The 52,566-nt window shown below is 71.6% G+C and carries 44 protein-coding genes and 1 tRNA gene; 26 read left to right on the forward strand and 19 right to left on the reverse strand.

Going from position 1 to position 52,566, the window contains the following annotated elements; all coding sequences use genetic code 11:
- The first annotated feature begins 185 nt into the window (after nucleotides 1–185).
- The 6 genes from R2S09_RS18030 (at nucleotide 186) to R2S09_RS18055 (ending at nucleotide 6,569) form a co-directional block, all read left to right on the forward strand.
- Nucleotides 186–1,472 carry a M6 family metalloprotease domain-containing protein gene (locus R2S09_RS18030; RefSeq protein WP_316742024.1) on the forward strand — a complete coding sequence of 429 codons (1,287 nt, stop codon included), beginning with the start codon at nucleotides 186–188 and terminating at the stop codon, nucleotides 1,470–1,472.
- Nucleotides 1,473–1,637: 165 nt separating this feature from the next.
- On the forward strand, nucleotides 1,638–3,290 hold the full coding sequence (locus R2S09_RS18035) for an IclR family transcriptional regulator C-terminal domain-containing protein (RefSeq protein WP_399144081.1): 1,653 nt from the start codon (nucleotides 1,638–1,640) through the stop codon (nucleotides 3,288–3,290).
- A gap of 75 nt (nucleotides 3,291–3,365) precedes the next feature.
- Nucleotides 3,366–3,438 (forward strand) — tRNA-Arg (locus R2S09_RS18040).
- Nucleotides 3,439–3,783: 345 nt separating this feature from the next.
- Entirely contained in the window at nucleotides 3,784–4,041 is a 258-nt protein-coding gene (locus R2S09_RS18045; protein ID WP_316742027.1) for a hypothetical protein, read from the forward strand.
- 472 nt (nucleotides 4,042–4,513) lie between these two features.
- Nucleotides 4,514–5,944 (forward strand): selenium-binding protein SBP56-related protein, encoded by a 1,431-nt coding sequence (locus R2S09_RS18050; RefSeq protein WP_316742029.1) that lies wholly within the window; start codon nucleotides 4,514–4,516, stop codon nucleotides 5,942–5,944.
- Nucleotides 5,945–6,317: 373 nt separating this feature from the next.
- Nucleotides 6,318–6,569, forward strand: a complete 252-nt coding sequence (locus tag R2S09_RS18055; protein ID WP_316742030.1) for a hypothetical protein — start codon at nucleotides 6,318–6,320, stop codon at nucleotides 6,567–6,569.
- Between the two features lie 813 nt (nucleotides 6,570–7,382).
- Here R2S09_RS18055 and R2S09_RS18060 read toward each other — a convergent pair.
- From R2S09_RS18060 to R2S09_RS18085, 6 genes are all read right to left on the reverse strand, one after another.
- Complete coding sequence (locus tag R2S09_RS18060; RefSeq protein WP_316742031.1) at nucleotides 7,383–7,991, reverse strand: sulfocyanin-like copper-binding protein; 609 nt, start codon at nucleotides 7,989–7,991, stop codon at nucleotides 7,383–7,385.
- Nucleotides 7,988–8,266 carry an SHOCT domain-containing protein gene (locus R2S09_RS18065; protein ID WP_316742032.1) on the reverse strand — a complete coding sequence of 93 codons (279 nt, stop codon included), beginning with the start codon at nucleotides 8,264–8,266 and terminating at the stop codon, nucleotides 7,988–7,990. Before R2S09_RS18065 ends, R2S09_RS18060 begins: the two co-directional genes overlap by 4 nt.
- A 328-nt stretch (nucleotides 8,267–8,594) precedes the next feature.
- Nucleotides 8,595–9,473 carry a universal stress protein gene (locus R2S09_RS18070; protein ID WP_306186539.1) on the reverse strand — a complete coding sequence of 293 codons (879 nt, stop codon included), beginning with the start codon at nucleotides 9,471–9,473 and terminating at the stop codon, nucleotides 8,595–8,597.
- Between the two features lie 222 nt (nucleotides 9,474–9,695).
- Nucleotides 9,696–10,433 carry a Clp protease N-terminal domain-containing protein gene (locus tag R2S09_RS18075; protein ID WP_316742033.1) on the reverse strand — a complete coding sequence of 246 codons (738 nt, stop codon included), beginning with the start codon at nucleotides 10,431–10,433 and terminating at the stop codon, nucleotides 9,696–9,698.
- A 75-nt stretch (nucleotides 10,434–10,508) separates the two neighbouring features.
- A complete protein-coding gene (locus tag R2S09_RS18080) occupies nucleotides 10,509–11,033 on the reverse strand; it encodes a MarR family transcriptional regulator (protein WP_316742034.1) in 525 nt (174 codons plus the stop codon).
- Nucleotides 11,034–11,201: 168 nt separating this feature from the next.
- On the reverse strand, nucleotides 11,202–12,287 hold the full coding sequence (locus tag R2S09_RS18085) for an alkene reductase (RefSeq protein WP_316742035.1): 1,086 nt from the start codon (nucleotides 12,285–12,287) through the stop codon (nucleotides 11,202–11,204).
- 541 nt (nucleotides 12,288–12,828) lie between these two features.
- Here R2S09_RS18085 and R2S09_RS18090 point away from each other — a divergent pair.
- The 5 genes from R2S09_RS18090 to R2S09_RS18110 all read left to right on the forward strand — a co-directional run bounded on the left by R2S09_RS18090 (nucleotide 12,829) and on the right by R2S09_RS18110 (nucleotide 17,490).
- Nucleotides 12,829–13,773: an ATP-binding cassette domain-containing protein gene (locus R2S09_RS18090; RefSeq protein WP_306186547.1), complete on the forward strand. Its 945-nt coding sequence runs from the start codon at nucleotides 12,829–12,831 to the stop codon at nucleotides 13,771–13,773.
- The gene (locus R2S09_RS18095; RefSeq protein WP_306186549.1) at nucleotides 13,770–14,621 is read left to right on the forward strand and encodes an ABC transporter permease; all 852 of its coding nucleotides are present in this window, start codon (nucleotides 13,770–13,772) and stop codon (nucleotides 14,619–14,621) included. The genes R2S09_RS18090 and R2S09_RS18095 overlap by 4 nt, the downstream gene beginning before the upstream one ends.
- 35 nt (nucleotides 14,622–14,656) lie before the next feature.
- Nucleotides 14,657–15,949 (forward strand): sensor histidine kinase, encoded by a 1,293-nt coding sequence (locus R2S09_RS18100; RefSeq protein WP_306186830.1) that lies wholly within the window; start codon nucleotides 14,657–14,659, stop codon nucleotides 15,947–15,949.
- Nucleotides 15,946–16,614, forward strand: a complete 669-nt coding sequence (locus R2S09_RS18105) for a response regulator transcription factor (protein ID WP_306186550.1) — start codon at nucleotides 15,946–15,948, stop codon at nucleotides 16,612–16,614. Before R2S09_RS18100 ends, R2S09_RS18105 begins: the two co-directional genes overlap by 4 nt.
- A 450-nt stretch (nucleotides 16,615–17,064) precedes the next feature.
- The gene (locus R2S09_RS18110) at nucleotides 17,065–17,490 is read left to right on the forward strand and encodes a CBS domain-containing protein (RefSeq protein ID WP_306186551.1); all 426 of its coding nucleotides are present in this window, start codon (nucleotides 17,065–17,067) and stop codon (nucleotides 17,488–17,490) included.
- 278 nt (nucleotides 17,491–17,768) lie between these two features.
- Here R2S09_RS18110 and R2S09_RS18115 read toward each other — a convergent pair whose 3' ends face one another.
- Nucleotides 17,769–17,987, reverse strand: coding sequence for a hypothetical protein (locus tag R2S09_RS18115; RefSeq protein WP_306186553.1), 219 nt, complete (start codon nucleotides 17,985–17,987; stop codon nucleotides 17,769–17,771).
- On the opposite strand from R2S09_RS18115, the gene R2S09_RS18120 reads away from it, so the two are divergent.
- A complete protein-coding gene (locus tag R2S09_RS18120) occupies nucleotides 17,980–18,279 on the forward strand; it encodes a hypothetical protein (protein WP_306186555.1) in 300 nt (99 codons plus the stop codon). The genes R2S09_RS18115 and R2S09_RS18120 overlap by 8 nt on opposite strands.
- A gap of 281 nt (nucleotides 18,280–18,560) precedes the next feature.
- Here the strand turns inward: R2S09_RS18120 and R2S09_RS18125 are convergent, their stop codons facing one another.
- Together R2S09_RS18125 and R2S09_RS18130 are read right to left on the reverse strand one after the other, a co-directional pair.
- Nucleotides 18,561–19,013 carry a hypothetical protein gene (locus R2S09_RS18125; protein WP_306186556.1) on the reverse strand — a complete coding sequence of 151 codons (453 nt, stop codon included), beginning with the start codon at nucleotides 19,011–19,013 and terminating at the stop codon, nucleotides 18,561–18,563.
- Between the two features lie 234 nt (nucleotides 19,014–19,247).
- Complete coding sequence (locus R2S09_RS18130) at nucleotides 19,248–20,492, reverse strand: MFS transporter (RefSeq protein WP_316742037.1); 1,245 nt, start codon at nucleotides 20,490–20,492, stop codon at nucleotides 19,248–19,250.
- A gap of 87 nt (nucleotides 20,493–20,579) precedes the next feature.
- Between R2S09_RS18130 and R2S09_RS18135 the strand changes: the two genes are divergently transcribed.
- The 3 genes from R2S09_RS18135 to R2S09_RS18145 all read left to right on the forward strand — a co-directional run bounded on the left by R2S09_RS18135 (nucleotide 20,580) and on the right by R2S09_RS18145 (nucleotide 23,904).
- Nucleotides 20,580–21,620 (forward strand): helix-turn-helix domain-containing protein, encoded by a 1,041-nt coding sequence (locus tag R2S09_RS18135; protein WP_316742039.1) that lies wholly within the window; start codon nucleotides 20,580–20,582, stop codon nucleotides 21,618–21,620.
- Between the two features lie 126 nt (nucleotides 21,621–21,746).
- The gene (locus R2S09_RS18140) at nucleotides 21,747–23,372 is read left to right on the forward strand and encodes a transposase (protein ID WP_316742041.1); all 1,626 of its coding nucleotides are present in this window, start codon (nucleotides 21,747–21,749) and stop codon (nucleotides 23,370–23,372) included.
- A 19-nt stretch (nucleotides 23,373–23,391) separates the two neighbouring features.
- Nucleotides 23,392–23,904, forward strand: a complete 513-nt coding sequence (locus tag R2S09_RS18145; RefSeq protein WP_316742043.1) for a glutathione peroxidase — start codon at nucleotides 23,392–23,394, stop codon at nucleotides 23,902–23,904.
- A 90-nt stretch (nucleotides 23,905–23,994) separates the two neighbouring features.
- Here the strand turns inward: R2S09_RS18145 and R2S09_RS18150 are convergent, their stop codons facing one another.
- Both R2S09_RS18150 and R2S09_RS18155 read right to left on the reverse strand, forming a co-directional pair.
- The gene (locus tag R2S09_RS18150) at nucleotides 23,995–25,821 is read right to left on the reverse strand and encodes an MFS transporter (RefSeq protein WP_316742045.1); all 1,827 of its coding nucleotides are present in this window, start codon (nucleotides 25,819–25,821) and stop codon (nucleotides 23,995–23,997) included.
- Nucleotides 25,822–25,973: 152 nt separating this feature from the next.
- Nucleotides 25,974–28,427, reverse strand: a complete 2,454-nt coding sequence (locus tag R2S09_RS18155) for a D-alanyl-D-alanine carboxypeptidase (RefSeq protein WP_316742046.1) — start codon at nucleotides 28,425–28,427, stop codon at nucleotides 25,974–25,976.
- A gap of 184 nt (nucleotides 28,428–28,611) precedes the next feature.
- On the opposite strand from R2S09_RS18155, the gene R2S09_RS18160 reads away from it, so the two are divergent.
- The 4 genes from R2S09_RS18160 (at nucleotide 28,612) to R2S09_RS18175 (ending at nucleotide 33,090) form a co-directional block, all read left to right on the forward strand.
- Nucleotides 28,612–29,367, forward strand: a complete 756-nt coding sequence (locus tag R2S09_RS18160) for a GPP34 family phosphoprotein (RefSeq protein ID WP_306186568.1) — start codon at nucleotides 28,612–28,614, stop codon at nucleotides 29,365–29,367.
- 421 nt (nucleotides 29,368–29,788) lie between these two features.
- Nucleotides 29,789–30,655, forward strand: coding sequence for a helix-turn-helix transcriptional regulator (locus R2S09_RS18165; protein WP_306186570.1), 867 nt, complete (start codon nucleotides 29,789–29,791; stop codon nucleotides 30,653–30,655).
- 217 nt (nucleotides 30,656–30,872) lie between these two features.
- Entirely contained in the window at nucleotides 30,873–31,064 is a 192-nt protein-coding gene (locus R2S09_RS18170) for a DUF397 domain-containing protein (RefSeq protein ID WP_030165206.1), read from the forward strand.
- Between the two features lie 436 nt (nucleotides 31,065–31,500).
- On the forward strand, nucleotides 31,501–33,090 hold the full coding sequence (locus R2S09_RS18175) for a sodium:solute symporter family protein (protein WP_306186571.1): 1,590 nt from the start codon (nucleotides 31,501–31,503) through the stop codon (nucleotides 33,088–33,090).
- A 32-nt stretch (nucleotides 33,091–33,122) separates the two neighbouring features.
- Here R2S09_RS18175 and R2S09_RS18180 read toward each other — a convergent pair whose 3' ends face one another.
- From R2S09_RS18180 to R2S09_RS18190, 3 genes are all read right to left on the reverse strand, one after another.
- On the reverse strand, nucleotides 33,123–34,241 hold the full coding sequence (locus R2S09_RS18180; protein ID WP_306186572.1) for an ADP-ribosylglycohydrolase family protein: 1,119 nt from the start codon (nucleotides 34,239–34,241) through the stop codon (nucleotides 33,123–33,125).
- Nucleotides 34,242–34,460: 219 nt separating this feature from the next.
- A complete protein-coding gene (locus R2S09_RS18185; protein ID WP_316742049.1) occupies nucleotides 34,461–35,030 on the reverse strand; it encodes a L,D-transpeptidase in 570 nt (189 codons plus the stop codon).
- Nucleotides 35,031–35,122: 92 nt separating this feature from the next.
- A complete protein-coding gene (locus tag R2S09_RS18190; RefSeq protein WP_316742051.1) occupies nucleotides 35,123–37,708 on the reverse strand; it encodes a bifunctional FO biosynthesis protein CofGH in 2,586 nt (861 codons plus the stop codon).
- A 65-nt stretch (nucleotides 37,709–37,773) separates the two neighbouring features.
- Here R2S09_RS18190 and R2S09_RS18195 point away from each other — a divergent pair, with 65 nt between their 5' ends.
- The 4 genes from R2S09_RS18195 to R2S09_RS18210 all read left to right on the forward strand — a co-directional run bounded on the left by R2S09_RS18195 (nucleotide 37,774) and on the right by R2S09_RS18210 (nucleotide 43,789).
- Entirely contained in the window at nucleotides 37,774–39,294 is a 1,521-nt protein-coding gene (locus R2S09_RS18195; protein WP_316742053.1) for a CehA/McbA family metallohydrolase, read from the forward strand.
- A 148-nt stretch (nucleotides 39,295–39,442) separates the two neighbouring features.
- Nucleotides 39,443–42,385: a BTAD domain-containing putative transcriptional regulator gene (locus R2S09_RS18200; RefSeq protein WP_316742054.1), complete on the forward strand. Its 2,943-nt coding sequence runs from the start codon at nucleotides 39,443–39,445 to the stop codon at nucleotides 42,383–42,385.
- 204 nt (nucleotides 42,386–42,589) lie between these two features.
- Nucleotides 42,590–42,757, forward strand: a complete 168-nt coding sequence (locus tag R2S09_RS18205) for a hypothetical protein (protein ID WP_306186580.1) — start codon at nucleotides 42,590–42,592, stop codon at nucleotides 42,755–42,757.
- Nucleotides 42,758–43,099: 342 nt separating this feature from the next.
- Nucleotides 43,100–43,789 carry a hypothetical protein gene (locus R2S09_RS18210; protein WP_316742057.1) on the forward strand — a complete coding sequence of 230 codons (690 nt, stop codon included), beginning with the start codon at nucleotides 43,100–43,102 and terminating at the stop codon, nucleotides 43,787–43,789.
- Here the strand turns inward: R2S09_RS18210 and R2S09_RS18215 are convergent.
- The 3 genes from R2S09_RS18215 to R2S09_RS18225 form a co-directional block, all read right to left on the reverse strand.
- Nucleotides 43,779–44,390, reverse strand: a complete 612-nt coding sequence (locus R2S09_RS18215; protein WP_316742058.1) for a hypothetical protein — start codon at nucleotides 44,388–44,390, stop codon at nucleotides 43,779–43,781. The genes R2S09_RS18210 and R2S09_RS18215 overlap by 11 nt on opposite strands.
- A 204-nt stretch (nucleotides 44,391–44,594) precedes the next feature.
- A complete protein-coding gene (locus R2S09_RS18220; protein ID WP_316742060.1) occupies nucleotides 44,595–46,991 on the reverse strand; it encodes a serine/threonine-protein kinase in 2,397 nt (798 codons plus the stop codon).
- Nucleotides 46,992–47,224: 233 nt separating this feature from the next.
- The gene (locus R2S09_RS18225; RefSeq protein ID WP_306186588.1) at nucleotides 47,225–47,953 is read right to left on the reverse strand and encodes a VOC family protein; all 729 of its coding nucleotides are present in this window, start codon (nucleotides 47,951–47,953) and stop codon (nucleotides 47,225–47,227) included.
- A 134-nt stretch (nucleotides 47,954–48,087) separates the two neighbouring features.
- On the opposite strand from R2S09_RS18225, the gene R2S09_RS18230 reads away from it, so the two are divergent.
- Together R2S09_RS18230 and R2S09_RS18235 are read left to right on the forward strand one after the other, a co-directional pair.
- Nucleotides 48,088–48,723 (forward strand): TetR family transcriptional regulator, encoded by a 636-nt coding sequence (locus R2S09_RS18230; RefSeq protein ID WP_316742064.1) that lies wholly within the window; start codon nucleotides 48,088–48,090, stop codon nucleotides 48,721–48,723.
- Nucleotides 48,724–48,859: 136 nt separating this feature from the next.
- Nucleotides 48,860–49,528 carry a pyridoxal 5'-phosphate synthase gene (locus tag R2S09_RS18235; protein ID WP_306186590.1) on the forward strand — a complete coding sequence of 223 codons (669 nt, stop codon included), beginning with the start codon at nucleotides 48,860–48,862 and terminating at the stop codon, nucleotides 49,526–49,528.
- Nucleotides 49,529–49,544: 16 nt separating this feature from the next.
- On the opposite strand, the gene R2S09_RS18240 is transcribed toward R2S09_RS18235, so the two are convergent.
- Both R2S09_RS18240 and R2S09_RS18245 read right to left on the reverse strand, forming a co-directional pair.
- Nucleotides 49,545–50,408 carry a GNAT family N-acetyltransferase gene (locus R2S09_RS18240; protein WP_306186592.1) on the reverse strand — a complete coding sequence of 288 codons (864 nt, stop codon included), beginning with the start codon at nucleotides 50,406–50,408 and terminating at the stop codon, nucleotides 49,545–49,547.
- A gap of 166 nt (nucleotides 50,409–50,574) precedes the next feature.
- Entirely contained in the window at nucleotides 50,575–51,174 is a 600-nt protein-coding gene (locus R2S09_RS18245) for a GNAT family N-acetyltransferase (RefSeq protein ID WP_306186594.1), read from the reverse strand.
- A gap of 154 nt (nucleotides 51,175–51,328) precedes the next feature.
- Here R2S09_RS18245 and R2S09_RS18250 point away from each other — a divergent pair, with 154 nt between their 5' ends.
- Nucleotides 51,329–52,540 (forward strand): NAD(P)/FAD-dependent oxidoreductase, encoded by a 1,212-nt coding sequence (locus R2S09_RS18250; RefSeq protein WP_306186596.1) that lies wholly within the window; start codon nucleotides 51,329–51,331, stop codon nucleotides 52,538–52,540.
- The last annotated feature ends 26 nt before the right edge of the window (nucleotides 52,541–52,566 follow it).

Below are 52,566 nucleotides of genomic sequence, written 5' to 3' on the forward strand. Positions count from 1 at the left end.
GTCCCACGGCCGGCCCACTCCCCGCGGTCCCGGAGGCGCCCCACGACCGGACCGCCCGTCCCACGACCGGACCGCTCCAGCGCGCGCTCGCCGCCCCCGCGACACAGGGTGAGCGAAAGGGTGCAGCCGGAGACCGGTGGCTGCCTTGAGCGAACCGGTGGCTGCCTGGAGCGAAAGGTCCATGCATGCAGCCGCCACCGCCCCGCCGCCGGATACGCAAGCGCCGTTCCGTCGCCCTCGCGTCCGTCACCGTGCTGACTCTCGCGGTCAGCACCTCGGCGGGCATCGCCCACCTCACGGCGGATGTCCGGGCGACCGGCCCCGGGGCGGGCTCCCTGGCCCTCACCCCCGCCCTCGCCCCCTGCATGATCAGCGGCCCCACGACCGTACAGATGACGGAGGGCGTGCCGACGGCCCGCGGCTACGCCCGCTCCACCGGCGTCGTACACGCCCTGACCCTGATGATCGACTTCTCGGACGCCCATGGCGAGGGCAGCGCGCTCGACCGCTTCCACGAGTTCTTCCCGCAGACCCAGGAGTGGTTCCGCACCGCCTCCTACGGACGCCTCGACTACCGTCCCGAGACCCCGATACCCGGGTGGCTGCGCATGCCCAAGCCCTTCAAGGCGTACGGCATAGAACGCGGCGCCCCCTTCGACCCCGGCTACCGCGACCTCATCAAGGACCTCGTGGCGGCGGCCGACCCGAAGGTGAACTTCCGGGACTACGACCTGCTCAACGTGCTGATGACCCCCAACGCCGGCCCCTCCGCCCTGGACACGGTCCTGTCCGTGACCTTCGCCGGCAACACCGAGGCACCGTCCGCCGACGGCATACCCATAGCGAACGCCTCCTTCGTCTACTCCCGCCAGGACGACGGCTCCGGCTCCTACGACCACACCGGCTTCCGTGTCCTCCCCCACGAGAACGGCCACATCTTCGGCCTGCCCGACCTCTACACACAGGAGGGCGGCGGAGCGGTCGGCCACTGGGACATCATGAGCGAGGACTGGGGCGCCAACAACGACCTGCTCGGCTGGCACAAGTGGAAACTGGGCTGGCTGGACGCGAACCAGGTGAGCTGCGCGGCGAAACGGGGCACGGCCGAATACACCCTGACCCCGCTGGAGCGCCCGGGCGGCCCCAAGGTGGTCTTCGTGCCCCTCGACGGCGGCACGGTCTACGTCGTCGAACTGCGCACACACGAGGGCAACGACGAGGCGGTGTGCCGGCCGGGCGTCCTGATCTACAAGGTCGACGCGGACGTCGACACCGGCCAGGGCCCCATCACCGTCTACGACGCGCACCGCCACTCCGGCGGCTGCACCAGCAGCCCCAACGTCCACGCCGAACTCTCCGACGCGCCCTTCACCCCCGGTCAGACCTTCAAGGACCCCAAGACCGGGATCCGCATCGACGTGGCCGCGGCGGACCTGAAGGGGAACTACCAGGTACGGGTGTCCCGGCAGTGACGGCTGCCGGGACGGCCGTGAGCGCGACTGCCGCAGGCGTCCGTCCGTCAGGGCCCCGCAGGCACCTGCCGGAACCACCGTGGACACCGCCGGAACGGCCGTAGGCACCAGCCGGGACTACCGTAGGCGTCCTGCCACCGCCGTACCGGAGAACCGACCGAACCGATGCCCGCACCCGCGCACACGACGCCAGGCCCTCAGGGGACCGCCGCGCCGGAACCCCAGGGGACCGCCCCCGCCGAGGCGGTCACGCCGCTGATGCGGGGAGTCGCGGTGCTACGACGGCTGACGGAGGCCGGCGGAACGCTGAGCCCGAGCGGCCTGGAGCGCGCCACGGGCCTGGCCCGCTCCACCGTGGACCGCATCACGGCGACGCTCGCCCACATGGGATACGTACGCCTGGAGGGCCGCGACGGCAGGGACGTCGTCCTCACCCCGCGCCTGATGGAGCTCGGCAACGCCTACCTGGCCGCCCTCCGCCTGCCCGCCCTGCTCGACGCGCGTGCCGACGCCCTCGCCGACGAACTGGACGAGTCGGTGTCGCTGGCGGTCGGCGACCGGGACGGCATCCGTTTCATCCACCAGGCGACCCGGCGCCGCGCGATGTCCCTGAGCTTCCGCATCGGCGACCTGCTTCCGGCCGAACGCACCGCTCCCGGCCCGCTGTTCGCGACGGAGTGGACGAGGGAGGAGTGGCGGAGCCGGCGGGAGCGCCGCGCGCGGGACCCGCAGGACACAGGCTTTCCAGCGATCCCGCCGAGGCGGCACACGGAGCCGGACGACTTCGCCGAGCGGACCGCGCGCGCGGCACGGGACGGCTGGTCGCTGGACGACCAGCTGATCGAGCCGGGCCTGGTGGCGGTCTCGGTGCCGGTGCGGGACCCGGCGACGGGCCGGATCGCCTGCGTGGCGAGCGTGGTGAGCCACACCAGCCGCCACTCGGCCGACGACCTGCGTACGACCCTGCTGCCGCGCCTGCGGGAAACGGTGACGGCGATGGAACGGGACCTCCGGGAGCCGCCGCCCCCGCGTGCCACGCCGGCCCCCTCGGACCTGGCGACCTGGACGGCGGCGTCGAAACAGGAACTGGGCAGGGAGTTCGTGGAATCCCTGGCCCGCGGCCTGACGGTCCTCACAGCCTTCGGCGAGGACAGACCGGCGCTGACCCTGACGGAGGTGGCGAAGGCGACGGGCCTGGCGAGGGCGACGGCACGCAGAGCGCTGATCACCTACGAGCACCTGGGCCTGGTGAGGCACTCACCGGACACCCACGCCTTCACCCTCACCCCCAGGGTCCTCTCCCTGGGCTTCCCGCCCCTGTCCCGCACCTCGCTCGCCCGCATCGCCCAGCCCCACCTGGAGGACCTGGCGGCCGAGGTCCACGAGTCGGCGTCCCTCGCGGTCCTGACCCCCTCCGCCGAGGAGATCCAGTACACGGCCCGAGCGGCCACGCCCCGCATCATGAGCGTGGACATCACGGTCGGCACCCGCCTCCCCGCCCACGCCACGGCCCTCGGCCGAGCCCTCCTGACAAACCCACCGGACACGCCGGACACGCCGGACACGCCGGGCGAGGTGTCACCCCACCCCTACTCCCTGGTCGACGCGGAACTGGAAGCGGGCCTGCGCGCGATCGCCGTCCCGATCCGCGACCGCGCGGGCCACACGGTCGCCGCGGCCGACATCGCCACCCACGCGGCCCGCCACACCCCCGAGGAGTGCGTCGACGTCCTCCTCCCACCCCTGCGCGAAACGGCCGCCCGCATAGAAGCTGACCTCCACACGGCCTCCCGCTTCACCCACGTACCCCCGACCTGACCACCCCCGAGCAGGGACCTTCCCCCGCCGGACCCCTCATCCGCTACGCTAGTCGCGGATCTCACGGAGATCCCCGCCTTCGTAGCTCAGGGGATAGAGCACCGCTCTCCTAAAGCGGGTGTCGCAGGTTCGAATCCTGCCGGGGGCACAATGCCTGACCAGGCACGATGCGCCAGATGGGCCCCTCGGAGACGTCTCCGAGGGGCCTTTTGGCCTTGCATGGGAACGAACATGGGAACGCGCCCTCAGGCAGGGTCCTCCGTTGAAAGCTCAGTGTGTCCCCGGTAGGGGAGATCCGGCAGGGCACCAGCCGGCTCGACGCCGTCGAGTTGCTGGCGTACTCGCTCCTCGTCCCCACATCCGCCCACCGATTCCTCGACACGTTTCCCGTGCTCAAGACAGAGCCCGGACGTGTCGCGCAGATCATCGTCATCACCGAGCTGCAGCAGTCGGCATCGCGGGAACTATCCCGAACCTACGCAGGGTCGCAATCATGACGAGCCCCCTGGCGCCTGACGATCACATTGGCGATCGCGAGGCCTTCAGCGCCTTCCTGGCGCGTCTTCGTGCCGACTGCGCAGCCAACAGCCAACAGTGGGAGAACCCGACGCTGGACAGGTTCCTGGAAGCCCTGGAAGCCTGGGTCGCCGCGTCTCCGGGGTGGTACCGGAACTTCGGGCACGCCCTGCCCCCAGAAGGTGACTGGACGTTCTTCGCCCGTGCCCTGGATGCCGCTCGGATCTACGAATAGCCCTGGTGGGCATCGTGCCCCGTGCGTGCTCGACCGAGCGGCGACCAACGCAGAACGACGGTGAGCAATCCAGGAACGCGCAGGTCACCGTCTTTCCGGGTCAGCGCCCACCCGCGTACGCAATCGCCGATGGACCCGCGGCCGAGGTCGAGGACGTATGAGGCCCGGTCGCCGACCGCAGTGATCGAACTCCTGAAGCGGCACCTGGGGTTTCTCCCCCAGAGAGCGGCTCTGGTCGGCCTCGGGTGTCTCGTCCGGGGCTGTCAGCGGCCAGAAGCCCATGCACGCTCAGGCGGTCGCGCCGTCGCGCTGTCGCCTTGGCAGAGCTCCGGGGCTGTGAAACGCTCGATATGTGGCATATCGACCTGCAACATCCGTTCCTCGTCTGCACGTCGGTCCCGATCGAATGAGCCAGGCTCTCCGCCGGAAGCTCGTCCGGCACCAGGCTCCCGTTCGGGAGTAAGGAACAGCCATGAGGACGACCGAGCACGTTCCCGACCGCGACGACCACCGTGACCCCACCTTGTACCGCACTCCGGCGGATGCCGTCGCCGCACCCCCGGAGAAGCTCGCCTATGTCGTCGGATTCGACCCGACCGCACAGCGCGCGGACGCTTTGTTCACCGTCGACACCGACCCCGAATCCCCCGCATACGGCCGTGTGACCTCCCACGCCGAGCTGCCCGACCTGGGCAACGAACTGCACCACTTCGGCTGGAACGCCTGCTCCAGCGCGCTGGCACACGCCGGTCATCACCACGCCTCTCGCCGCTACCTCATCGTCCCGGGACTGCGCTCGTCCCGGCTGCACGTATTCGACACCACCCCTGATCCCTCCCGCCCCCGCCTGGTCAGGGTGGTCGAGCCCGAGGAGCTGGCCGCCAAGGCCGGGTACTCACGTCCGCACACACTGCACTGTGGTCCCGACGGCGTCTTCCTGTCCTGCCTGGGCGGCGCGGACGGTGCGGACGGGCCCGGCGGCGTCGCGCTCCTGGACCACGAAAGCTTTGAGGTCCTGCGTGCCTGGGAGAGTGACCGCGGGCCGCAGCGGCTCGCCTACGACGTCTGGTGGCATCTGCGCCAGAACATCGCCGTGACGAGCGAGTGGGGCACCCCCTCGATGATCGAGGACGGCCTTGTCCCCGAACTGCTGCTGGGTCGCCGGTACGGCCACGCTCTGCACTTCTGGGAGCTCGACTCCGGCCGGCACCTGCAGCGCGTCGATCTGGGGGACGAGAACCAGATGGTGCTGGAACTGCGCCCCGCGCACGACCCCGAGGCGACATGGGGGTTCACCAACACCGTGGTCAACGTGGAGGACCTCTCGGCATCGGTGTGGTTGTGGAACCGGGAGGGCGATGACTTCGTGGTCCGCAAGGTGATCACCGTCCCGGCCGAGCCCGCCGAGACGGAGGACCTGCCCCCGGCGCTGCAGCCGTTCGGCGCCGTGCCCCCCTTGATCACCGACATCGACCTGTCGGTGGACGATCACTGGCTGTACATATCCGCATGGGGAACCGGCGACCTGCTCCAGTACGACGTGAGCGACCCGTTCCATCCGAGGCAGACCGCGGCCGTGCGTCTTGGCGGCATCGTCGGCCGGCAGCCGCACCCTGCCGAGCCGGGCGTTCCGCTGACGGGCGGAGCGCAGATGGTCGAGCTCAGCCGCGACGGGCGGCGCGTGTACCTGACCAACTCCCTGTACTCCGCCTGGGACGAACAGTTCTATCCCGCGGGCATCGACCCGTGGATGGTCAAGCTCGACGCCGACACCTCGCACGGAGGGCTCTCGGTGGACAGCCGCTTCTTCCCGCACGGCACGGACTTCCTCGGCCTGCGCGTGCACCAGACGCGGCTGCAGGGCGGCGACGCCTCATCGGATTCGTACTGCTACCGCCGCTGACGGAGCCGATTCGGCCCGGCACCGCACACGTAAGCCTGCCGTCCTCGCAGGGAGGCGACTTGCTCTCCGTGTCCTACGCAGCAGGGACGGACCTGGCCTTCGGCACGAAGAGGCTCAGCCGGAAGGTGGTCGGTTGCGTCAGGCGCCCACAGAGCCTGTCCACCCGCATCGCCGCCCGGTCGATCTGCGTGTCCGACGCCCGGGGACGGCGGATATGAGCGTGCCATTCCGACTCGTCCTGGGTCTCGAAAAGCACCTCCCAGCGGCCCGCGTCAGGCGCGAAACGAGCAGCGGCCCGCCACACCTCGTCCTGCTGGTGACGCCTTCTTTCGCCCGGCCTGGCACCTGAAGGGCCTCATGCATGCTCAGTCGCATGAGCGCCTACAGCAGCGATCCGGACCTGGACGTCACCGACAGCACCGGCGACGGCGTCGAGGTGGATGTAGCAACGAACCTCCTGAACGGCACCGTACGACTGTCAGTGCTGTGGGCCCAGAAGATCCACCTGCACCCCGACGACGCCGAACGGGTAGCCCAGTCACTGCTACGAGCTGCCGAGCACGGCCGCCACATCGCGGAGGCCCGAAGCTCGGGAGCTGATCGATCCACCGGCCCCGGCCAGTGAGTCACAACTTTCTGTGCTGGTTGTGCTGGTTCAAGCGCCCGTCGTCGCTCCGCTCCTCCGCCCACCCAAGAGGCAAGCACACAGTGCATGAGGTCAGAAGGCGTCGTGGCTGGGGCGGCCGGTGGAACTTCCTGCTGATGCAGCTTCCTGGTGCAGCTCTTGACTTTGAGGCCTGACAGCCCGTCAGTCACACTCGGATGTGTCAGACGGAAAAACCCACCCCGTCACGCAGGCTTCCCGGCGAGAGTGAAAGGGTGGGTGCGAACCTTCAGGAGGTTCAATTATGAGTGTGACTCTGCCCCCACGGGGTCTGTCAAACCCTAGGACCGAACTGTGGCTGATCACCGTCGTGGTCGTCATCGTCATCAAGTGCAGTGCAGTGGCGGAGATCGTAGGGGCGTACGCGGATGTGGTCGGCCTGGCCACAGCTCTGCTTGCCGGGCTGGTACCGCGTAAGGCAACCGCACGGACCGCCGATGAACTCTCGGGACCCTGACAGCAGTCGTGGCACGGTCCCCGGGCGGTGCCCCTCTCGTGCCGGCAACCGGACTTCGTCCAGGGCAGGGAACCCGCAAGTCAGGCACGTGATCGCCCAACCTCGCTGCTGAAGCGGGTGTCGCGGGTTCGAATCCTGCCGAGGCCCCGGAGAAACACCAGGTCAGGAGCCCTTCCGTGCAGCGGACGGGAGGGCTCCTGCGCTTGCGGTCCCACCGAGTCCTTCGCACCCCGGTTCTGCGCGCTGACACCCCGCAACGGACCCTTGGCCGGTCCAGAACGGGCGCGTTTCCTGAGTGAACGCTCTGGCGTTTCAGCTCACCGAGTGACGTCCAGCTCTGCATACATGCCGGCCGCGTAGTGGCCCGGGACATTGCACACCATCTCGTAGCGGCCCGGCCGCAGCGTCACCGTGGTCCAGGCCGCCGCCCCGGAGGCAATGCCCTCTCCGGCACCGCTGCCGCAGGTGCGCGACGCCTCGCCGAGACTGCCCGCCTCCGATACCCGGCCGTCGGAGCCGATGGCACGTTGTCCGGCGGTATGGCCCGCCGACAGCGGCAACACGATCACCTCATGTGTGAGGGCTCCCGCATTGACCACCCGTACCGTCACCATCCCCGACGGAACGGTCGCAGGGTGGGCCATCAGGCGCATCATGCCCATGCCGTGCCAGCCGGGACGGCCGTTGTTCGGCGCGGGCCGGTTCGGGCCCGGCATCATCCGTCCCGTGTCCCACACGGTCACATCGACCGGACTGCCTTTCGCGGCCGGTGCAATGCATCGTGAGCTTTGCGCTCTCCAGGACGGTGCCACTCCGTGAAACGCGCCGGACGCGGCCATCAGGCCCGTCGTGGCAACGCCCAGAATCAAGGCCGCCGCAGCAATGGCGATCGCCGTCCACACCTCTCGGCGGCGATGCGGAGTCATCGGTGCTCCCGAAGCAGCGCGAGCCGACGTCTGTACTCGTCCTCGTCGATCTCACCGCGCGCAAACCGCTCGGCGAGCAGGTTCTCGGCTCCTCGGTTCTGCCCTCCGCCCCATCCGGAAGGTGGAGGCGAGCCGGGCTGCTGGTGGTGACGCGTACCGGCGAGGTAGCGCACGAGTGCGATGAGCCCGACGATCAGGACGGCCCAGAACAGGACCATGAACAGCGTCATGACGATCCAGCCGCCCCAGCCCCATCCGCCGTCGTACCACATCATGCCGATCACTTCCCTCGGCCGACTTCAGCGTCAATGCCAGGATGGATCCGCGGGACCTCAGTGGGTCTGGGCCACAGTTCCCGAGCATAGGGCCGGAGGGCCCAACGCCCCATCCGGCTCCGCTGCCCACAGCTGTGTGGAAAATCTTCGCAGAGCACAACGTGCCGACCATGCCGGCCACCGCCCTGGCGGGCTGTGCGAGCGAGGCCCGCTGTCGGCTCTCGGCAACCGCACGACTCCGACAGCCTCGCACGACTCCGACAGCCCTCGGCTGTCGGCTCACCTGACCGGTGCCGACGTCAAAGGCCCGGCGCAGAGGCGGCGGTGGTCACTCCTTGCCGCGGACCACGGCGACCGAGCAGTGCGCGTGATGCAGCAGGGCCTGGCTGACCGAGCCGAGCAGCAGGCCGGTGAAGCCACCGCGTCCGCGCGCACCGGTCACGACCAGCTGCGCGTCCTGGCTCGCTTCGATCAGCGCCGAACGGATCCGGGAGCGCACCAGGCGCCGCTCCACCGCGACCTGGGGGTAGCGCGTCTGCCACGGAGACAGGGTCTCGTCCAGCAGCCGCTGCTCCTCCTCGCGGAGCCGGTCGATGTCGACGACCATGTTCAGCGGGTCGCCCGGTCCCTCGTAGGCCTGTTCGCTCCAGGTGTTCCACACGTGCAGGGCCAGCAGGTCCGCACCGCGCATCGACGCTTCGGCGAAGGCGAACTCGACGGCGCGTTCGCCCGCCGGGGAACCGTCCACCGCCAGCAGCACGGGACCGGTCGGGTCCGGTCTGCCCCGCACCACCAGCACCGGGCAATGGCTGTACGCGGCCAGATGCACGGCGGTGGAACCGAGCAGCAGGCTGCCGAACGCGCCCCGCCCGCGGCTGCCCACCACGACGAGCGAGGCGGTGCGCGACTCGATCTCCAGCACCATCAGCGGCTCGCCGACGGTGACCTCTCGTGTGATGTCCACACGCGGCCCGACCTCGCGTGCCCGGCGTTCGGCCTCGGCCAGCGTTCCGTCCACCAACTCGCGCACCCCGGCCCTGGCAGGATCCCAAGGCGGCCCCCCGGGCGGTGGATGGATCGACGGCCACCCGAAGGCGTGCACCAGCCGCAGGCCGACCCCGCTCAGCACCGCCTCGTGTGCCGCCGTCTCGACCGCGTCCAGGCTGGACGGTGAGCCGTCGACTCCCACGACGACCGGTTTCGCCATGCCGCGCCTCCTCGCCGAGCCCGCTCCGCGATCGCCCGCCGGGCTCTCGTCCATCCTCCGCCACCGTGCCGCGCGGCGCATCGGACCTGCCGGCCCTCCCGCCACCCTTCGGTACGGCGATGCCGCACGCGCCCCGTGGGCGTGCTCCCAGGCGCCGCCGCACCACCGCTGTCGCGGTAACTCACCCCGTTCCTGATCAGGCTCGGTCATCACCCGGAAGGCTCATCGGACAAAGGTGACGCCCGCCCCACTGCCCCCGGGCCCGGCGAGGATCTCGCCGCACAGCGTGAGGCAGTCGGCGCAGATCCAGGCGTCGGGGCCGGCGACCAGGCGGCGTTCGGCGCTCGCCGGGTGGCCGCAGAAGGAACAGCGGGCGGCGGTGTCGTCGACGCGGCGCTTACGACGGGTCCGGCGTCCGAACACCGTACGGGGGACGCTGATGTAGCAGTGCAGCTGGTGCTTGATGTCCGCCACGTCGACGCCGAGATCGTTGAGCACCCGGCGGGCCCGGGAACCGGGGTTGGCCGCGATGGCCGCGAGCAGCTGCGGCGCGGTGACCACGACCGGGGCGCGGTCGGGTGCGCGTTCCGTGGCCAGCTGTTCGGCAGCGGCCAGCGCGGCCTTCGCCTCGCTCGAGAACACGGCACCCCGGGACCTCGCCGTACCGGGGTGGTCGAAGAGCCTGCGGCTCGCCTCGCGGATCTTGTCCCGGGTGACGCCGAGCCGCTCCAGGGTGGCCGCGGCCACGCCGTCGGTGAGCAGGCCGTGGAGAAGGTGCTCGGTGCCTGCCTCGGCCAGTCCGTCCGCCTCCGCGGCAGCCAGCGCCGCGGACAGACCGCTCTCCAGGTCACGTCCGCGGACGAGCCCCACCGCCGGGGGTGCCTCGGTGAGACGTTCGACGCGGTTCGCGTACCGCTGGCGAGCCGCCTGCCGCGAGACGCCGAGGCGTTCACCGATCACCGTCCAGGAATGCCCGGCGGCGCGCGCCTGCCGCCTGTGGGCCCGGTCGGGTGCGCTACTGGTAGGACGACACGATCAAGCGTCGCCTGACGCTGCGGCGGGCGAGGATGGTTCGGCGTCGTTGATGCGGGTGGCGAGGTTGGTTTCGAGGCGTTGGAGGACGGCGAGGGTCTCGTCGCGTTCGGCGTCGGTGAGGCCGTCGGCGGCGTAGTCCTCGAGCCGGGCCCAGAGGTCTTCGACCTGTTGGCGCAGGGCATGACTGGCGGCGGTGGGTTCGACGAGCACGGAGCGCCTGTCGCTGGTGGAGCGTACGCGGCGTACGAAGCCTGCCTTCTCCAGGCGCTGGATGGTGCGGGTCATGGTGGCGGCGTCGGCACCGACGTGCCGGGCGAGGTCGGTCTGGCGCATCCGGCCGTGGTCCCACAACTGCATCATGACCAGCTCCTGGGCCGGGTGCAGACCGACCTCGCGCAGCAGTTGGCCGGCGAGCATGCGGTGCAGGCGGGCCACCCGGAAGATCGCATGGCTGATGGGCCCGCGGCGTGCGGCCTCGGGGAGTTCCCCGGTATCGGGGACCTGGGGCGTTGCCTCGGATTCCATGGTGCTTCCTTCTGCTCTCTCCCGTGCGGCCGCCCTGTGCCGGGGCCGGCCGCGGCCGCCGGCGGCGGGGCCGGCTGCCGCGTGCGGGCCCTCGGGTCCGCGTCCTGAGGGCAGGGTATGCGCTGCTCAGGTGTGGCGTGCCCGGGGCCCGCGTCCGTCGCCGAACCGTCAGGAGCTGGCTTCGGCCAGCGTGGGGTAGTCGGTGAAGCCCTTCTCGTCGCCGCCGTAGAAGGTGGCGGGGTCGGGGGTGTTGAACGGGCCTCCCTGGGCCAGGCGGGCGGGCAGGTCGGGGTTGGCGAGGAAGAGGGAGCCGTAGGCGAGCAGGTCGGCGGTGCCGTTGTCGACGAGTTCCAGCTCGGCCGGGCCGGTGGGCGCCTGGCCGGTGAAGGGGTTGAGGATGAAGGTCGTGGGCCATGCCTTGCGCAGCCGGAGCGTCAGGTCGCGTACGCCGGGGGCCTCCAGCTGGTGCAGGTAGGCGAGGTTCAGCGGGGCGAGGGCCTCGACCAGGGCGGTGTAGGTGGCCTCCATGTCGGCGGTGTCGGACTCGTCGATGTCGTTGTAGGGGTTGCCCGGGGAGAGGCGGAAGCCGACCTTGTCCGCGCCGACGGCTGCGGCGACGGCCCTGGCGGTCTCAACGGCGAAGCGGATGCGCTTTTCCGGGCTGCCGCCCCATGCGTCGGTGCGCCGGTTGCTGTTCGGGGCGAGGAACTGGTGGATGAGGTACCCGTTGGCGCCGTGCAGCTCCACGCCGTCGAAGCCGGCCTCGACGGCGCCTCGGGCGGCGGTGGCGTAGTCGGCGATGGTGGCGCGGGCCTCGGCGTCGGTCAGTTCGTGCGGGGTGACGAAGTCCTGGGGGCCGTCGTGGGTGTACACCTGCCCGGCCGCCGCGACGGCGGAGGGGCCGACGGGCTGCAGGCCCGTCAGCGCGGGGTGGCCGACCCGTCCGGTGTGCATGATCTGCAGGTAGATCACGCCGCCCCGGGCATGCACGGCGTCGGTCACATGGCGCCAGGCGGCGACCTGCCCGGCGGTGTGGATGCCGGGGGTGTCGGGGTAGCCCTGGCCGACCCTCGAGGGCTGAACGCCCTCGGTCACGATCAGCCCGGCGGAAGCGCGCTGCGCGTAGTAGTCCGCCATCAGCGGCATGGGGCTCTGGCCGGGACCGTAGGCGCGGCTACGGGTCATCGGCGCCATCACCAGGCGGTTGGCCAGGCGCTTGCCACCCAGCTCATAGGGCTCGAATGCCTTCGACATCGTCATCTCTTCTCTTCGGGGAGGGGGAGCGTCCGTACGGCCGCGCGGACGTCCACGACCGTTACTTGTCCGAACAGGAAATTATCCCTCGGCCTTCCCCGGCGCGCGCGTGAGCTGCATCACGATCGAGATGTCTAGCCAGCGTACAGGCAGCTGAGTAGCGCTCACGGGCGGGCTACGAACACGGCGATCAAGCCATCAGACCGACTAGTTCATTACTTGCTCGGACAATATAGATGTGTCTCGGAAGCCGAGGGAATGCAGCTCCACATCCATCTCGGCACCGGCACGCCCCTGCTCCGGCCCGGCGGACGGCGCCGGCCGCGCGCATGCGGTCGGGCAGCCGGCCGGCGAGCGCGTCCAGCGCGACGGTCGGTTCATCGATCGCTCCCTGCGCACAGCGCCGGGTCGTAGTACCCCGGTACCACCCGCCCCGCGGACTTCAGGCCCCGGTACCACCGGATCGCGCAGATCGCGGACTTAGCGTGACGGAGGAGGCGTCAGGCGCTTCGGGCGCCGGAGTCCGAAAGAGAGAACGCGAATGATCGAGGCACAGCAGCTCACCAAGAGGTACGCGGAGAAGACAGCCGTCGACGGTCTGGACTTCACCGTGAAGCCGGGTACGGTGACCGGATTTCTCGGCCCCAACGGAGCGGGCAAGTCCACGACGATGCGCATGATCGTCGGGCTCGACGCGCCGACGAGTGGCTCCGTCACGGTGAACGGACGGCGTTACGCCCGCCACCGGGCACCGCTCCAGGAGGTCGGGGCGCTGCTGGAGGCGAAGTCGATCCACCCGGGCCGCTCGGCCCACAACCACCTCCGGGCGCTCGCGCTGACCCACGGCATTCCGCGCCGCCGGGTCGACGAGGTCGTGGAACTCGCCGGTCTCGGCAGCGTCGCGAAGAAGCGGGCCGGCGCGTTCTCCCTCGGCATGGGCCAGCGGCTCGGTATCGCGGCGGCCCTGCTCGGCGACCCGCAGACGGTGATGCTGGACGAGCCGGTCAACGGACTCGACCCCGAGGGCGTCCTCTGGATCCGCAATCTGCTCACCTCCCTCGCGGCCGAGGGGCGCACGGTGTTCGTCTCCTCGCACCTGATGAGCGAGGTGGCGCTGGTCGCGGACCACCTGATCGTCGTGGGCCGGGGCCGGCTGCTGGCCGACACGACCGTGCGGGACCTGGTCCGCGAGGCGGGCGGCGACACCGTGAAGGTGGCCACGGACGACCCCGCGCGGCTGCGGGACGTCCTGGCCGGGCCGGGCGTGGAGGTCACCGGCCGCGTCGGATCCGAGGAACTGCAGGTCACCGGGGTGTCCGCCCGGGAGATAGGGCTGAAGGCGGCCGAGCACGGGATCCCGCTGTTCGAGCTGACCACGAAGGCGGTGTCGCTGGAGGAGGCATTCATGGAACTGACCAGGGACGCCGTGGAGTACCACGGCTCCACGACCGGCACCGACACCACCACCTCCGGGAGCGCGGCATGAGCACCCTCACGGCAACCCCCGAGACCTCCGGGACCGCCCTGGCCGCCCCGTCCCGGCCCGCCTACCGGGTGACCGGACGGCGCGTGCTGTCCTCGGAGTGGGCCAAACTCTGGTCCCTGCGTTCCACCTGGATCACCCTCGGCCTGGGCCTGCTGTTCCTCGTCGCCTTCGGCGTCATCGCCGCGAGCCACTACAAGTCCAACCTCGCCTCCGGCCGGCACATGGACGGCGACTTCGCCTCCGCGACGGCGGTGAGCCTGTCCCTGTTCGGCACGAACTTCGCCCAGCTGGCCCTCGGTGTGCTCGGCGTGCTGGTCACGGCGGGCGAGTACTCCACCGGCATGATCCGTTCGACGCTGGCCGCGGTGCCGCGCCGGCTGCCCGTGCTGTGGTCCAAGGCGGCGGTGTACGGACTGGTCGCACTGGTGATCGCGACGGTCGGCGCGTTCGCCGCCTTCCTCGTCGGCAGCCGGATCGTCTCCGGCACGCCCGCCGCCATGGGCCTCGGCCATGCCGGCGTCGTCCGCAGTCTCCTGGGTGCCGGGCTCTACCTGGGCCTGGTCGGCGTGATCGGCGCCGCCCTGGGCGCGCTGCTGCGGTCCGTGGCCGGCGGTATCTCGGTCCTGGTCGCCGCCCTCATGCTCGTACCCGGGCTGGTCTCCCTGCTGCCCAGCTCGTGGCAGGGCGACATCACCCCCTACCTTCCCAGCCACGCGGGCGAGTCGGTCTTCGCCCTGACCCATGACTCGACCGCCCTGTCGCCGGGTGCCGGACTCCTGGTCTTCCTCGCCTGGACGGCCCTGGCGCTGGCCGGAGCGGCGTACCGGCTGCTGCGCAGCGACGTCTGAGCGGCAGCCACCCGCATCATGGTCCGGTGACCGCCATGACCGTCGAAGACCTCAGCGGGATGGGACCGCTGGTCGCCCGGCTCGGCCGGGCCGGCCAGCGGTTCCGGCAGGCCGACCGGGCCCGTCCGTGGGTGCTGGACACCGCGGTGGTGGCCCTGGTGCTCCTGCTGTTCTGCCTGCCGGACCTGCTGCACGCGGTCGGCTCGATCGGCGGGGACCACGACGGCCCGCGCCGCTTCCGTCTGGTGTTCACCCGGTTGCCCGTGGCGGGCATGCTGGCCCTGCAGGCCGGGCTGGTGCTGCCGCTGCTGTGGCGGCGGCGGGCGCCCGCCGCGGCCTTCGGCGCCGTCACGGCCGTGTTCGTCCTCCAGTGGTCCCTCGGCGCCGCACTCCGTGCGGACGTCGCCCTCTTCGTCGCCCTGTACAGCCTGGCTCTGCACGGGCGACTACGACAGCTCCCCTGGGCCTGCGCGGTCAGCGCGGGTGCGCTGGGCCTGGTCGCGGCGCGGGTATCGGCGGCGGTGTCGGTCTGGGACGCGCTGTTCTTCCTGCTCAGCACGGCGACGGCGGCACTCGCACTCGGCCTGGTGATCCGCATCAGGCGGGCCCAGCTGGCCGGGCTGCGCGACCGTGCCGCGCGGCTGGAGATCGAACGCGACCAGCGGGACCGACTCGCGGTCGCCGCGGAACGGGCACGAGTGGCCCGGGAGATGCACGACATCGTCGGCCACAACCTGTCCGTCATCATCACCCTCGCCGACGCGGGAGCCTATGCCGCCGGCGCCGCACCGGAACGCGGCAAAGAGGCCCTGCACCTCATCGGCGACGCCGGCCGTCAGGCCCTGGGCGAACTGCGCCGGGTGCTCGGCGTACTGCGCGAGGCGGACGGTCCTCCGGCCGAGCCCGCACTGAGCCCGCAGCCCGGCCTCGCCGACCTCGACGCGCTGTGCGAGGCGGTGCGCGCCGCGGGCCTGGAGGTCGTCTACCGTACGGCCGGAGACATCGACGCCCTCGACAGCGGGGTGCAGCTGACGGTCTACCGCATCGTGCAGGAGGCCCTGACGAACAGCCTGAAACACGCCGGCGCCGGCGCGCGTGCGAACCTGGCGCTCGTCGTGGAGGACACGCGGCTGACCATCACCGTCCAGGACTCCGGCCCGCCCGCCCCGGCCGGCCGTCCCCGCACGGCGAACGAGGAAGGACACGGCCTGGTGGGCATGCGAGAACGAGCGGCGCTCTACGGAGGGCAGGTCAGCGCGAACCCCACGGGTGCCGGCTGGACGGTACGGGTCGACCTCGACCTCACTCCCCAGGACGGTGCCCGGTGACCACCGTGCTCGTCGTGGACGACCAGCCGCTCCAGCGGTACGGCTTCCGCATGCTCCTGGACTCCGTGCCCGAGACGGAGGTGGTCGGCGAGGCCGCCCACGGAGCCGAAGCCGTGCGCAAGGCCGCCGAACTGCGCCCCGACGTCGTCCTCATGGACGTACGCATGCCCGGCATGGACGGCATCGAGGCCACCCGCCGGATCGTCGCCACCGGCGACCGCTCCCGCGTCCTCGTCCTGACCACCTTCGACATCGACGAGTACGTGTACGCCGCCCTGCGCGCCGGAGCCAGCGGCTTCCTGCTCAAGGACGTCCGTCCCGAGGAACTCCTCGCCGGCATCCGCGCGGTGGCCGCCGGAGACGCCGTGATCGCCCCCGCACTCACCCGCCGCCTCCTCCAGGAGTTCGCCCGCCTCGTCCCACCCGCCGGCGACGGCTCCGCCCAGGACCCGCGCCTTGCCTCCCTCACCGAGCGCGAACGCGAAATCCTCGTCGCCATCGGCAAGGGCTGGAGCAACAGCGAGATCGCCGGCCATTTCGTCCTCGCCGAGTCCACGGTGAAGACCCACGTCGGCCGTGTCCTGTCCAAGATCGGTGCCCGCGACCGCATCCAGGCGGTGATCTTCGCTTACGACCACGGCCTGGCCCGGCCCCACGGGGGTTGAGCCCGCGGCAGTGGCGACGGGAGCGCCTCCTCGGAGAGCGGACGCCATTGTGCGTTGCCCGGTCGAACGGGGCAGCCGCCATGGCATCGCCGACAGCCCGCTCCTGCCGGGAACTTGAAGCCGCCCTGCGGACAGCCACCGGCAGATCACCACCCTCGCGGTACGTGATTCCCCCACCGCGGGAGTGCTCCCCGTACGAGAGCGTAGCCCGTCGACGGGCACCGGCCCGAGCGATCGATCACCGCGCCGTCACACGGGCTCGCCCTTGCTGTCTCTCACCCATGAGCCGTCAAGGTTCAAGCCGGACTCGTGATTGGCGACCGGCGTTGCCGGCGGCACCGGCAACTACGTGGCCACCAGCCGAGGGTCACCCGGATGGTGCCCATCGGTCGCCGTGGGATGCGGGGCTGCGGAGGATGAGACCGACCGAGCCGGCAGGAGGAACGCTTCATGACCACGGCAGCCGACATCATGCACCACGGAGCACGGTGGATCCCTGCCACCGAGACGTTGGACAGGGCCGCACAGCTCATGCGGGAACTCGGGGTGGGCGCTCTGCCCGTGAGCGACCCGAGGGACCCCGGCGAGCGCATGTGCGGCATCATCACCGACCGCGACATCGTGGTCCGCTGTATCGCCGCGGGGCGCGACCCCTCGCGCGTCACCGCCGGTGACCTGTGCCAGGGCACCCCGCGCTGGATCAGCACCGACGCGACCGTCGAGGACGTGCTCCGGGAGATGGAGAGCCACCAGATCCGCCGGCTCCCGGTCATCGACGACAACAAGCGCCTGGTCGGCATGATCAGCGAGCACGACCTGGCCCTGCAGCTGAGCGACGACCAGCTCGCCCAGTTCGTGGAACGCGTCTACGCCTGACCGGCGTCAGCCCCGCACAAGCGGCGCCCTGACCCACCGCCCGATCGCACCACCACCCGAACCAACCGCCCGCAGCACGGCCCGTGGCTCACCCCTCCGGTGAGCCACGGGCCGCTTGCCGTCTGCGACCGCCGGCACCAGAAGCCGCGCGTGCCAGCCCACTCGCCCTGCGAACGTTTCTGCAGGTCAGCATGCATATAACTTGATCACCTGTGATGGTGAATCGGCCCGGAACCCGGCAACCGGGTGCCTCCTGCCGCAGTTGTCCCCGGTGCTCATCACTCATCGTGCTCATCACTCATGAGGACCAACAGGGGGATCACCTTGATCACGCCACGCGTCACGCGTCTCATCACCACCCTCGCCGCCGCAGGAAGCCTTGTACTGACCGCTTCGACGAGCGCACATGCCACCGCGATCGGATCGACTCCGGTACGCACCTTCGAGTACAGCGTGGGTGGCGTGACGATGAAGGTGCCGACGGGATGCATGTTCACCCACGTCATCCGTGGCAGCGGAAGGAAGATCACGTACCAGAACGCCGGCGTCGACTGCGCCTTCGTCGGGGCGCTCAGCAGCGGCTTCTGCAACTGGCGCATCGACTTCAGCTATGCCGACACCAACAACCGCACGTATCGCACCTCCCGCGGCAGGACGCACAGCGAGTGCAAGATCGACCCGATGCGGAACAACTCTCCTCAGACGTTGCCTCGTTATGGAAAGGCGTGTGCGCACCTCTACGTCAACGGGGTGCGACGGGTGAGCCAGTGCCATCACATCACGAAGTGAGTCGGTCATGATCGAGCAGCGGCGGCAGCAGTCGAACCATGTGCGGGAAGCGCGGCAACGGCGTGCCGGAGTTGGGTGGTTCGTCGGTGGAGTTGTGGCGGCGCTGTGCTTCTTCGCCTTCTTTCCGGGGATGCCGCATGTCGTCGACTGGGGTGCCGTTCTTGTCTCGCTGGGGGTCGGGGCGCTCGCTCGGTGGGGGTGTCACTCGTGGATGTCGAGGGCCGGGGGGAAGAGGGACGAACGGGTCCGCGGCGGCTGACGGAGGCGTGTGCTGCCCGGTGTCACAGGGCCGTTGTGCGTGGGGAGCGGTGGGCGGTCAGGGCCCAGATGACCCAGGTGTCCAGGGCGATGGAGATGATGGCCCACAGGGGGAGGTGGGGGAGCCAGAGGAAGTTGGCGACCAGGCTGAGGGAGGCCATGAACACGCCCAGGACGCGGGCCCACAGTGCGTCCGTGAGGAGGCCGAGGCCGGTGATGACGGCGATCAGGCCCAGGATCACGAGGACCCAGCCCCACCCGGTCAGGTTGAACCGGTAGACGTAGTTGTTGATGCGGGCGTAGATGTCGTCGGACGCGATGGCCGAGATGCCCTTGAGGATGTTCAGCAGGCCGTCCACCAGGAGTACGACCCCGGCGAACACCGTGCCGCCGGCCGCCCACGGGCTGGTCGCGCCCTTGGCGCCGGCATGGGCGTCGGGGGGAAGGTGTTGCGGCGTTGTCGGCTGCTGCGTCATGGCGTCGTCCTCCCTGGGGTCGGATGCGTCCACCGTGTGCGTGGGGGAGCCCCGTCACCAGCGGGAGACGGCCGGACGGGTGAACTCCGGCGGTCGTGTCAGGGCGGCGTCCGCTTCCGTGGCAGGGCGGCGTGGTCGGGGTCGGGGTCGGGGTCCGGGGCCCGCCATGCCCCCCACGGGCACCTCAGACGTCTCGCCGCGCTCCGCCGGTTTCGTGCGGCAGCCGCACGGCACCTACGGCACCTGCGGTGCCGGCCGTGGTGCCGTGGCCTTCGTCCGGCGTGCGGCCGCGGCCAGTGTCAGGGTCACCCCGGTGGACGCCAGCGCCATCACCGTCATCGCCGCCGCGGGCGAGGTGACCTGGGCCACCGAGCCCGCCAGCGACGCGCTCACGCCCTGGAGGGTGAGCATGCCCGCGGAGTGCAGCCCGAGGGCGTGGCCGCTCAGTTCGCCAGGGGTCAGTGTCATCAGTCGCTCCTGCTGCACCAGGCTCGCGCCGAAGCCCGCGGAGGCGAGTGCCACCAGGCAGGCCGCCACCGGCACGGGCGGGTGCAGGACGAAGAGCAGATACGGCCCGGCCAGCAGCAACAGCAGTGGCGTGGCCACCCGGCGGCGTACGGCGGGCGGCAGCAGGCGGCCCACCGTCAGGTCGCCGGCCAGCATCCCCAGGGCCGCGCAGGCGAACAGCGTGCCGGCCGCGCTCGGGGCGTACGACACGTACAGCGACTCGCAGCCGACGACCAGCCCGTTGGGGAGCCACAGGCCCAGGTACGTCAGCCGGCGCGGGCGGTCCGACCACAGGCGGGCGTTGGCGCGCCAGGTCGCCGAGACGGACGTGCGGCCGGAGGAGCGGGGCGGGCGGCGGCTCAGGCCCAGGCGGAGGACCCCCGCCGCCACCGCGAACAGCACCGCCGCGAGCAGCAGCGAGACGCGCGGTGACAGCACCGCCACCAGTACGCCGCCCGTCGCGTATCCGGTGATCTGCATGATCCCGCTCATCATGTTGAACACCGAACGACCGAGCAGATAGCCGTCGCCCCCTCCCTTGCCCCCTCCCCCGCCGTCGCCGTCGCCGTCGCCGTCGCCGCTGGAGAGGATCTCGTTCAGCAGGCCCCACCGCACCCCTCCGCCCAGGGACGCGACCAGCCCCTGGGCGAGGACGACGGCGAAGACCGCCCACACCGGCAGGCCGGGCAGCGCCAGCACCGCCGTACCGGCCGCGAAGGCCAGCGCAATGCCCGCCAGCGCCCGGCGCGGCGGCAGCCGGTCCGCACCCGAGAGGAAGAGGGTCGCGCCCAGCACCTGGGCGATCGAGGGGCCGAACATGCTCACCGCGGACAGCAGCGGCGAGTCCGTGGCCCGGTACACCAGTGTGCCGAGCGCCAGTCCGCTCACCGTCTGGGCCACGGTCTGGGCGGCGGAGGACAGGAAGAGCGGGGTGAACTCCGGGGTGCGGAACAGATCCTGGTAGCTGCGCATGCGCCGGAGTCTCGGGCCGGCCCGGCACCGGTCGTTATTGTTTCGCGCACCCGCGAAAGGTACGGAACCCGTCCGGAGGGAGGACTCGTGGGCTGGTGGCAGGTGAACGCCGACACGCTCGCCGGGAGCCGGTTCGTGCTCTCGCCGCTCGCCGAGACCTTCGCGAGCCTGAAGCTGCTGCACATGGGCGTGGGAAGGCATCCGGGCGAGCATGCCTGGCTGCGCGACCACCTGCCCGCCTACCGGCAGCGCCTCGCTGCCGATCCCGTCACCGCGCTGCTCGTACGGGCCGGCATCGGCCGGGACTGGATCGCCGACTTCCTCACACCCACGCCACGGGACGACGAGGGTTTCGAGGACGGCGTCGCCCGGGTGCGCGCGGCCGATCCGGCCGAGGCCCGCGCGAATCTGCGGGTCTCGCTCGCCGGGCCGCTGCCGGCCGCGCTGGAGCGGGACGACCTGCCCGAGCGCGCGGCCCGGCTCCTGGAGTACGTCTGGACGGATGCCGTACGGCCCCACTGGGTCCGGCGGCGGCGCGTCCTGGAGGCCGATGTCGTCGCGCGGACCGCGCAGGTGAGCCGGGGCGGCTGGGCGGCCGTCCTGGACGCGCTGCGGCCGGGGACGCGCTGGCTGGGCGAGAACCGGCTCCAGGTCAACGCGCACGAGTATCCGCCGCGCGAGGTCTCCGGCGCCCAGCTCGTCTTCGTGCCCGTCACGCCGCAGACCGGCTGGGTGTCGTGGGAGGAGTCCGACCGCCGGTACGCCGTCGTCTACGGGTGCTCGGGCGCCCTCGCCGGCAGCGGGGTCGGGCGGGCCGCCGTCCCGGCGGGCCTGGGCGCACTGCTGGGCGGCGCCCGCGCCCAGGTGCTGGTCCTGCTCGACACACCGCTGAGCACCACCCAGCTGACCGCCGTGACCGGCCAGGGCCTGGGATCGGTCGGCCGCCACCTGAAGGTCCTGCTGGACGCGGGGCTGGTGGAGCGGCGCAGGGCCGGCCGTTCGGTGCTGTACTCCCGGACGGGGCCGGGCCGGGTTCTCGTCGAGGCGGCCCGCCGGCCGGACCTCCGCCGGGGTTGTGAACAGGTGGCAGTCGAGGGCACAGGAGCGTGTTCTGACACGCGGAAGTGAGCTCGGCGAGGACGGACACGCCTCCGGCCTGGAACAGAGATTCCTGCATCGAATGCGTGACCATCGTCGGTGGTGGTCGTTGGGAGTGGTGACGGGTTTCTTCGACACCGTGCCGGGGGTGAAGGGGTGGGTGGTCTGCGGGAGGTGGCAGCGCCGTTCGTGGTGCCCGGCCCCTCGGGGGTCGCGGTCCGTGACCGGCTCAAGGGCCTAAGCGCCACGGACGAAAGGGTGCTGCGACTGGTCGGCGGCCATCTTGGTTCGCTCGCCTCCCGTGATCTCAAGGCACGGTGCGCGGCCGGACCGGACCACGACAGCGAGCAGTGGGCCGAGCGCAAGCGCGCCCTCACCCAGGAATCGTCGTCGCGCTGGGCCGGGGCGATCACGAAGGCCAGTCATCACCAGTGGGCGCTGGCCCGACGCGGACACCTCGCACACATCCACGGCCTGCAAGCCGCTGTGCGCACCATCACGCACCGGCTGTCCCTCCCGGTCGGGGAGAAAGGCAGCAAAGGCACTCCGGGCGGCTACCGCAGCAGGCAGGAGTGGTTCGTCAAGACCCGCCGTCTGCATGTCCTCGCCGACCGGTTGGAGGCGGCGCGGGCCGAGTGGGCGGCCGGTGTCGTGCGCGTGGTGCGCGGCGGCAAGCAGTTGCTGAACACCCGCCACCACCTCGATGCCGCCCAGCTCACCGAGCCGGAGTGGCGCCGGCGATGGCAGGCCGGGCGCCGGTTCCTCCAGGCGGACGGCGAGTCCGGCAAGCGCTACGGCAACGAGACCGTCCGCGTCACCCCGGACGGCGAGGTCTCGATCAAACTCCCCGCCCCATTGGCGCACCTGGCCAACGCCCCGCACGGCCGGTACGTGCTCACCGCCCGGGCATCGTTCGCGCACCGGGGCGAGCAGTGGCGCGACCGGGTCACCTCCAACCGGGCCGTCGCCTACCGCATCCACGAAGACCCGGTGCGCGGGCGCTGGTACCTCACCGCTTCCTGGACCCTCCCGCCGGCCGTCACGGTACCGCTGGCGGCGGCCCGCGCGCGGGGGATGGTCGGGGTCGACACCAACGCCGACCACCTGGCCGCCTGGCGCCTCGACGCCCACGGCAACCCGGTCGGCGCCCCGCTGCGGTTCGGCTACGACCTGTCCGGCACCGCCACCCACCGCGACGCCCAGGTCCGCCACGCCCTCATCCGGCTGCTGCACTTCGCCAAGCGTCACAACCTGGCCATCGGCGTCGAGGATCTCGACTTCGCAGCGGCCAAGCTCCGGGAGAAGCACGGCCGGCGCAAGAGGTTCCGCAAGCTGATCTCCGGCATGCCCGTTTCCAGGCTGCGAGCCCGGCTCGTCAGCATGGCGGCCGAACTCGGCGTCCCTGTCCTCGCTGTCGACCCGGCCTACACCAGCAGGTGGGGCGCCCAGCACTGGCAACAGCCCCTGGCCAGCCAGAACAAGAAGGCCACCCGCCACCATGCGGCAGCCGTGGCGATCGGCAGGCGCGCCCTCGGGCACCCGATCCGGCGACGGACGGCACCGCCCCGCGACGACCGGAGTGATCGTCGCGGGCATCGGACCGTCCAGGCCCGACCGGATGCCCGAGGGCGTGAGGAACCCCGCCCCCGCATCCCCGGAACACGGACACGATCCGTGTCACCGGACGCGGAGCGAAAGCGGGCGACCAGGGCATCCAGAACCGTTCGGGATACCCGCAGCGACCAGGCATGGGTCCAAGACCCACTCCTGCTCACTGACTAGGAACGGTTAGCATCCGCCCATGACGACTGCAGACAGCAACGGCGCCTCTCCCCTCGACGTGGAGATCGGCGCCCTCCAGGGCGGCTCCGCGAACCTCCCGCAGTACGCGGGACAGGCCGTCCTCATCGTGAACGTCGCCTCCCGGTGCGGGCTGACCCCGCAGTACGCCGGCCTCGAACGCCTGCACGAGAAGTACGCGGCTCGGGGCTTCACCGTGCTCGGGGTGCCGTGCAACCAGTTCATGGGGCAGGAGCCGGGCAGCGCCGAGGAGATCGCCGAGTTCTGCTCGGCGACGTACGGCGTCACCTTCCCGATGACCGAGAAGGTCGAGGTCAACGGGGACGGCCGGCACCCGCTCTACGACCGCCTGACCGGCTTCGCCGACGCCGACGGACACAGCGGCGACATCCGCTGGAACTTCGAGAAGTTCCTGCTCGGGCGGGACGGCCAGGTCGTCGCCCGTTTCTCTCCGCAGACCGATCCGGAGGCGACCGAGATCGTCACGGCCGTCGAGGCCCAGCTGGCCGGCTGAGCCCGCAGCCCACCGGGCGCGAGCCACCAGGCGCATCCACCAGACGCGACCCACCGGGCGCATCCGCCTGGCGGCCTTGCGCCCGTCGCCTCACTTCAGTTGGTCCGGGCACGGCGTGCCCCGGGGAAGCTGGTACGGGGCCGCCAGGCGGTACGTGCCCGCCCGCGGCGCGAGCAGTGTCGTCCACTTGTCGCCCTTGACGTCCTCCGGGGCCTGGGCGAGGCAGCCGTTGAGGTTGTCGTAGGTCTTCGGGGTGCCCTGGGCGCGGTGCTTGGAGGCGTCGGTCTCCTGGGGGGGTTTGAGGCTCTTGCCGCGCTCGTCGACGAGGCTGAGCCACGGCGAGTACGGGATGCGGATGAGGATCCGGCCCGGCTCGCGCACCTCGATGATCAGCTCGCCCTGCTCGGCGCGGTCGACGACCGCGTTGGGCTCGGCGAGCGGCTTGGGGTCGGTCACCTTGAACAGCTGCCAGTTGGCGTCGCCCCAGATCTGCCGCAGATACGGCATGCCCCGCTGCACCAGGGCACGCTCGCGATGCCCGCCGTCACCGTCGGGCTCGTCCTTGGGCAGCACCACGTAGTGCACCGCCCAGCGCTGGAGCCACTCGTGGTAGTTCGCCGAGTTGAGCGTGTCGTCGTAGAAGAGCGGGTTGCGCTGCATGTCGGCCTGGCGGTTCCAGCCTCGGGCCAGGTTGACGTACGGCGCCAGCGCGGAGGCCTCGCGGTGGGAGCTGGCCGGGACCACCTCCACGCGTCCCTTCTCCGCGCCGACCTTCTGCAACTGGTTGACCAGGGGCGCGAGCTCCCGCGACCAGGACGCGGCGGGTGCCGTGTGGACGATGTCGTCGACCGTCTTGAAGCCGATCCAGCCGACGAAGCCGACCAGGGCCAGCACGACGGTGTACCACTCGCGCGAGCGCGGGATCTTGAAGGGCAGCACCGCCACCAGCACCACCCCGGCGAACAGCATCGCCAGCCGGGTGATGTTGGAGCCGATCTGGGAGCTGATCAGCCAGACCCCGACGACCGACAGGGCGTAGACCCAGGAGGTGATCCGGACCGTCTTCCACTGCCGGGGGACGAGGACGGCGGCGAGGACGGCGTACACCAGCGGCAGGATCACCGAGCCGAACGTCATGGGCTGGGTGCCGGAGAAGGGGAACAGCAGCGCCGAGACGGCCACCACCGCGGTCGGCGCCACGCCGAGCGCCCAGGCACCCGGGCGGCGCTTCTGCAGGAACAGGGCCACCGCGATCAGTCCCACGAACAGGCCCGCGACCGGCGAGGCCATGGTCGCGAGCGCCGCCAGCGGGGCGGCGACCAGCGCCTTCGCCCAGCGTTTGTGGCGCCAGCGGTACGGCCAGCAGAACACGGCGGCCAGCGCGCCCAGCGCGAACATCGTGCCCAGCCCGAACGTCACCCGGCCCGACACCGCGTTGCACAGCAGCCCGAAGACCCCGGCCAGCGCCGCCCACAGGGGGTTCCTGACCGAGCGGCTGCGGATGAGGACCAGCGTCAGCAGGCCCGCGGAGACCGTGCCCGCGATCATCATCGTCGTACGGACACCGAGCACCGACATCAGATACGGCGAGACCATGCTGTACGACACCGGGTGCATGCCGCCGTACCAGGCGAGGTTGTACGCCGAGTCCGGGTGCCGGCCGACGAACTCCGCCCACGCGTCCTGCGCCGCGAGGTCGCCGCCGCTGTTGGCGAACGTGAAGAACCAGACGATGTGCAGCACTCCGGCCATGCCGGTGATCGACAGGGCGGGGTGCCGCAGCATCCGCTCCCGCAACGCCGCCACCGCGGCCCGGGCGCGGTCGCGGCCGGCGTCAGTCGTGGACGAACCTATTCGCGGGCCGGCTCCCGGTCCCCGCTCGGCGTCGTCGGCGCGTGTCGGCTCCGCAGTGGCCACCTGAAGGCACTCCCCGTGTCCCGTCTCCTGTTCGCGGCCGCGCCTCGCGACCGGCGACGTGCCCCGATTCGTGACGCTAGCACGCACCCCGCCGGGGAGCTCCCGGGTGGGGCTTCCCGACGGGGTGCGGGGTGCGCCGGATGTCCGGCGCGTCAGCCGATGCGGGTCAGCTTCTCCGCGAAGCCGGGCTCGGCGAGGTCGTTCCGCAGGGCCACCGGTACCCGTACCGCTCCCTGCGCGCCGTCACCGACGGTGAGCGTGCCCACCTTGGTGCCGGCCTTCGCGGAGTGCGGCAGGCGGCCGACGGTCAGGGACAGCTCGACCTTCAGCCCGGCCCAGCCGACCGCCGTGACGTCCTCGGTGATCACGACCGGGGTGCGGCCGCCGAGCTGGTCGTCGACGTACCCGACGACATCGCCCTTCTTCAGGATCTTCGCCGAGGTCAGCGCGTCCTCGGCGGCCTGAAGCGCGGTCCTGCTGACCGTGTTGACCGTGTCCAGGATCGACGGCTTGTGCTGGCCGAGGATCGCGCCGACGACGGTGACGCTCTGGCCGTCGACGTTCTTGCGGGCCGCGAACAGCAGGTTGCCGCCGGCCGCCGTGGTGGTGCCGGTCTTGATGCCGATCGCGCCCATCCGGAACGGCAGATCGTTGTAGTTCCGCCAGTTGTGGCCGGAGGGGTCCGTCCAGCTGGCCGCGCGGGTGATGGCGATCAGGGCCGGGATCTTCACGACCTCGTTGCCGAGCTTCACCTGGTCCTGCGCCGTGGAGACGGTGGTCTCCTTCAGGCCCGAGGGGTCGGTGTACGTCGTGCCGGTCATCCCCAGCTCCTTGGCGGTGTCGTTCATCTTCTTGACGAACGCCGCCTCGGAGCCCGCGTCCCAACGCGCCAGCAGCCGCGCGATGTTGTTCGCGGACGGGATCATGACGGCCGACAGGGCCTGCTTCTCGGTCAGGAAGTCGCCCGCCTTGACGGTGTTGAGCGTGGACTCGCCGGCCTTGTAGTAGCCGCCCTCCTTCTCCGCCGTCGCGTCGACCTTGATCTTCGGGCCTTCCTGACCCGGCTTCAGCGGGTGGTCCCGGAGGATGATGTACGCGGTCATGGTCTTGGCCACCGAACCGATGGCCACCGGAGTCTGGTTGCCGAAGTGGTCCATCGTGCCGATGCCCTCGCCGTCCATCCAGCCCTGCCCCTCGCTCGGCCAGGGCAGGCTCACCCTGTCGCCGTCGAAGCTGTAGCTGTCCTTCGCGGTGAGCGTCAGAGTGGGGGACGGCAGCGGGCGCACGGCCTGCACGATCGCAAAGACGATCGCGAGGAGCACGACCAGCGGCGTCCAGATCTTCACCCGGCGCGCCACGGTGCGCAGCGGCGTCTCCGGCGGCGGCGGAGTGTTCGTCAGCTCGGCCAGCAGGTCCAGTGGCGGCTTGGGCGGCAGGGGCTGCTGGGTGGTGCGCTCCAGACCGGTCAGACCGGTCAGACCGGTCGGGGCGGCGGGGGGCCGGGCCCCGGGTCGCGGCCTCGGCTGCTGCTGCGGCTGCGGCTGCGGCTGCGCCGGGCTGGGTGCCGGCTTCGACCGCGGTCGCGGTTGTGGTTGCGGCTTCGGCTGCGACGGCGTCTGCGGCCTCGGCTGCGGTTTGCGGGTCTCCGGCGCGTCGAGCGGCTTGAGCGCGATGAACTTGCTGGTGCGTTCGACGTCGGACTCGCCGGCCTCGGGGGCCGGCTTCTGCTCGCCGCTCTCCTTGCCGGCCTTCGCGTCGCCCTTCTTCCCGCCGCCCAGCTTGAGCATGGTGGTGGGCTGGTCGACGGCCGGCTTGGGCCGGGGTGCCTTGAAGACGGCGGTGGGCTGGTCGACGGGGGGCTCGGGCTTGGGCTCGCTCTTGGGCGCGGGCTCGGGCTCGGGCGCGCGTTCGGGCTTGGACTCGGACGTGTCCTTGCCCCGCGCCGCGTCGTCGCCGACCTCGGTTCCGGCTTCGGCTTCGGCTTCGGCTTCGGCTTCCGGAGCGTCCTCGGTGGACTTCGGTTCGGGCTTCTCGGCCGTCTTCTTCGCCTTCTCGGCGTCGCCCGTGCCCTTCTTGGCGTCCGCGGAGCCCACCCACGCGGCCACGGCCGCGCGCAGACGGGCGTCACCCTCCACGTCGGCCCGCTCGCCGTCGTCCGCGCCGTCCTCGTTCGTGTCGTCACCCTCGTCCGAGGCCGCCGCCCGGTCGTCCCCGGCCTCGGCGCCGTCCTCAGCCTCGGCGTCGGCGGATTCGGCCGAGTTCCCGACCTCCTCGCCCGATTCGGGCATTTTCGAGCCTTCTACCTTTTCAGGCTTATCGGATTTCTCGGAGTTCTCAGACTTCTCGGACTGTGCAGCCTCCGCCGAGTCCTCCTCGGCATCCGTCACCAGATCCCTTACGGAGAGCACCCGCGTGGCCGTATCCACGCCGCCGTGACTCTCGGACGTACCGGACTCCCCCGCCGGCGCGAGCCGAGGATCGCGAACATCACGCGCCTCGCCCCTGGCCTCGGGAACCGGACCCGCGCTCCCCGACGTCGGTTCTGCCGACGACTCGCGCTGCTTCGACCTGTCGGGGGACTCGCCCGCCACCGATGCCTCCTCCATGTGCCGCACGTCCCGCGTGCCGTACCGCTGTCCGAACCATGTACCAGTGTCCTGTGTACGGGCCAAACCCACGCGGAAGACGAGAACGACATACCTACCGGTTCCACTACGAACAGGTCACGCACCCTCGACAGACCAATGTGAGAGGGGTCACCCTGTCATTCATCCACGCGGGGAGGCATGGATGGGCAGGAGCCGCAGAACACTTCCGGAGGAGCTTCTGCTGCTGGCACTGGACCCGGCCACGGGTACCACTGCGCAGCCGCAGTCGCTCGACCTCGGTCTGGCCGGAGCACAGCTAGTGGAGCTGGCGCTGGCCGGACGGATAGCCCCAGACGGGGATCGTATCGCCGTGGTGGTGCCACGGCCGACAGGAGATCCGACTCTGGACTGCGCGTTGGAGTTGCTGCGAAGGCGCGGCGCTCCGGTACGGGCGGTCCACTGGATCGGCGGGCCGCGTCTCGGGCTCCGCCAGACCTATCTCTCGCATCTGGAGCGGTGCGGCATGGTGGCCGCCGTGCCGGGTCAGATGTGCGGGGTGCTGCCGACCACTCGCTACCAGGCGACGGACACCGCCATCAGCCGTGAGATCAGGGCCCGGCTGGATTCCGCGATCCGCACCGGCGTGCCGCCGGACCCGCGGACGGCGGCGCTCGCCGCGCTGGCGCACGCGGTCGGCCTCGGCAAGCACCTGTATCCGGGCAACGAGGGCCGCTCGTCCCGTTCCCGGCTGCGGGACCTGATCAGGCACGACCCCATGGGCGGCCTCGTGGCGCACGCGGTGATGGACGTCCAGAACGGTGTGGCGGCCCAGCCGCGCCGCAGCCCGGGACCGGCGGGCCGTCAGGCCACCGCCGGAGCCAGGCCCGCGCAGGAACCCGCCCGGGGCGTTCCGATGCAGCCGCGCCGCGGATCCATGGCGCGTGCCGTGGCCCACTGAGACCGCGCGCACGCACACCAGGGCACGCGGACCGCAGCGCACCCGCACAGCGGAGCACGGACGCGGCACCACAGCGCCCGAGCACCGCGGCCCACAGCACGACAGCGCACCGCAGCACGACAGCACGGCAGCACGGCAGCACGGCAGCACAGCTCACCAGCACGACAGCGCACGAACCGCAGCGCACGAACGCCGCACCGCACGTCCCCAGACCCGGTTCGGGAGCCGCTGGTTCGAGCGGGGTGGCGAGATCGTACGGTCTCGCCACCCCGCTCGACCGCCCACCGGCGCGCACCGACGTCCGAACCGGCCCGCGGCCGCCGCATATCCGGCGTTTCCCAGCGGTAGAAAGCACCTTGGTGGCAGTCTGCTCAGCAGCAGATACGCAAAGTAGAGGCATGCAGCCGGAGGTGCACGTCCCGTGGCGTCCAATGTCAATCCCACCGTCAGGCGGCGCCGGCTGGGCCAGGAGCTGCGCAGGCTCCGCGAGCTCAAGGGCATGACGGCCGAGGAAGTGGCGGAGCGACTGCTGGTGTCGCAGTCGAAGATCAGCCGTCTGGAGAACGGCCGGCGCAGCATCAGCCAGCGCGACGTCCGTGACCTGTGCGGGGTCTACGAGGTGGAGGACCACCGGATCGTGGACTCGCTGATGCAGATGGCCAAGGACTCGCGCCAGCAGGGCTGGTGGCACTCGTTCGGCGACATCCCCTACAGCGTCTACATCGGCCTGGAGACGGACGCGGCGAGCCTACGGGTGTACGACCCCCAGGTCGTCCCCGGCCTGCTCCAGACGCGTCAGTACGCGGAGGCCCTGATCGCCGGCGCGCTGCCGGAGACGGCGCCCGCCGACATCGACAAACGGGTCCAGGTCCGGATGCGTCGGCAGGAACGAATCTCCGCCACGGAGAACCCGCTGCGCCTGTGGACCGTCCTCGACGAGGCCGCCCTGCGCCGGACCGTCGGCAACCGCTCGCTGATGCGGGAGCAGTTGGAGCACCTGGTCGAGCAGTCGCAGCTGCCGCACGTGACCGTACAGGTCATCCCCTTCGACATGGGCGCGCACCCGGGTCTCAACGGCCAGTACGCCATCCTGGAGTTCCCGGACGCGGCCGACTCCAGCGTGGTCTACATCGAGGGTGTCACCAGCGACCTGTACCTGGAGAAGGCGAACGACGTCCAGAAGTACAGCGTGATGTACGAGCACCTGCGGGCGCAGGCGCTGAACGTGGAGCAGTCGCGCCAGTTCATCGCCGGCATCGCGAAGGAGTACGCGGGGTACACAGGCTGAGAGGCGGGCACCGTACACCCTCACCACTTACGGAGGGAAGACCCGCTGGAATATGCCATCCGGACGAGTGAATGGCCGCGTCGGCCGCGGAGTGTGGCGGGTAGCGTCGATCACGCCATCGAGCAACACCGTTGGCGAAAACCGCGCTGTGGGTTCCTGCCGAACGCGTCGTGCGGTGACAGCAACTCAACCACTCCACAGGCAATCCGGAGCAGAAATGGCAATTCGTCAGGGCGCCACGGAGACGTGGACCAAGTCCTCGTACTCCACGGGCAACGGCGCATGCGTCGAGGTCAAGTCACCGGTGGTCGCGGCCATGGCGGTCCGGGACTCCAAGGTCCCCGAGGGCCCGGTGCTCGGCTTCCCGGCCGATGCGTGGAACTCCTTCGTGGCATCGATCAAGGCGTGAACGGGAGGATCTCCCTGATCCTCCCCCCGCCGCCGCGATCACCGGACCGACAACCGAATCAGCACGGCAGGCGCTCCGGACACACCGAGCGCCTCGCCCAGAGCCCCCTCGACCAGTTCGCCGTCCTTGCCGAGGGGGCTCTCCGCGTTTCCGCACACCCTTCAGCTCCTCCTCCGACTCCCCCTCCCGTCCGGATCCCTCCTCCCACCTGTGATCCCCTTCCCCCCCGCCATCTACTCAATTCGTTCATGTAGCTGAACCAAGGTCACCAGCCAGAACATTTTTACTCGCTCTTGACCTCACGCTTCCTTGTCGTGCCCGCGTAACCCCACCCACGATGAGCGGGCACTTCGCGGCCTTCCTCGCCCCTACCCCGCTCAGGCGAAGTGCCAACCAGCTGAGTGGAGTTCACAAGGCGGACCCTGGAAGGGGGCACATGAACAGTCTCGACTGGGCCGTGCTCATCGGCTACTTCGGCGTGATGGTCGCGATCGGCCTCTGGTCGCACAAGCGGGTGGACGACGTCAGCGACTTCTTCACCGCGGGCGGCAAGATGCCCTGGTGGCTGTCCGGCATCTCGCACCACATGTCCGGCTACAGCGCGGTGATGTTCACCGGGTACGCGGGCATCGCCTACACCTACGGCGTCACGTCCTTCATCACCTGGTCGTTCCCGATCGCGCTGGGCATCGCCATCGGCTCGAGACTGTTCGCGCCGCGCATCAACCGGCTGCGCTCCCGCCTGCATGTGGCCTCACCGCTGGAGTACCTGAAGAACCGCTACAACCTCTCCACCCAGCAGGCGCTCGCCTGGTCCGGGATGCTGCTGAAGATCGTGGACGTGGGCGCCAAGTGGGCCGCGATCGCGACCCTGCTGTCCGTGTTCACCGGCGTGAGCCTCAACCAGGGCATCCTCATCACCGGCGCGATCACCGCCGTGTACTGCACCATCGGCGGCCTGTGGGCGGACGCGCTGACCGAACTCGGCCAGTTCGTCATCCAGTTGCTGGCCGGCCTGTCGATGTTCGTGGCGGTCGTCCTGAAGCTGAACGACAAGGGCATCGGCTTCCTCGGCGCCTGGGACGAACCGGCCCTGCACGGCCACGGAAAGCCCCTGGTCGGCCCCTACGGCACCGTCTTCCTGCTGGCGTTCCTGTTCATCAAGCTCTTCGAGTACAACGGCGGCATGCTCAACCAGGCCCAGCGCTACATGGCGACGGGCAGCGCCCGCCAGGCCGAACGCTCGGCCCGACTGTCGGCGATCCTGTGGCTCGTCTGGCCGGTCGTCCTCTTCTTCCCGATGTGGATGTCCCCGCTGCTGGTGCACGCGCAGAAGCCGGACGGCTCCGACTCCTACGCCCTGATGACCGAGCAGCTCCTTCCGCACGGCCTGCTGGGCCTGGTCATCGTGGGCTTCTTCTCCCACACGATGGCCATGTGCTCCTCCGACGCCAACGCCATCGCGGCCGTCTTCACCCGGGACGTGGCCCCGGTGCTGTCGCGGCGGGCGCGGGCCTGGGGCGAGCGCAGCGGCCTGGTCGCCGCCCGGGTGACGACGGTGGTCTTCCTCGGTCTGTCGATGGCGGTCGCCACCCAGGTCGACTCGCCCACCTTCAAGGACATCATCACGGTCGTCATCAAGTGGGTCGCGGGCCTGATGGGCCCGATCGCCATCCCGATGATGCTCGGCCTGCTCCGCACGTTCCGCCGCTCCGGCCCGACGGCCGCGCTCACCAGCTGGGCCGCCGGGCTGCTGGCCTTCTGGCTGGTGAACTACCCGATCAACTGGAGCGTCGACGGCGGTGTACCGCTGCAGTACCAGGTGTCGGTGCCGCTCGCGGTGTCCCTGGTTCTCTACATCGTCATCGGCTACGTCAGGCCGGAGGACACCCCCGAACGGCTCGCGATCATCGAGCGGGTCAACACCGACGGGGACGGGGACGGCGACGGCACCTCGGCGGGCGCGGTGGCGGTCCCGGCACAGGCCGGCGCGGGCGACGACGTGGTGGGCACTCAGCCGTCGTAGGACTCTTCAGGCCCGTGCCGCCCGAGGACCTCTCAGGCCCCGCGCGGGTACCTGGCCAGCCAGCCCGGAGCCGACCCGGCGGGCCCGTGCAGCGCGGGCCCCTGGGTCATCTCCATCGCGAAGTCGTCCGCGAGGACCAGCAGGGTGGGACGGCCCTCCAGCTCGGCCAGCCAGGCCGGCGGGAGGGCCGTCTCGCCGTGCAGGGCACCGAGCAGCCCGCCGGCGAGGGCGCCCGCCGCACCCGAGGGACCGCTCTGGTTCACGGCCAGGTACAACCCGTGCCGTACGTCCTCGCCGACGAGCGCGCAGTACACGGCGACGGCCAGCAGCCCCTCCGCCGTACCCGCCCCCGCCAGCTCCTCCACCCGGGCCGGGGTGGGCATGCCCTGGCGCACCGCGCCCAGCGCGTGCTGGAGGGCGTCCGACACCGGCTCGTGCCCGGGCCGTACGGCGAGCAGCGCCAGCGCCTTCTGCACGGCGCCGTCGAGCCCGTCACCCCGGGCGAGACCGTGCACGATCACGGCGTACGCCCCCGCCGCGAGACAGGCGGTCGGATGCCCGTGGGTCTGTGCGGCGCACTCCACGGCCAGCTGCACCACCAGCTGCGGCTCCCACCCGACGAGCAGCCCGAACGGCGCGGACCGGGCGGCCGCCTCCGGTCCGGCCTCCCCGGGATTCCTGGGGACGTCCAAGGTGCCCATGGTGTCGTCCGCGAGCCCGACGAGCAGCGCCCGCGCCGGATCCCTGCGGGCGTACAGCCACTCCTCGCGGGCCAGCCATCCGTCGTCCTTGCGGCGCTCGTCGGGCCCCCAGTCCCGCTGGGTCGCCGCCCACCGCAGGTAGGCCCGGTGCACATCGGTCGGCGGATGCCAGGCGCCGGTGTCGCGCCGCACCTGCGCCCGGATCAGACCGTCGACGGAGAAGAGCGTGAGCTGGGTGAAGTGCGTGACGGCACCGCGCCGCCCGTGCGCGGGCACCAGGTCCACGACCCCCTCGGGGCCGTGCGCCTCCCGGATCGCGTCGAGGCCCAGCCCGTCCACCGGCGACCCGAGCGTGTCGCCCAGGGCCACCCCGAGCAGCGTGCCCCGCACCCGGCTCCGGAAGTCCTGCTGCTCGCCGCGCCCCCAGACGGCACCGGACGTCGCAGTCACCCCGACCTCCCTCACGGCACCGTCCGTACGCACCACGCCAGCACTGTAATCGAAGGGGAACGGACCGTTCGAGTGGCGGACGGGCACACCCGACCGGGCCCTTGCCGCTCACAGCGCGTAACGCCCCTGGACGGCGTCGCGGGCCGTGGCGATCGCCGCCAGGTGGGGGAGCGATGCGGTCGCGCTCGGCGTCCGGGCCGGGCGCGGCGCGCCGCGCCGCTACCGGACGACCACGACCCTCGTCCCCTTCGGCGCGAACGCCCACAGCGCGGCCCCGTCGGCCTTGGCCGTGCGGATGCCGCCCGTCTTGGTGCCGGAGGCGGCAGGCGGGGGCGAGGAGCCGTCCACGGCGTTGCTGAAGGCGATGAAGACGCCCGACTTGCCCGCGAAGTACGTGATGTGCTCGATGTGAACCCCGTCGGACCCGGTGGTGGCGGCCACGCGCTGGGAGATCGCGTAGGCGCCGGGGTTCGGGCTCACCGTGCCCGGCCAGACCGGGAAGGTGCGGGTCGGCTTGTCGCTCGCGTCGACCAGCCACACGCGCTTCTGGCCCAGCGAGTAGACGATGCGGCGACCCGTTCCCGAGGAGGCCGGAACCGCCGGCGGCGCGGTGTGCTTGGGGGGAGCGGCCGACGGATGCGCGCCCGCCGAGGCCGAGGTGCGCGGGTGGGCGGCCGTGGCCAGGGGGTGCGGGCCCTGGTCGGCCTGTACCGCCAGTACCACGACCACGGCGACCGCCCCCGCGGTCAGGCCGCTGACCCAGGCCCACGAGGGTATTCGGGCAGGCATGGGCACGCATCTCCTCGGCTACTCAGCTACTCGCCCCCGCAACAGCCGGATCATCGTACTGTGGGCCGCCTCCCCCACCGGTGCGGCACCGTTCAGTCCAGCACCGGAAGCAGTTCCGGCAGATGACCGTCGGAAGCCGCCGCCACGCGCTGCCGCTCCTCGGGGACCTCACCGTAGGTGGTCGTCCGCGGCTTCGCGGGCCGCCCGGCCGCCGCGGCCACCGCCACCAGGTCCTTGACCGACTTGTACGAGCCGTACGACGAGCCCGCCATCCTGGAGATCGTCTCCTCCATCAGGGTGCCGCCCAGGTCGTTCGCGCCGGAGCGGAGCATCTCTGCCGCGCCCTCCGTGCCCAGTTTCACCCAGCTCGTCTGGATGTTCGGGATGTGCGGGTGCAGCAGCAGGCGGGCCATCGCCGTCACCGCCCGGTTGTCCCGCGCGCTCGGGCCGGGACGGGCGATGCCCGCCAGGTAGACCGGGGCGTTGGTGTGGATGAAGGGGAGCGTCACGAACTCCGTGAAACCGCCCGTTTCCTGCTGGACGCGGGACAGGGTCCGCAGGTGCCCGAGCCAGTGGCGGGGCTGGTCGACGTGGCCGTACATCATCGTGGAGGACGACCTGATGCCCAGCTCGTGCGCGGTCGTCACCACCTCGATCCAGGTCGCCGTCGGCAGCTTGCCCTTGGTCAGCACCCAGCGGACCTCGTCGTCGAGGATCTCCGCGGCCGTGCCGGGGATGGTGTCCAGGCCCGCCGCCTTCGCCTCCGTCAGCCACTCGCGGATCGACATGCCGGTGCGGGTCGCACCGTTCACCACCTCCATCGGCGAGAAGGCGTGCACATGCATCCCGGGGACGCGCTCCTTCACCGCCCTGGCGATGTCGAAGTACGCCGTGCCGGGCAGGTCCGGGTGGATGCCGCCCTGCATGCAGACCTCCACCGCGCCCACGTCCCAGGCCTGTTGCGCCCGGTCCGCGACCTGCCCCAGGGAGAGGGTGTAGGCGTCGGCGTCCGTCCTGCGCTGCGCGAACGCGCAGAAACGGCAGCCGGTGTAGCAGACGTTGGTGAAGTTGATGTTCCGCGTGACGATGTACGTCACTTGGTCGCCCACCGCCGACTTCCGTACGTCGTCCGCGACCTCGCACAGCGCGTCCAGCGCCGGGCCGTCCGCGTGCAGCAGCGCCAGGGCCTCGGCGTCGGTCAGGCGCGTCGGGTCGTCGGCCGCCGTGCGCAGCGCCTGCCGTACGTCCGCCTCGATGCGCTCCGGTGCCATGCCGGGGGCCGCCGCCTCGCGCAGGGCGTCCCAGTCGCCGTAGACCTCGTCGAAGTCGTCCCGGCGGTCGGCGGTGCGGCCCTCGGTGTCGATGGTGCGGTGCAGGTCGGTGCGGCCACTCGCGGTGAAGGCCTCGTCCGGTTCCTGCCAGGGGCGGCCCTCGACGGTCGCGTCCTCGCGGGCCAGGCCCGTCTCCGGGTCCGCCAGGGCGCTCACGTGCGGGCGCAGCCTCGGGTCGAGCCAGGGTTCGCCGCGCCTGACGAACTCCGGGTACACGCAGAGGCGCTCGCGCAGTGCGAACCCGGCCGCGGCCGAGCGCTCGCGCAGGAGGTCGATCCGCGGCCAGGGGCGCTCCGGGTTGACGTGGTCGATGGTGAGCGGCGAGACACCGCCCCAGTCGTCGATGCCGGCGCCGATGAGGCGCTCGTACTCCGCGTCCACCAGGTTGGGCGGGGCCTGGAGGCAGGCGGAGGGGCCCAGGATGTGCCGGGCGACGGCGATGGTGGCGACGAGGTCGTCCAGCTCCGCGTCCGGCATGCCGCGCATCGCCGTGTCCGGCTTGGCGCGGAAGTTCTGGATGATCAGCTCCTGGATGCCGTGGTGGGCTCGGGCGACCTTGCGGAGGGCGAAGAGGGACTCCGCGCGCTCCTCGTACGTCTCGCCGATGCCGATCAGGATCCCGGAGGTGAACGGCACGGAGGAACGGCCGGCATCCTCCAGCACCCGCAGCCGTACGGCGGGTTCCTTGTCCGGGGAGCCGTGGTGGGGACCGCCGGGCTCGGACCACAGCCGCTCGGCCGTCGTCTCCAGCATCATGCCCATGCTCGGAGCGACGGGCTTCAGGCGCTGGAAGTCGGTCCAGGTCATCACGCCCGGGTTGAGGTGCGGCAGGAGACCCGTCTCCTCCAGGATGCGGATGGAGACGGCGCGGACGTAGGCGATGGTGTCGTCGTAGCCGTGCGCGTCGAGCCACTCGCGCGCCTCGGGCCAGCGGTCCTCGGGCTTGTCGCCGAGGGTGATCAGGGCTTCCTTGCAGCCCAGTTCGGCGCCCCGGCGGGCGATGTCGAGGACCTCGTCGGGGGACATGAACATCCCGTGACCGGCGCGGCGCAGCTTGCCGGGGACGGTGGCGAAGGTGCAGTAGTGGCACTTGTCCCGGCACAGCCGGGTCAGCGGGACGAAGACGCTCTTGGAGTAGGTGATGACACCGGGGCGGCCGGCCGCCTCCAGCCCCGCGTCCCGCACCCGGGCGGCGGAGGCGGCGAGGTCGTCGAGGTGCTCCCCGCGGGCCTGGAGCAACACGGCCGCCTCGGAGACGTCGAGGGCGACGCCGTCCCGGGCCCGCCTGAGTGCGCGACGCAGCGAGTTCTCGGTGGGTCCGGTTCCGGGGGCCGCGGAAGTCGTCATCCTCCGAGCATACGATCGCGGTGATCCACGGCCCGGTGTCCGCCGCTCGGCAGACCGCTCCGCTCATGACGGGTGCCGCCGCGGCGCCTACGTTGGGAAGCGTGACCTTCGCGAGTGGCGCCGAAGCCGCGGGCGGCGAGCGGCGGACCCGGACGATCCGCGGCACCCTGCCGGCCGGCTCACCGGACTACGTGTACGTTCCCGTCGAAGTGCCGCCCGGTGTACGGGAGATCCGGGTCGCCTGCGCCTACGACAAACCGTCCGTCCCGGCCGGCACCCCCGGCAACGCCCTGGACATCGGCGTCTTCGACGCGCACGGCACCGGGCTCGGCGGCCGTGGCTTCCGCGGCTGGTCGGGCGGGGCGCGCTCGGAGTTCTTCGTCCGCGCGGACGACGCCACCCCCGGCTACCTCCCCGGGCCGGTCGACCCGGGCACCTGGCACATCGCGCTCGGCCCCTACACGGTGGCGCCGCAGGGCCTGTCGTACGAGATCACCGTCACGCTCACCCACGGCGAGCCCGGCCGGGCCCCCCGCCCGGTGTACCCGCCCGCCCGGGCCGGGGGCCGGGGCCGGGCCTGGTACCGGGGCGACTGCCACCTCCACTCCTGGCACTCCGACGGCCGCCGCACGCCGGCCGAGATCGCGGCGCTGGCGCGGGCGGCCGGTCTGGACTTCATCAACACCTCCGAGCACAACACGAACTCCTCCCACCCGCACTGGGCGGACCAGGCGGGCGACGACCTGCTGATCCTGCTGGGCGAGGAGGTGACGACCCGGAACGGCCACGTACTGGCCCTCGGCACCGAACCCGGCACCTTCGTGGACTGGCGCTACCGGGCACGCGACAACCGCTTCGGCCGCTTCGCGCACGACATCCGCCGGGCCGGTGGCCTGGTCGTCCCCGCCCATCCGCACGCCACCTGCACCGGCTGCGCGTGGAAGTTCGGTTTCGGGGAGGCGGACGCGGTGGAGGTGTGGAACGGCCCGTTCACACCCGACGACGAGATGGCGCTGGCGGCGTGGGACGCGATGCTGGTGGCGTCCCTGCGACAGGGACGGGAGGGGCTGGCGGGAGCGCAGCCCCGGCCGCAGTGGCTTCCGGCGATGGGCAACAGCGACGCCCACCGCCCTCCGGACGCCGTGGGCACCCCCCAGACGGTCGTCCTGGCCGACGACCTGACCCGGGAGGCGATCCAGGAGGGCATCCGCGCGGGCCGCTCGTACGTGGCCGAGTCCCAGCACGTGTCGCTCACCTTCACGGCGAGCGGCGACGGCGGCGAGCACGCCGGGATCGGGGAGCGGCTGCGGGTCGCCGAGGACACCCCGGTGACGGTCCGCCTGGAGGCCTCCGGTGTCCCGCGCTGCACGACCCGCCTGGTGACCGACCAGGGAGTGCTGCTGACCAGCGACCCGTTCCCGGTCTCCGGCTCCGGGATGGTCGAGTGGCGGACCACACCGGCCTACGCGGCGTACGTCCGGGCGGAACTGCGGCACGAGACGGCGGCGGGGCCGCTGCCGGGCGTGATGGCGGCCTTCACGAACCCGGTCTTCCTGGGGCCGGAGCCGCATCAGGAGCAGCAATAGGCGGGAACGCGGGAGGTGTTGTGTGCACCGTGTGACGCCGCACCCCTCGACCTGTGATCGCTGCCTCCCCCAGCTGACGCATCTGCCATGAACAAGGCAAACTGGCCTCTCGGTTGTGGAAGGTTCGTCAGGGGGCCAGGGGGCAGCGATGGACGGTGTACCGCGAGTGCCTGAACAGCGGGGCCCCGGGGAATCGGCGACGCTCCGGTTCGGCGTGCTCGGGCCGGTGCGCGCCTGGCGCGGAGCGGAACCGCTGGCCACCGGCTCACCCCAGCAGCGCGCGCTGCTCGCGGCGCTGTTGCTGCGCGAGGGACGTACGGCGACGGCGTCGGAGCTGATCGACGCGCTCTGGGGCGAGGAACCGCCGTCGCAGGCGCTGGCGGCGCTGCGGACGTACGCCTCCCGGCTGCGCAAGGTGCTGGACCCCGGGGTCCTGGTCAGCGAGTCGGGCGGCTATGCGGTACGGGGCCTGCGCGAGGGCGCGCTGGACCTGGCGGTGGCGCAGGACCTGGCCGCGGAGGCGGACAAGGCCCGCGCGGCGGGGGATCTGCACCACGCGCGCGGGACGCTCGAACGTGCCCTGGCTCTGTGGGACGGCGAGACGCTGGCGGGGGTGCCGGGCCCGTACGCCGAGGCGCAGCGCGCACGCCTGGAGGAGTGGCGCCTGCAACTCCTCGAATCCCGCCTGGACATGGACCTTGAGCAGGGCTGCCATGCGGAGGCGGTCTCGGAACTCACGGCGCTCACGGCGGCGCACCCGCTCCGGGAACGCCTGCGCGAGCTGCTGATGCTCGCCCTCTACCGCAGCGGCCGGCAGGCGGAGGCGCTGGCGGTCTACGCCGACACCCGGCGCCTCCTGGCCGACGAACTGGGCGTGGACCCGCGCCCCGAGCTGCGCGAACTCCAGCAGCGGATCCTCCGGGCGGACCCGGCGCTGGCGGAACCCTCCGCACCGGCCCCGGAGCCGGCCGCGACCCCGGTACGCCCGGCGCAGCTGCCCGCGACCGTCCCGGACTTCACCGGCCGCACCTCCTTCGTCGTCGAACTGAGCGAGGTGCTGGCCTCGGCGGAGGGCCGTGTGATGGCGGTCTCCGCCCTGGCCGGCATCGGCGGCGTCGGGAAGACGACCCTGGCGGTGCACGTGGCGCACCAGGCGCGGAGCGCCTTCCCGGACGGCCAGTTGTACGTCGATCTCCAGGGCGCCGGGGCGAGGGCGGCCGAACCGGAGACGGTCCTGGGCTCCTTCCTGCGCGCCCTCGGCACGGCGGACTCGGCGATCCCCGACTCCCTGGAGGAACGGGCGGCCCTGTACCGCTCGGTCCTGGACGGCCGCAGGGTCCTCGTCCTGCTGGACAACGCGCGCGACGCCGCCCAGGTCAGACCCCTGCTGCCGGGCACGGCGGGCTGCGCGGCCCTGATCACCTCCCGCGTCCGCATGGTCGACCTCGCGGGCGCCCACCTGGTCGACCTGGACGTGATGAGCCCGGAGGAGGCCCTGTCGCTCTTCACCAAGATCGTCGGCGAGGAGCGCGTGGCCGCGGAGCGCAAGGCCGCCCTGGACGTGGTGGCGGCCTGCGGCTTCCTCCCCCTCGCGATCCGCATCGCGGCATCCCGCCTGGCCTCGAGAAGGACGTGGACGGTCTCGGTCCTGGCTGCGAAGCTGGCCGACGAGCGCCGTCGCCTGGACGAACTCCAGGCGGGCGACCTGGCGGTCAAGGCCACCTTCGAACTCGGCTACGGCCAGCTGGAACCGGCCCAGGCCCGGGCCTTCCGCCTGCTGGGCCTGGCGGACGGCCCGGACATCTCCCTGGCGGCGGCAGCGGCGGTACTGGACCTCCCGGTGGACGAGACGGAGGACCTGCTGGAGTCCTTGGTCGACACGTCCCTGCTGGAATCGGCGGCCCCTGGCCGCTACAGGTACCACGACCTGGTCCGGCTCTACGCGCGTGCCTGCGCGGAGAGGGACGAGCAGCCACCGAGCGAGCGGGAGGCTGCGATGTCGCGGTTGCTGGACTTCTATCTGGCTACGGCGGCACGGGTTTATGCGATGGAGCGGCCGGGGGATCGGGTCGTGGACCACCTGCAGCCGACCGAGTACCCGGGGCTCGGGTTCACGGACCGGCACGGGGCCCAGGACTGGCTGTACGCGGAGGCCGTGTCCCTGCTCGCGTGTGTGCGCCAGTTCGCAAGGCCGGGCACCCTGCTGCGCGCCATCGACCTCCTGTGGGTCGCCGTCGACCTGACCGAGTCCGGCGCAAACTCACGCGAGTACGACGCCGCCGCCCTCGCCCTGCTCGACGCGGCACGGACCTGCGGGGACCGGCGCGCGGAGGTACGGGCTGCGGTGGTCCTGGCCAACGCCCACCAGCTCTCGGGGCGTTTCACGGAAGCGGACGACGCCGCCCGCCAGGCCCTGGAGCTGGGGGAAGCGCTCGACCACCCGCTGGCACGTTGCTGGGCCGAGAACTGCCGGGGTGCCATGGCCTTCTACCAGCGGCGGTACGACGACGCCGAGAAGCACTTCAAACAGGCGCTCACCGATTTCCGGGACTGCGGGGACCGGGCCGGCGAAGCCAGCGTCCTGTGCAACCTCTCCCGCATCCACGTGGTGACCGGGCGCCCCAGGACCGCCGTGGAACTGGCCCAGCAAGGTGTCGACATGTACGAGGCCCTGGGCCACACCGTGAAGAGCGCCAACGGACGATACGCCCTCGGCATGGCTCTCACTCAGAACGGATTGCACGCCGAGGCGACGGAGCGGTTGCAAGAGGCGCTCCAAGTCTTTCGTGAAAGCCGCCAGCGGCTGTGGGAGGGCATGACGCTGTTCCGGCTGGCGGAACTCGACGTCGAGACCCAGCGGCATGCCCAGGCCTCGGCCAACGCCGAAACCGCGCTGACCGTGCTTCGCGGAATCGGTGGTGAGTGGCGTCGGGGGAACGTACTCACCGTTCTGGGCCGGGCTCTGCACGGGATCGGGCAGTCCGGGCGAGCCCAGGTGTGCTGGCAGGATGCCCTTTCCATCTACGAGGCGCTCGGCTCTCCCGAGGCCGAAGCGGTCCGCGCGCTGCTGGCACCGGCTGCCGCCATGTGAGCCCGCCGCGACGTTCATCGTTCGTTTATCACCGGGCGCCATTCTCTTGTTGCGAGACCGTCGTGTCGGGGGGCAGACGGATCGCCGGTGAGGACGCCCCGCCAACGATCTAGTGTGGGGCGACCAGTTGTTCGTCCGGCCGTCCATCGGGGGAACGGCCGGACGAACCCACCCCAGAGTTCAGCGCCCAGGAAGGGAAGCACCTTGAGCGACGCCAAGAAGGACCAGTCGGTCGTAGAGCCGGACAACATCCACATCACCGACACCAAGGACGACGGCACGGTCACCCCGGACAACATCCACATCACCGACACCAAGGACGACGGCACGGTCACGCCGGACAACATCCACATCACGTCCGAGCCCGCCTGACCCAAAGGCCGACGGGGGGATTCGGCCGCGACGGCGCCGAGGGGGAGCCGTCGCGGCCGAGGTGCGCCCCCGGGGGGAGTTCCAGCGTCAATTCATGGCGTGAACCGTCGGCGGAACCATCTGTCTGCTGTCACCTGCCCGGCGAGATCGCTCACCGCCTCACCCGAGCTCGTACCACACCGTCTTGCCCGCCGCCACCCGCTCCACGCCCCACCTCGACGTGAGCGCGTCCAAGAGAGCGAGGCCCTGCCCCTGTGGCTGATCGAGACGCTCGGCGGGGGCGCCGGCGCACCGGTGGAGTTCATCGATCCCGGTCGCGCTGTGCACGGCAACGAGACAGGCGTGCAGGTACACCGGGTATGCCTGGAACCGGACGTGGTGGTCGAGGCCCGGTACGGCCTACGGTTCACCGGCGTACGCCGCGCACTCGCCGATCTTCTCCGGGCCGGCCCACGAGACGACGCGGTCGTCGCCGTGGACTCCGCGCTCGCGCTGCGGACGGTGGACGGCATCCGCCGTCCACCGCTCACAGACGTCACCTCGGTCGCGGCCGAACTCAAGGTGGGTCTCCTTGGCGAGGTACGGGCGAACAACTGGCTACGTATGTGCGACCCGCGCGCCGGCTCGGCGGCCGAGACGATGGCCCGACTGCGCACGCACGACGCCGACCTCCGCCCCGAGTCACAGGCCGAACTCATCACGCGGACCGGCCGTCGGCTGCGCCTCGACTTCCTCTTCCGCGAGGCGGGCCTCGCGGTGGAGATCGAGGGCTACGCCTACCACGGCACCCACGACGCCCACCGCCGCAACATCGACCGCTTCAACCAGATCCTCCAGTGCCCGGAGGGCCATCGCCGCAGGCGACGCGGGCGTAGCGGAGCGCCCTTGACGCGGGTCGCGGAAGCACGACACTGGCCCGAGAAGCGGGCGGCCCCACGCCCAGGCCACCAAGCCACACCCGCGTCGGCCCAGCCCCACGGCCGAAGCAGCTCCGCCGCATCCCCGGCGTCAACCTCCGGGGTCAGGAGCTGAGTTGGGCTTCCTCGGCTGCCTCGCAGTGGTCGACCGCGGGGAGGAGGGTCTCGGTGAGTGGTACCCGGACGGTCGCCTTGCCCTTGGCCGGTACGGAGACCTCCGGGGATTGGCTGCCCGCCACAGAGGTGTCTACGGCGTTGTAGAAGGTGACCCAAGCCTGGAACGTGGCCTTGCGGTTGTTCGGGTTGGTGATCTCGACCGTCGCGTACGGCCTTTTCTCGGTCGCGCAGCTGATCAGCTTCGCCGTCCCCTCCCTCAGCGTCGTGCCGCTGCTGCCGCCGGAGGGCGTGGCGGTGGGGCGGTGGGTCCGGCGGCGGTTGTAGTAGCCGCCGCTCGTGCTGCCGCTCGTGGTACTGCTGCCGCCGTAACTGTCGTCGTCGTCCGTGTCGCCGTACGAGTCGTCGTAGGACGATCCGCCGCCCGAGGTCGACGACGAGCTGTCGTGGTCCTGGTGGGAGCTGCTGCAACCGCCGCCCCCGCCCCCGCCTCTGCTGTGGCGGCTGTGGCTGTGGCCGTGGCCCCGGGAGAAGCCCGTGAGTGCCAGCACCACGATCGCCAGTACCGCCGTGAATCTGAGTCTGCGCCCCCGAACCTGCATGCGATCACCATATCGGCGCACCGGATCCTCCGTCGGCACTCACGTGGCGGGCGCACCGCACAGGGAGTAGCGTCCTGTGCGTGAACGGTGACGACATGGGCCGTTCACCTGGACCGACGGCCGCCGTCCGAGCCCCTTCCGTGAACCCCGTGCGACGGCCGTCACCCCATATCCACGCGGAAGTTCCACATTCCGCGGGCGGGTTCAGGCCGTGCGCGCCGTGCCCGTCCCCTTCTCCGCGTCGAGGGCGTACACGCAGCGGTCCTTGCTGCAGGCGTAGACGACGCCGTCCCGGACCACCGGGGAACCGGTGATCTCGCCGCCGGTCGCCAGCTTCCAGCGGAGGCGGCCGTCGTCGGCCTTGAGGGTGTAGAGGAGGTGGTCCGTCGAGCCGAAGTGGATGCGGCCCTCGGCGACCGCCGGGGAGCCGACGATCTCGCCGCCCGCCTGGAAGCGCCACTTGGGCGTGCCGGTCACCGCGTCCAGGGTGTAGAGGCCCTTGCCGCTGCCGACGTGGACGTGGCCCGCCTCGACCAGGACGGGGTCGATGGAGGCGCGGGACTCGGTGGCGATGCGCCAGCGGTCCCGGCCGTCGGTGGCGTCGAGGGCGTAGACCGTGCCGAGGTAGTCGGCCAGGTAGATCCCGCCGCCGGTCACCGACGGGCCCGGTACGAAGGCCGGGGGGCAGAGGAAGACCGCGGGGGCCTCGAAGTGCCAGCGGACGTGGCCGCTCGCCACGTCGACGGCCAGGACCCGGGTGCCGGCCGAGACGTAGACGTAGCCGTCCGGGGCCGGGGTGACCCGCACCGGCACTCCGCCGCAGGAGGCTGCGTCGCCGATGGGGTACGACCAGCGCTCCTCGCCGGTGCGGGCCTCCAGGGCGCGCAGCCGGGCGTCCTGCCAGACGTAGACCGTGCCGTCGTGGACGGCGGGGCCGGCCTCGGCCGACTCGAAGTCGGTCTGGCAGCCGGTGATCTCCCACAGCTTCTGGCCGCCGGCGGCCTCCCAGGCCTGGACGCCACCGCCGCGGGTGCCGGTGACGACCGTGCCCCGGTCGGCCCGCAGCGAGTACACCCAGGCGTCCGTCTGGAGGCGCCAGAGGTCCGTGCCCTCGCGGGCGTCCAGCGCGAAGAGGGTGGGGCCGTCGGAGGCGTGGACACGGCCGTCCGCCACGGCCATCGACCAGGCGACGTCCCGGGTCTTGAAGCGGCGGCGGCCGGTGGCCACGTCCAGGGCGTGCACCTCGAAGGAGGTGACGTAGACGAGGTCGTCGGCGACGGACGGGGTGCCCCAGACGTCGTTGGACATGCGGAAGCGCCAGGGGCGCCAGCCGGTCGCGGACTCCGGGGGCGCGGGCGGTGCGGACGGTGTCGTCGATGCGGGCGATACGGCGGGGTCGGCGCCGTTGACGCCGTGGTGGGCGCCCTGGTGTCCGGTCCAGGAGGCCGCCAGGGCCGCTTCCGGCGGCGGTGTCTTGACGGCCGCGGCGGCGCGGACGTCGGCGACGCGCGGGCCGGGCCCGATGGGCACCTGGGCGCCGGCCAGCCGCACGGGACCGGAGTCGGGTGCGCCGACGGGGGCGGGCACGGCCGGCATGGGCGGCACATGGGGGGCCGGGACGATCGGGTCGCGCGAGGGCGGAGGAGGCGGCGCCGGGGGCCGGACGGTGCTGCGCGGGCCGGCCGAGGTGGGCTGCGGGGCCGGGCGGCCGCCGCGGCGGGACTCGATGAGGCCGACCGCCCGCTCGGGCAGCCAGGCCGAGGCGGTGCCGCTGTCGTCGGAGCCGGAGCCGAAGAGGTGGGGGGCGAGCTGGGCCTGGAGGTCGGCCGGCGTGGGGCGGCCTGTGGCCTCCATCTGCATGCAGGACTCGATGAGCGGGCGCAGCTCGTCCGGGAGGCCTTCGAGGTCGGGGCCCTCGCGCAGCAGCATGAAGACCGTCTCGACCGGGTTGGCGCCGTGGAAGGGGGCGTGGCCGGTGGCCGCGAAGACGAGCGTGGAGCCGAGCGAGAAGACGTCGCTGGCGCCGGTGACGCTGCGGGAGTCCTTGGCCTGCTCGGGGGACATGTACGCGGGCGTGCCGACGGCGACGTTCGTCATGGTCAGACGCGTGTTCGAGACGCCGGACGCGATGCCGAAGTCGATCACGCGGGGCCCGTCCTCGACCACGAGCACGTTGGACGGCTTCAGGTCGCGGTGGACGAGCCCGGCGCCGTGGATGGACTGCAGCGCCTCGGCGACGCCCGCGGCGAGCCAGCGCACCGCCTGGACCGGGAGCGGCCCGCACTCGGTCACTATCTCCTCGAGGGAGGGCGCGGGGACGTACGCGGTGGCCAGCCAGGGCACTGCGGCGCGCGGGTCGGCGTCGACGACCGCGGCCGTGTAGAAGCCGGAGACCGCCCGCGCGGCCTCGACCTCGCGGGTGAAGCGCACCCGGAACAGCTGGTCCTCGGCCAGCTCCGTGCGGACGGTCTTGATCGCCACCCGCCGGCCGGACGCCGAGCGCGCGAGATAGACCAGCCCCATGCCGCCGGCCCCCAGCCGTCCCAGCACCTCGAACGGCCCGATCCGCCGCGGATCGTGCTGCGTCAGCTGATCCACCACTTGCCTGCCACCTCCCCGTACGAGCCGCGCCACCTCCATGTGTACGCGGCCCCCGTGCAGCGTCTCACCACCGCACCGCCGCGGCGGCACGCACCCCGATTCTTCCTGGCCGGGCCGCTGGTTGCGAACCCGCCGACGAATCGGGATGTCTCGCCGCAAACCAGCCGCAATTCGGTCGCACACCGATCGGTTCCCGCCGTCGAGACGCCGGTTACCGCCTGGTATGACACCGCTTACCTCTCCAGTACGGCGAAGGACGCCCCCTGATTGTCGACCACGACGGCCACGCTCCCGTAGGACGTCTCGAAGGGTGACACCTGCGTCCGGCCGCCGAGCCGTGCAACCGCACCCAGGGCGGCCTCGAGGTCCGCGACCCGGAAGTGGACGAGGAAGTGGGGCGGCATCTCGGCGGGGAAGACCTCCGCGACGGCCACGCGGCCGAAGTCGGGGCGCGCGTCCGCGCCGAACAGGGCCTCGTGGAAGAGGCCGCCGTAGAAGGTGTCGGCGGCCTCGGTGTCGCGGGTGTACAGCTGGACCCAGTCGAAGGTGCCCGGCTGGTGCCGCCTGCCGAAGCCCGGGCGCCGTCCGGGCTGCCACAGGCCGAAGACGGCGCCCTCCGGGTCGGCGGCCAGGGCGGTCGTGCCCGCCGGGCCGACCCTCCAGGGTCCGCCGACGACCTGGCCGCCCGCCGCCCGGATCCGCTCGCCCAGCGCCCCGGCGTCCGGGGTGGAGAAGTACACCGTCCAGACCGTGGGCATCCGGCCGTCCGTCTTCGGCGTGAGCGCCGCGACGAGCTCCCCGCCCAGCCGGGCCGGTACGGAGTCGCCGTACGCCTCCCCCACACCGAAGGTCCACCCGAAGAGCTCACCGTAGAACCGCTTTCCCGCCTCGACGTCGGGAAGCTGCGCGTCCACCCAGCACGGGACGCCCTCTGCGTATGCGGATGCCCTGTTTTCGGCCATGTCGTCAACGTAGCGGGGCCGCCCGCACCCCGCAGACCAGGCACACCAGCCCCTCCGCACCCCCCCACCCCATTTGCAGTCGGCCGAATCGCGCTCCCATCACCCCTCGGTAAGCTGACGACATGACAGGACAAGTGCGTACCGTCGACGGCCGTGTGGCCGGGCGCCGCGGGCAGGCGACCCGGCAGAAGCTGCTCGACTGCCTCAGTGAGATGCTCAGCTCATCCCCCTACCGGGACGTCAAAGTCATCGACGTCGCCCGGAAGGCGGGCACTTCGCCCGCCACCTTCTACCAGTACTTCCCGGACGTCGAAGGCGCCGTCCTGGAGATCGCCGAGCAAATGGCCAGCGAGAGCACCGCGTTGACCGAGTTGCTCCAGGGCCGTTCATGGGTCGGAAAGGCCGGCTGGCAGACGGCACAGGAACTCGTCGAGGGCTTCCTGGACTTCTGGCGCCGCAACGACGCGATTCTGCGCGTGGTCGACCTCGGGGCGGCCGAGGGCGACAAGCGCTTCTACAAGCTCCGTATGAAGATCCTGAACTCGGTGAACAATTCTCTTGCGGATTCGGTTGCCGAACTCCAGTCCAAAGGAAAGGTCGACAAGGACGTGAACCCGGCCGCGATCGCCGGTTCGCTCGTCGCGATGCTCGCGGCGGTCGCCTCCCATCAGAAGGGCTTCACCTCCTGGGGCGTGAAACAGGCCGAACTGAAGCCGAATCTGGCGCTGTTGGTCCACCTGGGCGTCACGGGGAAGAAGCCGACGAGATAGCCCACACCTCGGCCCGGACTCCCACGAGGACACGTCCAGGCCCCAAGTCCTGTCAGGCGGGCGGCGGTTCACTCCGGTGGACCGCCGCCCGCTGCGTTGTACGGCACCTTGTGCTAGACACCGCGATACTCGGGTCATGAACACCGATCTTGATGAGCTGCTGAGGTCGCTGCGGGTCTGGGACCCGGAGGTCACCGAGCTGCCCGGCTTCGACCCGGCCGCCGCGCCCCCGGAGCCCCTCCCCCTCTTCGAGCGGTGGTTCGCGGAGGCGGTGGCGGCCGGCGAGCGCGAGCCGCACACGATGTCCCTCGCGACCTCCGACGAGGAGGGCCACCCGGACGTACGGATCGTGATGCTGCACGGCGCGGACGCGTCGGGCTGGTCCTTCGCCACCCATGCGGGCAGCCGCAAGGGCCGGCACCTGGCCACCCACCCGCACGCGGCCCTGGCCTTCTACTGGCCGGCGCTGGGCCGCCAGGTCCGGGTCCGGGGCCCGGTCACGACGGCGCCGCCCGAGCAGGCCCGGGCGGACCTGCACGCCCGCTCCACGGGAGCACTGGCCGCGGCCCTCACCGGCCGCCAGAGCGAGGTGCTGAACTCCCTGGACGAGCTGACCCGGGCCTCGCAGGAGGCATGGGACCGGGCTCGGCGCGATCCCGGGGCGGACGTCCCCACCTGGACCCTGTACCGCCTCCGGCCCGCCGAGGTCGAGTTCTTCCAGGGCGACCCCCGCCGGCGCCACGTACGCCTGCGCTACCACCGCACGGGCGACGGCGCCTGGTCCCACGAGCTGCTCTGGCCCTGAGGGGGTGTCTGGCCCCTCACCCGAAGTCGTACACCACGAAGTCGGACACCGGCCGATAGCCGATCCGCTGGTACAGCGCGTTGCTGGTGGGGTTGGCGAGGTCGGTGAAGAGCAGCACCTCGGCCGCTCCGGACTCCAGCGCGGCCCGGCTGACCTCCGCCGTGACGGCTCCCGCGTATCCCCGGCCCCGCAGGTGCACCGGCGTGTAGACCCCGAGCACACGTGTCTGCCCGGCGACCTCCGGGGACCGCGCGGCCATGGCGACGGGCGTTCCGTCCGGTGTCTCCCAGAGCATGGCGTCGCCGTGCTCGACGCGACCGTCCGCCCACTGCTCCGCGTCCCGCAGGACCGTCTCGCCCACGGCGGTGCAGAACTCCTCGTACCACCGGACGAGCAGCTTCCGGTCCGCCGCTCCCGCCACCCTCGCGCGCCCCGGCGGGACCGGTTGCGGCACGCTCAGCTCGTCCAGCCGGTACAGCCGCGTCCGCCTCTGGACGGCGGCCCCGGCGCCGGTGTGGCGCTGCCAGGCGGCGGCGAAGGCGGCGGCGGTGTCGCGGTCGGCGTTGACGCCGGACAGGTTCCGCCCCGTCCGGGCCAGCTGCCCCGCGAGTGCGTCGGCCTCCTCCTCGGTCAGGGCGGTGAGGGCGATCGGGAAGGGCGGCGTACGGAAGAAGGCGGCGCGCACTCCCGATGCCCCGCCTCCGCCCAGGACACCGAACTCGGGGTTCTCCTCCGCGTAGAAGTGTCCCCCGTGTGCACGCAGGTTCTCCGTCACGGTCAGGTGCAGGGTGTGCGGCGCGGGCCGGGAGCGGAGGAACTCTCCGGCGCGGGCGAGGAATTCGTGGACGTCGTCGGTCAAGTGCCAGTCATCGGAAGCCATGCTTCATGGTTCCGCCCAGGGCGCGGGGACGCCTCCGAATTACGGGCCGCTGCCGACTGCCCGCCGCGCCCCTGCCGCCTCCGGCCGCTTCCCGTCGCTCCTCCGGCCGCTTCCCGCCGCGCCTCCGGCGGCTGCCGGCCGCGCCCCGGCCGCTGCCCTGACCCGGCTATGCCTCCGGCCGCGGATCCGTGGCCAGTCGTGCGTGCAGGTGGCAGTCGCGGAAGGCGTCGTGGCGGTCCGCCTCCCACATGGCGCCGCGCAGGGTCCCCTCGTACGTGAACCCGCACCGCTCGGCGATGCGGCACGACGCGTCGTGCCCGAGGGCGTGACCCAGCTCCAGCCGGTGCATGCCGAGTTCGCCGAAGGCCCAGTCCACGGCGAGCAGCAGCGCCCGCGTGGCGACTCCCCGTCCGCGGGCCTCGGGGAGCACCCAGTAGCCGACCCGCCCGGTCCGCAGGGGGCGGCTGATGGCGCCGAGGCTGACGTGACCGAGGGTCACGCCGGTCGTCTCGTCCGTGACGCAGAAGGGGACGCCCGTGCCGTCGACGGCGTTCCGCACATGGGCGATGAGCGACTCGCGCGCGTCGGCCAGGCCCTCCTCCAGGATCAGCGGCGTGTTCCAGCGCCGGAACTCGGGCTCGGTCCGCCCGCGCAGCCAGGTCTCGACGTCGGCCTCGGACTCCGGGTCCCAGACGCGCAGCCGGAGGCCGTGCCCGGAGAGCACGGGAGCGGGGTCGACGAGGGACGTCTCACGTATATCGGCCATCGGATCATTGTGTCCCAGGCGCCACGTCGTGTCCCGGACGCCGGCGGTACGGCGGTCACCGGAAGCGACAGTCACGCTCATCCGTGATCAATCCGAAACCAATTCCGGTCTTGACCGAGACCCATCAACCGGGCACCTGATTACGCTCGCGCACATGGCCGACTCCACGTCCACAACGTCCACCGTTCCCGCACGCCGGCGCGCCGACCACCCCGTCTACGTCGTCGGCGGCGGGCCGGGCGGTCTGGCCGCCGCGTACGCGCTGCGCGCGCGGGGGATACGCGCGGTCGTCCTGGAGAAGTCCGACCGGGTCGGGGCGTCCTGGCGGCGCCACTACGACCGGCTGCACCTGCACACCACCCGCCGCCTGTCCGCGCTGCCCGGTCTGCCGATGCCGCGCCGGTTCGGCAGATGGGTCTCGCGGGACGACGTGGTGCGATACCTGGAGAAGTACGCCGAGCACCATGAACTGGAGATCGTGACCGGTGTCGAGGTCTCCCGCCTGACACCCGCGGCCGACGGCGCCGGCTGGCTGCTGCACGCCACCGGCGGGCGGGAGCTGACCGGCAGCGCGGTGGTCGTCGCCACCGGCTACAACCACACACCGCGACTGCCCGACTGGCCCGGCCGCACCGAGTACACCGGCGGACTCGGGGAGCCCCGCAGGCTCGTGCACGCCTCCGACTACCGCACCCCTGAGCCCTACACCGGCCGGGACGTGCTCGTCGTCGGTGCCGGCAACACCGGCGCGGAGATCGCCGTCGACCTGGTGGAGGGCGGGGCCGCACGCGTACGGCTGTCCGTCCGCACCGTCCCGCACATCGTGCGCCGGTCGACCGCGGGGTGGGCCGCGCAGTACTCGGGCGTGCTCTGCCGGCGGCTGCCGGTAGGGCTCGTCGACCGCCTCGCCAGGCCGTTGGCGAAGGTGAGCGTGCCCGACCTGTCGGCGCACGGCCTGCCCCGCCCGGGCACCGGCCTGTACTCGCGGGTCCGCGAGGGGGCGCTTCCCGTCCAGGACGTCGGTCTCATCGACGCCGTGCGTGCGGGCAGGGTCGAGATCGTGGGTGCGGTCGAGGGGTTCGAGGGCGGCAAGGTCGTGCTCGCCGACGGCAGCCGGATCGAGCCGGACGCCGTCATCGCCGCCACCGGTTACTCCCGCGGCCTGGAGGACCTGGTCGGCCACCTCGGCGTACTGGACTCCCGCGGCAAGCCGGTCGTCCACGGCCCCCGCACCACCGCCGACGCCCCCGGCCTGTACTTCACCGGCTTCACCAACCCCATCAGCGGCATGCTCCGCGAACTGGCCCTCGACGCCGAGCGGATCGCCCGGACGATCCACAGGACGATCGCGAAGGCCGGCGGCTGAGCCGGGAAGCCAGGGGACGGGACGCC

Source organism: Streptomyces sp. MK7 (genome assembly GCF_032658145.1).
Taxonomy (GTDB): domain Bacteria; phylum Actinomycetota; class Actinomycetes; order Streptomycetales; family Streptomycetaceae; genus Streptomyces; species Streptomyces spiralis.

Bases quoted from the DNA above. Each gene is read 5' to 3' on its own strand.
- R2S09_RS18030 (WP_316742024.1), top strand. From the start codon at position 186: ATGCAGCCGCCACCGCCCCGCCGCCGGATACGCAAGCGCCGTTCCGTC.
- R2S09_RS18035 (WP_399144081.1), top strand. From the start codon at position 1,638: ATGCCCGCACCCGCGCACACGACGCCAGGCCCTCAGGGGACCGCCGCG.
- R2S09_RS18045 (WP_316742027.1), top strand. From the start codon at position 3,784: ATGACGAGCCCCCTGGCGCCTGACGATCACATTGGCGATCGCGAGGCC.
- R2S09_RS18050 (WP_316742029.1), top strand. From the start codon at position 4,514: ATGAGGACGACCGAGCACGTTCCCGACCGCGACGACCACCGTGACCCC.
- R2S09_RS18055 (WP_316742030.1), top strand. From the start codon at position 6,318: ATGAGCGCCTACAGCAGCGATCCGGACCTGGACGTCACCGACAGCACC.
- R2S09_RS18060 (WP_316742031.1), bottom strand. From the start codon at position 7,991: ATGACTCCGCATCGCCGCCGAGAGGTGTGGACGGCGATCGCCATTGCT.
- R2S09_RS18065 (WP_316742032.1), bottom strand. From the start codon at position 8,266: ATGATGTGGTACGACGGCGGATGGGGCTGGGGCGGCTGGATCGTCATG.
- R2S09_RS18070 (WP_306186539.1), bottom strand. From the start codon at position 9,473: ATGGCGAAACCGGTCGTCGTGGGAGTCGACGGCTCACCGTCCAGCCTG.
- R2S09_RS18080 (WP_316742034.1), bottom strand. From the start codon at position 11,033: ATGGAATCCGAGGCAACGCCCCAGGTCCCCGATACCGGGGAACTCCCC.
- R2S09_RS18085 (WP_316742035.1), bottom strand. From the start codon at position 12,287: ATGTCGAAGGCATTCGAGCCCTATGAGCTGGGTGGCAAGCGCCTGGCC.
- R2S09_RS18090 (WP_306186547.1), top strand. From the start codon at position 12,829: ATGATCGAGGCACAGCAGCTCACCAAGAGGTACGCGGAGAAGACAGCC.
- R2S09_RS18095 (WP_306186549.1), top strand. From the start codon at position 13,770: ATGAGCACCCTCACGGCAACCCCCGAGACCTCCGGGACCGCCCTGGCC.
- R2S09_RS18100 (WP_306186830.1), top strand. From the start codon at position 14,657: ATGACCGTCGAAGACCTCAGCGGGATGGGACCGCTGGTCGCCCGGCTC.
- R2S09_RS18110 (WP_306186551.1), top strand. From the start codon at position 17,065: ATGACCACGGCAGCCGACATCATGCACCACGGAGCACGGTGGATCCCT.
- R2S09_RS18120 (WP_306186555.1), top strand. From the start codon at position 17,980: ATGTTCACCCACGTCATCCGTGGCAGCGGAAGGAAGATCACGTACCAG.
- R2S09_RS18125 (WP_306186556.1), bottom strand. From the start codon at position 19,013: ATGACGCAGCAGCCGACAACGCCGCAACACCTTCCCCCCGACGCCCAT.
- R2S09_RS18130 (WP_316742037.1), bottom strand. From the start codon at position 20,492: ATGCGCAGCTACCAGGATCTGTTCCGCACCCCGGAGTTCACCCCGCTC.
- R2S09_RS18145 (WP_316742043.1), top strand. From the start codon at position 23,392: ATGACGACTGCAGACAGCAACGGCGCCTCTCCCCTCGACGTGGAGATC.
- R2S09_RS18155 (WP_316742046.1), bottom strand. From the start codon at position 28,427: ATGGAGGAGGCATCGGTGGCGGGCGAGTCCCCCGACAGGTCGAAGCAG.
- R2S09_RS18160 (WP_306186568.1), top strand. From the start codon at position 28,612: ATGGGCAGGAGCCGCAGAACACTTCCGGAGGAGCTTCTGCTGCTGGCA.
- R2S09_RS18170 (WP_030165206.1), top strand. From the start codon at position 30,873: ATGGCAATTCGTCAGGGCGCCACGGAGACGTGGACCAAGTCCTCGTAC.
- R2S09_RS18175 (WP_306186571.1), top strand. From the start codon at position 31,501: ATGAACAGTCTCGACTGGGCCGTGCTCATCGGCTACTTCGGCGTGATG.
- R2S09_RS18185 (WP_316742049.1), bottom strand. From the start codon at position 35,030: ATGCCTGCCCGAATACCCTCGTGGGCCTGGGTCAGCGGCCTGACCGCG.
- R2S09_RS18190 (WP_316742051.1), bottom strand. From the start codon at position 37,708: ATGACGACTTCCGCGGCCCCCGGAACCGGACCCACCGAGAACTCGCTG.
- R2S09_RS18195 (WP_316742053.1), top strand. From the start codon at position 37,774: ATGACGGGTGCCGCCGCGGCGCCTACGTTGGGAAGCGTGACCTTCGCG.
- R2S09_RS18200 (WP_316742054.1), top strand. From the start codon at position 39,443: ATGGACGGTGTACCGCGAGTGCCTGAACAGCGGGGCCCCGGGGAATCG.
- R2S09_RS18215 (WP_316742058.1), bottom strand. From the start codon at position 44,390: ATGCAGGTTCGGGGGCGCAGACTCAGATTCACGGCGGTACTGGCGATC.
- R2S09_RS18225 (WP_306186588.1), bottom strand. From the start codon at position 47,953: ATGGCCGAAAACAGGGCATCCGCATACGCAGAGGGCGTCCCGTGCTGG.
- R2S09_RS18235 (WP_306186590.1), top strand. From the start codon at position 48,860: ATGAACACCGATCTTGATGAGCTGCTGAGGTCGCTGCGGGTCTGGGAC.
- R2S09_RS18240 (WP_306186592.1), bottom strand. From the start codon at position 50,408: ATGGCTTCCGATGACTGGCACTTGACCGACGACGTCCACGAATTCCTC.
- R2S09_RS18245 (WP_306186594.1), bottom strand. From the start codon at position 51,174: ATGGCCGATATACGTGAGACGTCCCTCGTCGACCCCGCTCCCGTGCTC.
- R2S09_RS18250 (WP_306186596.1), top strand. From the start codon at position 51,329: ATGGCCGACTCCACGTCCACAACGTCCACCGTTCCCGCACGCCGGCGC.